General features: G+C 38.9%; 63 protein-coding genes and 1 other annotated feature (2 of these 64 cut by a window edge). Of the genes, 38 read left to right on the top strand and 25 right to left on the bottom strand.

The features are described from left to right. Positions 1–199, top strand: the end of a protein-coding gene (locus ACFS5O_RS19090) for a DUF4385 domain-containing protein (protein ID WP_205725545.1). 248 nt of this gene lie to the left of the window's left edge; only the last 199 of its 447 coding nucleotides appear in the window; its start codon lies off the left edge, out of view; the stop codon is at positions 197–199. A gap of 63 nt (positions 200–262) precedes the next feature. On the opposite strand, the gene ACFS5O_RS19085 is transcribed toward ACFS5O_RS19090, so the two are convergent. After that, complete coding sequence (locus ACFS5O_RS19085; protein WP_379839600.1) at positions 263–640, bottom strand: hypothetical protein; 378 nt, start codon at positions 638–640, stop codon at positions 263–265. Continuing rightward, the gene (locus tag ACFS5O_RS19080; protein WP_205725547.1) at positions 637–1488 is read right to left on the bottom strand and encodes an alpha/beta fold hydrolase; all 852 of its coding nucleotides are present in this window, start codon (positions 1486–1488) and stop codon (positions 637–639) included. The genes ACFS5O_RS19085 and ACFS5O_RS19080 overlap by 4 nt, the downstream gene beginning before the upstream one ends. Positions 1489–1671: 183 nt before the next feature. On the opposite strand from ACFS5O_RS19080, the gene ACFS5O_RS19075 reads away from it, so the two are divergent. From ACFS5O_RS19075 to hmpA, 3 genes are all read left to right on the top strand, one after another. Then, on the top strand, positions 1672–2118 hold the full coding sequence (locus tag ACFS5O_RS19075; protein ID WP_205725548.1) for a hypothetical protein: 447 nt from the start codon (positions 1672–1674) through the stop codon (positions 2116–2118). Between the two features lie 128 nt (positions 2119–2246). Continuing rightward, positions 2247–2642, top strand: a complete 396-nt coding sequence (locus tag ACFS5O_RS19070) for a hypothetical protein (protein ID WP_205725549.1) — start codon at positions 2247–2249, stop codon at positions 2640–2642. 109 nt (positions 2643–2751) lie between these two features. Continuing rightward, a complete protein-coding gene (gene hmpA / locus ACFS5O_RS19065) occupies positions 2752–3963 on the top strand; it encodes an NO-inducible flavohemoprotein (RefSeq protein ID WP_205725550.1) in 1212 nt (403 codons plus the stop codon). Positions 3964–4007: 44 nt separating this feature from the next. Here hmpA and ACFS5O_RS19060 read toward each other — a convergent pair whose 3' ends face one another. The 6 genes from ACFS5O_RS19060 to ACFS5O_RS19035 form a co-directional block, all read right to left on the bottom strand. After that, on the bottom strand, positions 4008–4337 hold the full coding sequence (locus ACFS5O_RS19060) for a hypothetical protein (RefSeq protein ID WP_379839597.1): 330 nt from the start codon (positions 4335–4337) through the stop codon (positions 4008–4010). A gap of 117 nt (positions 4338–4454) precedes the next feature. Continuing rightward, positions 4455–5483, bottom strand: coding sequence for an ABC transporter permease (locus tag ACFS5O_RS19055; protein WP_205725552.1), 1029 nt, complete (start codon positions 5481–5483; stop codon positions 4455–4457). A gap of 1 nt (position 5484) precedes the next feature. Then, positions 5485–6438 (bottom strand): ABC transporter permease subunit, encoded by a 954-nt coding sequence (locus ACFS5O_RS19050; RefSeq protein ID WP_205725553.1) that lies wholly within the window; start codon positions 6436–6438, stop codon positions 5485–5487. Between the two features lie 132 nt (positions 6439–6570). Next, positions 6571–7071 (bottom strand): DinB family protein, encoded by a 501-nt coding sequence (locus ACFS5O_RS19045; RefSeq protein ID WP_318300156.1) that lies wholly within the window; start codon positions 7069–7071, stop codon positions 6571–6573. Then, positions 7061–7738, bottom strand: coding sequence for an alpha/beta fold hydrolase (locus ACFS5O_RS19040; RefSeq protein ID WP_205725554.1), 678 nt, complete (start codon positions 7736–7738; stop codon positions 7061–7063). Before ACFS5O_RS19040 ends, ACFS5O_RS19045 begins: the two co-directional genes overlap by 11 nt. Before the next feature lie 22 nt (positions 7739–7760). After that, the gene (locus ACFS5O_RS19035; protein ID WP_205725555.1) at positions 7761–8240 is read right to left on the bottom strand and encodes a GyrI-like domain-containing protein; all 480 of its coding nucleotides are present in this window, start codon (positions 8238–8240) and stop codon (positions 7761–7763) included. 257 nt (positions 8241–8497) lie between these two features. On the opposite strand from ACFS5O_RS19035, the gene ACFS5O_RS19030 reads away from it, so the two are divergent. Both ACFS5O_RS19030 and ACFS5O_RS19025 read left to right on the top strand, forming a co-directional pair. Next, on the top strand, positions 8498–9850 hold the full coding sequence (locus ACFS5O_RS19030) for a glucoamylase family protein (protein WP_205725556.1): 1353 nt from the start codon (positions 8498–8500) through the stop codon (positions 9848–9850). A 318-nt stretch (positions 9851–10168) separates the two neighbouring features. Then, the gene (locus ACFS5O_RS19025) at positions 10169–10975 is read left to right on the top strand and encodes a hypothetical protein (protein ID WP_205725557.1); all 807 of its coding nucleotides are present in this window, start codon (positions 10169–10171) and stop codon (positions 10973–10975) included. Between the two features lie 300 nt (positions 10976–11275). Here ACFS5O_RS19025 and ACFS5O_RS19020 read toward each other — a convergent pair whose 3' ends face one another. From ACFS5O_RS19020 to ACFS5O_RS19010, 3 genes are all read right to left on the bottom strand, one after another. Then, on the bottom strand, positions 11276–12118 hold the full coding sequence (locus ACFS5O_RS19020) for a carbohydrate ABC transporter permease (RefSeq protein ID WP_205725558.1): 843 nt from the start codon (positions 12116–12118) through the stop codon (positions 11276–11278). A gap of 16 nt (positions 12119–12134) precedes the next feature. Continuing rightward, complete coding sequence (locus ACFS5O_RS19015) at positions 12135–13019, bottom strand: carbohydrate ABC transporter permease (RefSeq protein WP_066392036.1); 885 nt, start codon at positions 13017–13019, stop codon at positions 12135–12137. Positions 13020–13107: 88 nt separating this feature from the next. After that, on the bottom strand, positions 13108–14358 hold the full coding sequence (locus ACFS5O_RS19010) for a sugar ABC transporter substrate-binding protein (RefSeq protein ID WP_205725559.1): 1251 nt from the start codon (positions 14356–14358) through the stop codon (positions 13108–13110). A 393-nt stretch (positions 14359–14751) separates the two neighbouring features. Between ACFS5O_RS19010 and ACFS5O_RS19005 the strand changes: the two genes are divergently transcribed. Together ACFS5O_RS19005 and ACFS5O_RS19000 are read left to right on the top strand one after the other, a co-directional pair. Then, the gene (locus tag ACFS5O_RS19005; protein WP_205725560.1) at positions 14752–18096 is read left to right on the top strand and encodes a GH36-type glycosyl hydrolase domain-containing protein; all 3345 of its coding nucleotides are present in this window, start codon (positions 14752–14754) and stop codon (positions 18094–18096) included. Positions 18097–18151: 55 nt separating this feature from the next. Next, positions 18152–19120 carry a LacI family DNA-binding transcriptional regulator gene (locus ACFS5O_RS19000; RefSeq protein ID WP_205725561.1) on the top strand — a complete coding sequence of 323 codons (969 nt, stop codon included), beginning with the start codon at positions 18152–18154 and terminating at the stop codon, positions 19118–19120. Positions 19121–19164: 44 nt separating this feature from the next. Here ACFS5O_RS19000 and ACFS5O_RS18995 read toward each other — a convergent pair whose 3' ends face one another. After that, positions 19165–19941, bottom strand: a complete 777-nt coding sequence (locus ACFS5O_RS18995; RefSeq protein ID WP_205725562.1) for a TerC family protein — start codon at positions 19939–19941, stop codon at positions 19165–19167. A 403-nt stretch (positions 19942–20344) separates the two neighbouring features. Between ACFS5O_RS18995 and ACFS5O_RS18990 the strand changes: the two genes are divergently transcribed. Further along, positions 20345–20881 (top strand): nucleotidyltransferase family protein, encoded by a 537-nt coding sequence (locus ACFS5O_RS18990; protein ID WP_205727215.1) that lies wholly within the window; start codon positions 20345–20347, stop codon positions 20879–20881. A gap of 22 nt (positions 20882–20903) precedes the next feature. On the opposite strand, the gene ACFS5O_RS18985 is transcribed toward ACFS5O_RS18990, so the two are convergent. The 5 genes from ACFS5O_RS18985 to ACFS5O_RS18965 are packed head-to-tail and all read right to left on the bottom strand — an operon-like array spanning position 20904 to position 23620. Further along, positions 20904–21494, bottom strand: coding sequence for a hypothetical protein (locus tag ACFS5O_RS18985; RefSeq protein WP_205725563.1), 591 nt, complete (start codon positions 21492–21494; stop codon positions 20904–20906). Between the two features lie 18 nt (positions 21495–21512). Continuing rightward, the gene (locus tag ACFS5O_RS18980) at positions 21513–21977 is read right to left on the bottom strand and encodes a hypothetical protein (protein ID WP_205725564.1); all 465 of its coding nucleotides are present in this window, start codon (positions 21975–21977) and stop codon (positions 21513–21515) included. Positions 21978–21979: 2 nt separating this feature from the next. Continuing rightward, positions 21980–22369 carry a VOC family protein gene (locus ACFS5O_RS18975; protein ID WP_205725565.1) on the bottom strand — a complete coding sequence of 130 codons (390 nt, stop codon included), beginning with the start codon at positions 22367–22369 and terminating at the stop codon, positions 21980–21982. Positions 22370–22382: 13 nt separating this feature from the next. Beyond that, positions 22383–22808 carry a hypothetical protein gene (locus tag ACFS5O_RS18970; RefSeq protein WP_205725566.1) on the bottom strand — a complete coding sequence of 142 codons (426 nt, stop codon included), beginning with the start codon at positions 22806–22808 and terminating at the stop codon, positions 22383–22385. A 5-nt stretch (positions 22809–22813) separates the two neighbouring features. After that, positions 22814–23620 (bottom strand): phosphotransferase family protein, encoded by an 807-nt coding sequence (locus ACFS5O_RS18965; protein WP_205725567.1) that lies wholly within the window; start codon positions 23618–23620, stop codon positions 22814–22816. A gap of 336 nt (positions 23621–23956) precedes the next feature. Between ACFS5O_RS18965 and ACFS5O_RS18960 the strand changes: the two genes are divergently transcribed. Then, positions 23957–25558 (top strand): MDR family MFS transporter, encoded by a 1602-nt coding sequence (locus tag ACFS5O_RS18960; protein WP_205725568.1) that lies wholly within the window; start codon positions 23957–23959, stop codon positions 25556–25558. 60 nt (positions 25559–25618) lie between these two features. Here ACFS5O_RS18960 and ACFS5O_RS18955 read toward each other — a convergent pair whose 3' ends face one another. Next, positions 25619–26899, bottom strand: a complete 1281-nt coding sequence (locus tag ACFS5O_RS18955; protein WP_205725569.1) for an L-cysteine desulfidase family protein — start codon at positions 26897–26899, stop codon at positions 25619–25621. Positions 26900–27066: 167 nt separating this feature from the next. On the opposite strand from ACFS5O_RS18955, the gene ACFS5O_RS18950 reads away from it, so the two are divergent. Beyond that, the gene (locus ACFS5O_RS18950; RefSeq protein ID WP_255548969.1) at positions 27067–27198 is read left to right on the top strand and encodes a hypothetical protein; all 132 of its coding nucleotides are present in this window, start codon (positions 27067–27069) and stop codon (positions 27196–27198) included. Between the two features lies 1 nt (position 27199). Here the strand turns inward: ACFS5O_RS18950 and ACFS5O_RS18945 are convergent, their stop codons facing one another. Next, positions 27200–27637: a hypothetical protein gene (locus tag ACFS5O_RS18945; RefSeq protein ID WP_205725570.1), complete on the bottom strand. Its 438-nt coding sequence runs from the start codon at positions 27635–27637 to the stop codon at positions 27200–27202. A gap of 95 nt (positions 27638–27732) precedes the next feature. On the opposite strand from ACFS5O_RS18945, the gene ACFS5O_RS18940 reads away from it, so the two are divergent. The 19 genes from ACFS5O_RS18940 (at position 27733) to lysS (ending at position 44244) form a co-directional block, all read left to right on the top strand. Next, the gene (locus ACFS5O_RS18940) at positions 27733–28200 is read left to right on the top strand and encodes a GNAT family N-acetyltransferase (protein WP_318300157.1); all 468 of its coding nucleotides are present in this window, start codon (positions 27733–27735) and stop codon (positions 28198–28200) included. Between the two features lie 88 nt (positions 28201–28288). Further along, positions 28289–30085 (top strand): methyl-accepting chemotaxis protein, encoded by a 1797-nt coding sequence (locus tag ACFS5O_RS18935; RefSeq protein WP_205725571.1) that lies wholly within the window; start codon positions 28289–28291, stop codon positions 30083–30085. A 226-nt stretch (positions 30086–30311) separates the two neighbouring features. Beyond that, on the top strand, positions 30312–31193 hold the full coding sequence (locus ACFS5O_RS18930; protein WP_205725572.1) for an SMP-30/gluconolactonase/LRE family protein: 882 nt from the start codon (positions 30312–30314) through the stop codon (positions 31191–31193). 95 nt (positions 31194–31288) lie between these two features. After that, positions 31289–31822, top strand: coding sequence for a sigma-70 family RNA polymerase sigma factor (locus ACFS5O_RS18925; RefSeq protein WP_205725573.1), 534 nt, complete (start codon positions 31289–31291; stop codon positions 31820–31822). Positions 31823–31824: 2 nt separating this feature from the next. Continuing rightward, positions 31825–32262: a PadR family transcriptional regulator gene (locus ACFS5O_RS18920; protein ID WP_205725574.1), complete on the top strand. Its 438-nt coding sequence runs from the start codon at positions 31825–31827 to the stop codon at positions 32260–32262. Then, on the top strand, positions 32235–33506 hold the full coding sequence (locus ACFS5O_RS18915) for an FtsW/RodA/SpoVE family cell cycle protein (protein WP_205725575.1): 1272 nt from the start codon (positions 32235–32237) through the stop codon (positions 33504–33506). The genes ACFS5O_RS18920 and ACFS5O_RS18915 overlap by 28 nt, the downstream gene beginning before the upstream one ends. 97 nt (positions 33507–33603) lie before the next feature. Next, positions 33604–33957 carry a YciI family protein gene (locus ACFS5O_RS18910; protein WP_205725576.1) on the top strand — a complete coding sequence of 118 codons (354 nt, stop codon included), beginning with the start codon at positions 33604–33606 and terminating at the stop codon, positions 33955–33957. Between the two features lie 150 nt (positions 33958–34107). Continuing rightward, the gene (locus ACFS5O_RS18905; RefSeq protein WP_205725577.1) at positions 34108–34578 is read left to right on the top strand and encodes an Lrp/AsnC family transcriptional regulator; all 471 of its coding nucleotides are present in this window, start codon (positions 34108–34110) and stop codon (positions 34576–34578) included. A gap of 3 nt (positions 34579–34581) precedes the next feature. Next, positions 34582–35205 carry a LysE family translocator gene (locus ACFS5O_RS18900; RefSeq protein WP_318300158.1) on the top strand — a complete coding sequence of 208 codons (624 nt, stop codon included), beginning with the start codon at positions 34582–34584 and terminating at the stop codon, positions 35203–35205. Positions 35206–35212: 7 nt separating this feature from the next. Continuing rightward, on the top strand, positions 35213–35809 hold the full coding sequence (locus ACFS5O_RS18895) for a LysE family translocator (RefSeq protein WP_205725578.1): 597 nt from the start codon (positions 35213–35215) through the stop codon (positions 35807–35809). A 370-nt stretch (positions 35810–36179) separates the two neighbouring features. Next, positions 36180–37412 carry a GNAT family N-acetyltransferase gene (locus ACFS5O_RS18890; RefSeq protein ID WP_205725579.1) on the top strand — a complete coding sequence of 411 codons (1233 nt, stop codon included), beginning with the start codon at positions 36180–36182 and terminating at the stop codon, positions 37410–37412. 180 nt (positions 37413–37592) lie between these two features. Then, positions 37593–39296 (top strand): hypothetical protein, encoded by a 1704-nt coding sequence (locus ACFS5O_RS18885; protein ID WP_205725580.1) that lies wholly within the window; start codon positions 37593–37595, stop codon positions 39294–39296. 13 nt (positions 39297–39309) lie between these two features. Beyond that, positions 39310–40167: an amidohydrolase family protein gene (locus ACFS5O_RS18880; protein ID WP_205725581.1), complete on the top strand. Its 858-nt coding sequence runs from the start codon at positions 39310–39312 to the stop codon at positions 40165–40167. A 97-nt stretch (positions 40168–40264) separates the two neighbouring features. Next, a complete protein-coding gene (locus tag ACFS5O_RS18875; protein WP_205725582.1) occupies positions 40265–40825 on the top strand; it encodes a GNAT family N-acetyltransferase in 561 nt (186 codons plus the stop codon). Between the two features lie 40 nt (positions 40826–40865). Further along, entirely contained in the window at positions 40866–41195 is a 330-nt protein-coding gene (locus ACFS5O_RS18870) for a hypothetical protein (protein ID WP_205725583.1), read from the top strand. Positions 41196–41199: 4 nt separating this feature from the next. Beyond that, a complete protein-coding gene (locus ACFS5O_RS18865; RefSeq protein WP_205725584.1) occupies positions 41200–41388 on the top strand; it encodes a hypothetical protein in 189 nt (62 codons plus the stop codon). Positions 41389–41571: 183 nt separating this feature from the next. Next, positions 41572–41907 carry a hypothetical protein gene (locus tag ACFS5O_RS18860; RefSeq protein WP_205725585.1) on the top strand — a complete coding sequence of 112 codons (336 nt, stop codon included), beginning with the start codon at positions 41572–41574 and terminating at the stop codon, positions 41905–41907. Beyond that, positions 41907–42233: a hypothetical protein gene (locus ACFS5O_RS18855; RefSeq protein ID WP_205725586.1), complete on the top strand. Its 327-nt coding sequence runs from the start codon at positions 41907–41909 to the stop codon at positions 42231–42233. Before ACFS5O_RS18860 ends, ACFS5O_RS18855 begins: the two co-directional genes overlap by 1 nt. A 114-nt stretch (positions 42234–42347) precedes the next feature. Continuing rightward, positions 42348–42620: a binding site (T-box leader), on the top strand. 67 nt (positions 42621–42687) lie between these two features. Continuing rightward, on the top strand, positions 42688–44244 hold the full coding sequence (gene lysS, locus ACFS5O_RS18850; protein WP_205725587.1) for a lysine--tRNA ligase: 1557 nt from the start codon (positions 42688–42690) through the stop codon (positions 44242–44244). Between the two features lie 200 nt (positions 44245–44444). On the opposite strand, the gene ACFS5O_RS18845 is transcribed toward lysS, so the two are convergent. After that, complete coding sequence (locus ACFS5O_RS18845) at positions 44445–44924, bottom strand: helical membrane plugin domain-containing protein (RefSeq protein ID WP_205725588.1); 480 nt, start codon at positions 44922–44924, stop codon at positions 44445–44447. A 15-nt stretch (positions 44925–44939) separates the two neighbouring features. Further along, on the bottom strand, positions 44940–47909 hold the full coding sequence (fdhF, locus tag ACFS5O_RS18840) for a formate dehydrogenase subunit alpha (protein ID WP_379839674.1): 2970 nt from the start codon (positions 47907–47909) through the stop codon (positions 44940–44942). A 351-nt stretch (positions 47910–48260) separates the two neighbouring features. Here fdhF and ACFS5O_RS18835 point away from each other — a divergent pair, with 351 nt between their 5' ends. From ACFS5O_RS18835 to ACFS5O_RS18820, 4 genes are all read left to right on the top strand, one after another. Next, positions 48261–48605 (top strand): Na-translocating system protein MpsC family protein, encoded by a 345-nt coding sequence (locus ACFS5O_RS18835; RefSeq protein ID WP_066392122.1) that lies wholly within the window; start codon positions 48261–48263, stop codon positions 48603–48605. A 17-nt stretch (positions 48606–48622) separates the two neighbouring features. After that, positions 48623–49414 carry a formate dehydrogenase accessory sulfurtransferase FdhD gene (fdhD, locus tag ACFS5O_RS18830; protein ID WP_205725590.1) on the top strand — a complete coding sequence of 264 codons (792 nt, stop codon included), beginning with the start codon at positions 48623–48625 and terminating at the stop codon, positions 49412–49414. Between the two features lie 357 nt (positions 49415–49771). Next, positions 49772–50347, top strand: a complete 576-nt coding sequence (locus ACFS5O_RS18825) for a sigma-70 family RNA polymerase sigma factor (protein ID WP_205725591.1) — start codon at positions 49772–49774, stop codon at positions 50345–50347. Next, positions 50347–51042 (top strand): DUF3600 domain-containing protein, encoded by a 696-nt coding sequence (locus ACFS5O_RS18820; protein ID WP_205725592.1) that lies wholly within the window; start codon positions 50347–50349, stop codon positions 51040–51042. The genes ACFS5O_RS18825 and ACFS5O_RS18820 overlap by 1 nt, the downstream gene beginning before the upstream one ends. Positions 51043–51091: 49 nt before the next feature. On the opposite strand, the gene ACFS5O_RS18815 is transcribed toward ACFS5O_RS18820, so the two are convergent. After that, positions 51092–52756, bottom strand: coding sequence for a serine hydrolase domain-containing protein (locus tag ACFS5O_RS18815; protein ID WP_318300159.1), 1665 nt, complete (start codon positions 52754–52756; stop codon positions 51092–51094). Positions 52757–52975: 219 nt separating this feature from the next. Here ACFS5O_RS18815 and mraY point away from each other — a divergent pair, with 219 nt between their 5' ends. Further along, positions 52976–53929: a phospho-N-acetylmuramoyl-pentapeptide-transferase gene (gene mraY, locus ACFS5O_RS18810; RefSeq protein WP_205725593.1), complete on the top strand. Its 954-nt coding sequence runs from the start codon at positions 52976–52978 to the stop codon at positions 53927–53929. A gap of 325 nt (positions 53930–54254) precedes the next feature. On the opposite strand, the gene ACFS5O_RS18805 is transcribed toward mraY, so the two are convergent. After that, positions 54255–55433, bottom strand: coding sequence for an endonuclease (locus ACFS5O_RS18805; protein WP_205725594.1), 1179 nt, complete (start codon positions 55431–55433; stop codon positions 54255–54257). Between the two features lie 194 nt (positions 55434–55627). Beyond that, positions 55628–56188: a GNAT family N-acetyltransferase gene (locus ACFS5O_RS18800; protein WP_205725595.1), complete on the bottom strand. Its 561-nt coding sequence runs from the start codon at positions 56186–56188 to the stop codon at positions 55628–55630. Positions 56189–56303: 115 nt separating this feature from the next. On the opposite strand from ACFS5O_RS18800, the gene ACFS5O_RS18795 reads away from it, so the two are divergent. The 3 genes from ACFS5O_RS18795 (at position 56304) to ACFS5O_RS18785 (ending at position 56801) form a co-directional block, all read left to right on the top strand. Continuing rightward, positions 56304–56516 (top strand): winged helix-turn-helix transcriptional regulator, encoded by a 213-nt coding sequence (locus tag ACFS5O_RS18795; protein ID WP_318300160.1) that lies wholly within the window; start codon positions 56304–56306, stop codon positions 56514–56516. A 62-nt stretch (positions 56517–56578) separates the two neighbouring features. Continuing rightward, positions 56579–56647: a hypothetical protein gene (locus ACFS5O_RS18790; RefSeq protein ID WP_318300269.1), complete on the top strand. Its 69-nt coding sequence runs from the start codon at positions 56579–56581 to the stop codon at positions 56645–56647. After that, positions 56640–56801 carry a cysteine-rich CWC family protein gene (locus ACFS5O_RS18785; protein WP_205725596.1) on the top strand — a complete coding sequence of 54 codons (162 nt, stop codon included), beginning with the start codon at positions 56640–56642 and terminating at the stop codon, positions 56799–56801. The genes ACFS5O_RS18790 and ACFS5O_RS18785 overlap by 8 nt, the downstream gene beginning before the upstream one ends. A 54-nt stretch (positions 56802–56855) precedes the next feature. Here the strand turns inward: ACFS5O_RS18785 and ACFS5O_RS18780 are convergent, their stop codons facing one another. After that, positions 56856–57671 carry the 3' portion of a DctP family TRAP transporter solute-binding subunit gene (locus tag ACFS5O_RS18780; protein WP_205725597.1) on the bottom strand. 246 nt of this gene lie beyond the right edge of the window, so only the last 816 of its 1062 coding nucleotides appear in the window; its start codon lies off the right edge, out of view; its stop codon occupies positions 56856–56858.

Here is a 57671-nt window from a genome sequence, read left to right as displayed (position 1 = left end):
GATGGGATATACACGTGCTAGAAGGTACACGAACTATAAAGGCGGAAGGAAATACAATGAAGATGGCGAGGTCAATAGGCGGAAAATAGATCCTGTAAAAGCAAAGTCAGCAGCAATCTTTGAGGAGAAGTGGAAACTAGCTCGTACCGATGAAGAATATTTGAAAATGAAAAAAGCACATCAAAAAGAATTTGGTTAAGCACCTCCTTTTATAAAGGAGATGCTTTTTTTAATAACGCTAGAATAGCATAGATTCTTTGTTTTAAACGGTGACGACCTTGTTTTCAGAAACAAACTCCCCGAAAACTAACTTCTCAAGAGGTGCTACATGTGTTACGAATTCCTCTAAACGTTCTTTCACCTCTAGATCCCGGTCAAATTCTTCCATCGTCATTCGTGCATGTTCTTCAGATTGAAAGCGAAGAAGGCCGATCCAGAGTTCTTCTCCTTCTTCAACTTGCAGTTTTTCCGAAATAGAAGAAAGCCCATAATTTTTTGGTGAAGTGGAGAGTTTGAAAATCTGTTCTGTTACCCCTCCGTATTCTTGGAACTTTTTGTTGGATGTATCGGATATTTCAAGAAATTTTTCTTTCACTTCAGGTTTTAATTTATAAAAATATACGAGTAGATATGCCATCATTTAACCTCCGATTTTTTTAGCCATTTTGATAAAACTAGATCGATCACAACTCCTGGTCTGTCCCAATGCAACAAGTGTGTCGTGTTTGGAACTACTTTTAGTTCACCGTGTGCGTTCTTTCTAAACGTATCCGCGGTCTGCAATCTTAATTCTGACAAACGCTCAGGCACAGTGGATACAAGTAAAGTAATACCTGGCGGCAGAAGGTGATAAATATCTTCTGTTTCGTTCAAATGCATGCCACGAATGATATGTCGAGCAGTTTCCCCTTTTGCATGCCAGTAAACTTTGCCATCTCTTTCAAATCCAAGATCTTTAACAGCGACATCTTTTAACGATGACCACATCAAATAGTTTTCTTTTTCTGCTCGAAAAAAGTCATTCCATGAATCGAACACGTACTCATCAAAATCTTTTTCATAATGGTCCATCTCTTCTTCTAAAGAGGAAGACCATATACGCTTAGTTTGATAGCCGCCGTCAATTAAAATCGTATCCAAAACATGTTCAGGATAACGAACCAAATAGTGAAGAGCTAGAAAGCTGCCCCAAGAGTGTGATAAGAAATAGAAATCGCTTACATTTAATTGCTTTAATAAACCATTTAGCCAATCAACAAGTCTAGGCATCTCATAATCTCTAGGAGTGTCAAAGGGCTCAGATCTCCCGTGACCTGGAGCATCGAACGCAATGATCTTAAAATCCTTCTGTAACTCCTCAGCTACTTCTAGAAAACTAAGGCTCGTACTTCCTAATCCGTGTAAGCAAACAATGGTAGGATTGTGAGCTTCACCCCATTCTGTAAGACCGATTATTTTTTCTTTGTATGGGATTAGTGACCTTCTCATCCCTCTGCCAACTCCTGATTATTTCAAAAAAATTCCGTTTCATTTCACTTAGTGAAGTTTTGTATCTTTCAATAGTATCATATTATTATAAAATCGTTTGAATAGTTTGAAAAGAATGGAATGATTACGAACCATAAAATGGTAATATGGTAATAGGATGTCATATACAAAGGGGGAGAGTTAATGGATAGCAATCCATATGTAAAGAGAAGTTCATATTTACTGCTTGCCATATTTCCTGTATTGATGGTGGGTTATTACTTTGCTGTAAATCATGAAAATTTGTTCTTTCTATATGAGTGGGCGTTGCTAGTGATAGTATTTGGAGCAGGTTTAATGTCTTTAATCGGTGCCTTTAAAACAAAAGAAAAAGAAAAGTGGGTTTTACTTTCAATACTAGCGTTTTGTGTTCAGTTTGCAGTTCTCGCTATGTTTTTAGGACCTTTGACGTTTTACTTCATGTTTTTTGGGTACTACGCAGCAGCGATACTGGGGATGACTGTGTTTGGAATCACGATCTCTAAAGTGGATAACTATCGATTCATTTCTGTTATTTTTATGATCATTTCTGTGCTGCTTACTCTATACATGTTTTTTTTACAATCGTTATGGGGGCAAGATCTAACGTAAAGAAAGCGGGGAATTGGATGTTACTGTGCGTTAAGAGAATAACGTTGATTTTGAGTTGTCTCCTTTTATTAATAGCTGTGGGATGTACTTCATTCCGCTCCTCTAATGAGGTAAAAGTGACTTCTGAAATGAATAAGTTGATTTCGGATTATATCATTCTTCATTATGATGGAGTATATCCAAAAACGGATAAACAGTTTGAAGTTCACAAGATCTATGGAGCGAAAGAAACGGGAGCAGTAACATCGGTCTATCTATATTCTTTGTTTTTAGGTTTTAACGAAGAAACGAAGACTGAAGGGCAATCCGGTCATTCAGTTCCTGCTGTGATCAAACTCAAGAGTGAAGGCGGCAAGTATGTGATCTCACATTATAAGGAACCACGCGATGGAGCTGACTTTAAACGATCCTTGTATAAAATCTTTCCGAGAAAATACGCAGGAATAGCATTAAAAGACACGGAAAATTCCGCAGGTCTTCAGAAGGAGATGAAACAAAAGGCAGAAATGTGGCTAAGAAAATAGCACTATTTATGTTCACAAAAAATCCTAAGGAAAAGTGATTCAAATCACACATTCTCTTTTATCATTCTTTTACGATAGAGTTGTAGGAAGAATATAAGGGGGAATTGACATGTTACAACAAAAAACCATTGAAATTATTAAGTCAACCGTACCTGTTTTGCAAGTACACGGAGAAACGATTACTTCCCGTTTCTATGAAATGCTGTTTCAGAAACATCCAGAGCTTTTGAATATATTTAACCATGCAAACCAAAAAAAAGGTCGTCAGCAAGCTGCATTAGCAAACGCAGTATACGCAGCAGCAGCAAATATCGATAAGCTTGAATCCATCATTCCGGTCGTAAAAGGAATCGCCCATAAACATCGTAGTCTAGGCGTGAAGCCAGAGCACTATCCTGTGGTCGGTGAAAACCTGCTTCTTGCAATGAAAGACGTACTTGGTGACGTTGCTACTGATGAAATCATTAATGCTTGGGCGGAAGCATATGGGGTGATCGCGGATGTATTTATTGGTATTGAACGAACCATGTATGAGGATGCGGGTTGGGAAGGCTTTAGACCTTTTGTCGTAGCACGGAAAGTAGAAGAAAGCTCTGTAATAACGTCCTTCTATTTAGTACCGCAAGATGAAAAGCCACTTGCAAAATTTAAGCCCGGCCAATTTGTGAGTGTCAAAATGGATATCCCAGGTCAGGAAAACACACATATTAGACAGTATAGCTTGTCTGATGCTCCAGGGAAAAGCAGCTACCGAATCTCTGTAAAAAAAGAAAGCGGTAGAAATGCAGTAGAAGGAATGGTTTCCGTTTATTTGCATGAGAATGTAAAAGAAGGCGACATCCTTTACTTGAGCGCTCCAGCAGGCGATTTTTATTTAAATACAACCAGTGAAAAGCACGTAGTACTTATTAGTGGAGGTGTAGGTTTAACTCCTATGGTGAGTATGCTGAAAACCGTAGCAAGTGAACAGAAAGGACGAAAAATCACATTTGTTCATGCTGCAATCAACGGCCAAGCACACGCTTTAAAGAAAGAAGTTAAAGAAATTGCAGAAGCTTCAGATCATATCACTACACATTTTGTGTATGAAAGTCCATTAGACGATGACCTAGACTATACAAAGACTGGTTACGTCGATCAAGCTTGGTTGAAGGAGATTTTACCTTTAAAAGATGATGCAGAATACTATTTCTGTGGTCCGATTCCATTTATGCAGGTGATACATACAGCTCTTCAAGAGTTGAATGTACCAAAAGAATACATTCATTTTGAGTTCTTTGGCCCGGCCTCTGATCTCGAGAAGGAAAGTATCAAGGCATAAAGAAGCAAAACACCTTCCTGAACGTGAACGAGGAAGGTGTTTTGTTATTTAGACGAAGGATAGTGGAAGCTTTGTATCATTGATTTCCGTTTAACTAGGAGGAGAATCAACAAGGAAACTAGACTTATTGAAATAATCCAGGCGCCTAAATAGATGCCACCGATTGTAAATGCTCTAGAGATTCTTACAGAAAAGAAAATCCACCCCACTATGCCAACTGTACCTATACATAAGTTAAGCATCAAACTGACAAAGAAGTGGGGAAGCACCATACCCGTATGGGATACCGTAAACTTGGCGTATTTGTAGCTGATCGGTAATCCGAGTAGAAGAAACAATGTATAAAAAATCACATTAAGGTCTGCTTCACTCAAATGGTTCACTCCTTTTTATGACGTAATATTCCTTTATTCTTAACAACCGAAAAACATTCCATATCATAAAAAAACTCGATAAGGTCAATCTTTGCCTCATCGAGTCATTCTTATTCATTAATTGTCAGTTCCAGTCTTCATAATCCTATCAAACTGTTCTTGAGATAATTTCTTAACTTGTAAAGGAGCCTTCACCTTTCTTACTTTTCGGCTTCTTTTCGTATAAGCACCCTTTGCAAGGTATTGACGTTTCATTGCTTCAACCATAAAGTTCAACGCTAGGATGGTTACTGCAAATCCCGCGAGTGGAGCAAATACGATCCACCGATCACCACGAATTTGATAGTAGTTGGCACCAATCATGCTCGACCATTCGTTAATCATAGCAACAGGCACGGTATTATTTTCTAACGGATCAAGTGTAACAAAGTCAGTTCCACCAATAAAAACTTGTAAAATGCCAAGATGGGCTGCAAGTAAAAGCGTTGCGATTAGCTGCTGGCTGTATAGGATGCTTAATCGCGGTTTTAAATATGGTAATACGTGTTTACGAAGCTTGTGAATTCTGCCTCCTCCTAGCACTTTAACGGAAGAGATAAATTCATTCTCTAGAAATTTGGATGTTTCGTTGGCTACCGTTACCATCACGGTAGGGACAGCGATTAATATGAGAATCATCATTGAAAAAATGGTTTGTTGTTCTTTCGGAACAGACCAAGTAAAAATCTGAAGAACAGGATATATGAGCAAATAAGCAACAATGGTAGCAGGTGCATAATAAAAAGATTCAAAGAGTTTGCTTGAAATCCTAAGAACAGGCTTTGGTAGCTGACTCAAGATTAATCCCAATAGCGTTCCGAAGAAAAGACGAGCGAACGCGATTAAGAAGGCAAATCCTAATGTATACTTTGCTCCATCGATCACCTTGTGTAATATGCTGACACCAAATCGATCTGTACCAAAAGGCATTTCTTTAAAAGGAGCGAGAGGTGCTGAATCAATGGGCTGCTTTTGTTCATCAAATCGAATTTGCATCACTGGCTGTTTTTCATTGGGTACAAAATGTGAATAGATGATGCTTCCGAGAAACAAAGATACAATAATTAGAAAACCACTCAAAAATAACGGACTTCTCCATACAGACATCTTACGCCACCTCCTCATCATTACGTCCTAGCTTATACTCCAGAATGTAGGAGGAAAGTGTAAATAATAAATAAAATGGAACGAACATGAGTAAAACGCTCACTGTAATGACATCCGGCGTCGTAGGTCCATTATCGAGCATAAAATCAGTGATACCGGGAATTGCCATAATTGTCTCTACCATAAAGAGTGTAGAGATTAATAACCAATAGACGTTCTTTGAATAATAAAACAGACTCAAAAGTGAATTTCTTAACATGTGAATATAAAGGACTAGCGCATATCGTATTCCTTTTGCGCGTGCAAATTCTACATACATTTTTGAATCTTCATCATCAAGTAAAAACAGCAACGTTCTAATTAAGAAAAGGGTTGGTAGAATGCTCAAACAAAAGATCGGTAGAAAATAGCTAGGATTTTGATCGCTATGTACGATTGGGAATAAAAGGTTTCCCGTATTTCTAACATACAAAATCATACTATATTGAATGATTACAACTATAAAAATATCAGGTAAGGACTCGAGTGAAAAGAATAAGAAGCGAATTCCTTTTTGAATACGGTCAGGCAAGATCTTGATGATCAGAGCTAGTATAATTGATGAAGCGATGGCTAAAAAAAATGCACCTAACACTAGTTTTATAGAATAAAAATAAGGTTTTAAAATGGTTGGAAATAGTAATTTTTCCTGTTGATACTCATAAAAAGTTACGTTTGAAAATGTTACGAGATTTATCAACAAATCCCATATCTTATCAAGATAAGGTTCAAAAAATAATCCTAGATCCTGGTTTAAAAAAAGTGCATTAGTGAGTGCCCCAGATTCTAACAAACGAGCTACAGCTTCTATACCCTGAACATTGCTGAAGAAAAGGTAAGGAAGTGCACCAATGAAAAAAACACCTACGATCGGCATCAAAAAATAAACAATGCGCCGAAGGACAAGTAAATACATAAAATTTTCCCCCTAAATCTCTCTATCTCTTTTTTATCTAATAAAGTTAACTATAATTATTCGACATAATCCATTATTTTCCTCCATATAAAAATAAAAAAGCTCCCGCTCGGGAAACTTATTTTAGAATGCTTAAGTATGTTTTCCATGGACCGACGTCCAGATCATAACGCTTAGCCAAACCCTTGTAATCTGGTTGATGTGAGTAAGGTCATGAACGGCCCACGTGGATAATAATTGTTGTAGGGTAATAGATCCAAACTCAGGATGTAATCCAGTCTTACTCAGATCAAGGGAACTTATATTTAAAGTACCTAATTGATATAAGCTTTGCTGCCGACTTTGTGAAAATTCACGCAGCAGCTCTTCCACCCCTGTTTCTTTTCCCAGATGAGAGAATCGATCAAAGGGTGGAAGAGGTGCATTCTCATAGCTTGAAAGAATGCTATTAATCCGTGGTATCCAGTTGCTCTTTTCACAGTCGATCAAGTGAGCGACGACTTCAAGAGAATTCCATGAATCTCCACCCTCATTGCCATTTAACCACTCATTTGAGAGTCCTGATAACAAGTTTGTCAAAACGGCAGGTGTATGCTCTAAAATTTCGAGAGCTTCACTTTGTTTAAAGTTCATGGTTTAATACTCCATTCTTCAAAGTGATAAAATCATCAATCCTTTTTATCACACTTTTAACCGTATCAATAGACGTTAGGATATCGTTGTCCACTTCAAGTGCATGATTTGCATCTGTAGGAATCATACAGTCTATTGATGGGTTACGTATGATTTGATTCATTTTATCAATGTCATAAAAGGGATCTTTATCCCCAATTACACAAAGGCTGTCCTGGATACATGTGCTTAGTGTTTGAAAAACCTGTTCATCAATTAAACGAGGTGTTAGCCAGATTGCCTTCGTGCTCCGGCTGGGCAACATGTCTAGTGCGGTGGGTATAGCCATAGTGCCAAAGGATTTTCCTATCAGGTAATAAGATTTATAAATGGTGTGATCAACCACTTCATTTAAAACTGTGGAAACATCGTTAATAAGGGCTGATGTGATTTCATCAAAGCTGAAATCTTCGTATTCTGTTGAAGAATAAGGATAGTTTACATGTAATACATCATATCCTTTGCTTAAAAAAGCTCCAGAAGAAAAATGGAACAACGGGGATTTAACCGTATACCCTATACCCGGAAGCATGATGGCGAGCCCTATTGGCTGATCTGTTTTGGTTTGTATTACGTAAGGAATCTTCAGCTGTTTATACCCAGAGATAGTAGCAGATTTCTCTTTCATATTGGAACCTCCCTCCATAGTATTATTGAATGGTATCGTACAATTCGATCTTTAATTGATCTACATTGTTAAAGGAATAGAAAACCTCGATGTGCCAGTTGTTTAGAAGCCTAACGTATCCATTCTTTTGGGTCCACTTGTGTAATCTTTCATAGGTGTCTTTAATTTCTTCATTTCTTCCAACATGTTGGATGCTAGCATATCTTTGAGGTGGAATAGTTAAAGTCACCAGTCCAGTTGGAACATTTTCGAAGTTTTCTACTTCCACACAGACCCAATATCCATCTTCTTGAACTGTAGAAGCATCAACAATGAACGCTCCTATTTGAACGGCTGGGTCCACAACATGCAGAATGGACTCTAGTTGGGATTGCAGACTCTTCGAAGCTTTCGGAATCTCGTGGATGTATTGATCTCCCTCGCAAAGAACCCTCAAACCAACTAGCTTCATCTCCTGATGTTCCGTTACTACGGGTGTTTTAAGAACTGTTTTCTTATACATTGCCAAAACTCCTTTTTCCTTCTATTACTACTTTCTTCTCGTAAAGAAAATGTTATCCTTTATTTTCCTGAAAAGGAAGAAGGATTTCCTGTTATTATCAGTTTTCTCCTACCATTCTACTGTTTGTTATGAAAACGCATACAACCAATGGCGCAAAAGCTTCTATGCTCCTTATTTATTTCAATCAAACATGCTAAACTATTGGTGAAACGTTTCGACTGACTATTTTTCTAAGTATGGAGAGGAGCAAAGCGTCCATGAAAACAAGTAAAATAATAAGCTTTTTATTGATGTTCAGTTTGTTTGCAAATGTTTTTGTAACTTCACCAGCGTCCGCAACTGACAGAGGAAAAGAATATGCCTTTCAAATGGAGTTAAAATCAATTGCAAAGAAGACATACAAGTTTTATCAAGATCATACTGATCCAATAACAGGTTTGACCTATGATGAGACTCGATATAAAGCAGAAGGCAAAAAAGATGCAACACACACGTCTCCTACAAACATTGGGATGTATATGATGAGTACGATCTCTGCTCAAGAGTTAGGAATCATCTCTAAAAAGGAAGCGATAAAACGTATACAAGTCACGTTGAATACACTTGAAGGTTTAGAAAAGTGGAATGGCTTATATTACAACTGGTACAACACGAAAGATGGTTCCGTTAAAAAGGATTGGGGACAGTTCATCTCTCAAGTGGATAACGGCTGGCTATCTGCTGGATTAATCGTAGTTGGACAAGCTTATGGTGAGTTGAATCCACAAACGAGTAAGCTCGTTAAAAACATGAATTATACGACGCTATATGATCCGGAAGTGGGACAATTCCGTGGTGGATATGATGTGGCACAAGGGAAGTTAACCGATCATCACTATGGGTTATTCAACACAGAACCACGTGTAGCAAGTTATATCTCGATCGGTAAAGGCGATGTGCCAAGTGATCACTGGTGGAAGATGTACCGTACGATGCCAAAAGAATGGGACTGGCAAGCACAGATTCCAGAAGGTGAAACGCATGAATATGATGGTGTTTCTGTTTTCGAAGGACATTATGAATACAATGGTGTAAAATTCGTTCCAAGCTGGGGTGGAAGCATGTTTGAAAGCCTTATGCCTGGAATCGTATTAAATGAAGTAGAACTTGGCAAGAATGCGCTCGGACTAAACAACAAGCGTCATGTTGAATTACAGCAAGCTTTCGCAAAAGAAAAAGGATATAAAGCATGGGGATTCTCTCCTTCTGCAACTCCGGATGGTTACAGTGAGTTCGCGGCAACACCACTTGGTACTTCTGGATACAAAGATGGCGCGACCGTAACGGCTCATGCATCATTCTTAGCATTAGACTATGATCCAGCTGCTGTTCGAAAAAACATTAAAGCATTAAAAGAACTCAATACGTATAGCGAGTACGGATTCTATGATTCTGTAAACGTGGAAACAGGCGAAATCGCCAAAGCATATCTAGCGCTCGACCAAGGAATGATTATGGTTTCAATCGCTAACTATCTAAAAGATGGTGTGATTCGTGATTACTTCCACCAAGATCCGATCGGTAAGAAGCCAGAGGATCTGTTGAAAAAAGAAAAGTTTTCCATTCAATAATTGTATGTAGCACCCGATTCCATTTGGATGAGGGTGTTTTTTTGTTTGATTAAGCTTGTTTTGTGCGCTTTCAAGTGAAATTGTAGAGGTTAGAGGTGGTCAAGAGTGATTAGTAGGTGGTGAGTATGAATTCATCAGTGAAACTGTGATGTTTAGAGGTGAAAAGATACCATTTAGCGGTGAACGTGTAATAAAAATAATAACACGTACCGTAAACGACAATAAAAGGGTAGAGGATTTATATGTGGAATTTCTTTCTAAGACAGTTGTGCATACCGTTTATCCAGCTGTAAAATTTCAACGTGGAGTGAAGATGCTATGTGTACAAGTTTTGTTTTGCATGAAAATCAAACATATGTTGGAATGAACTTTGATCTTTCAGAGAGGCCGATTAAAATGGCTTTATCAGGTGACCACCAACTACTTATTCTGCAAAAAGAAGGCGATCGTTTCTTGCCAGCCATAGGATTCAATAAAAAGGGTATCTTTATGAACCTACATATGGTGAACCCGATTGAAGAGGGCAAATATAGGAGAAATAAGAACTGCGTTCACATGATGAGACTCTTTGATGAAGTATTGTCTGAAATAGTAAAAACGTCAGTGCTACCTACATATCTTCAAGAAAAAGAAATCGTGAATGTTCCAGATTATAGTGTTCAAAGTTTGATAGTTGGTCCTAACCAAAAGTCATTCATCGTAGAGCCGGGAAGAAAATATATAGACACAGATCAGCTAGAAGATGATTTTATGGTTCTCACTAATTTTTTAGTTCGAGATGCAATGGAACATGAAGATAACTCATCGCAAGAACCAGGCAGTGATCGTTATCATTTAGCATATAGTGAATTGGCAAACAGAAGTGGTAACTTTTCTGTTGAACAGGGATTATCTATCCTGAAGCAAACTGTTCAAAGGGAAGGAGACTATCCTACCCCGGTGTCTATGATTTTTAGTCCAGAAGAAGAAAGCATCTATTTCTCTCTTAAAGGAGATTTTAATAGAATATATCAGTTCTCTTTCTCGGATATGATGCTGACAACAGTGAGGGGTTTTGCGCGCGATTTTGGGTTGTTGGTAAAGAATAAAGGTGTTTTATTGTCAGAGCTTGAGGGTTGGGGATAAGAGTACTCAATTGAGAGCGGTATTTTGAAGTATGGTAGGCAATCCATTTTGGTTTATAGGCCGTAGTTCTTGATTTATAGTCCTTCAAGTAATTTTATAGGTCCTCAAAATAATTTTTAGGTCCTCAAAATAATTTATAGGTCTTCAAAATAATTTATAGGCTTTTCGACAAAATTCTTTTTTCGTACATGGATAACAGGAAGTATATGAAGAAAACCAAGCTCAAAAAACTAAACACATAAAAAACAAAAAGAACCCCCGATTACATATTTGAATCGAGGGTTCTTCAACGCCAACCTTCTATTTCATCCCTGAAATGGTATAGCCTTCAATAATGTGCTTTTGGAAGATGATGAAGATGATGACGATTGGAACGACCATGAATGTTGAACCTGCCATCTGCAACGCGAAGTTGCCTCCATATTGCCCTTTAAGAAGACTTAACCCAACAGACAACGTATATAGACTTTCGTCGTTCGCGATAATCAACGGCCATAGGAAGCTGTTCCAACCAGCGATAAACGTTAGAATTCCTTGAACGGCCATGATCGGTTTTGAAATGGGTAGAACGAGCTGCATGAACACGCGGAACTCACTCGCCCCATCTAGACGAGCGGCTTCAAGCAGTTCGTCTGGGATGGTAGACATGAACTGTCGGAATAAGAAGATGCTGAACGCACCAACTAATCCTGGTAGAACAACACCTGCCATCGTGTTCGTCAAGCCCATCTGGTTTAAGATTAAATAAACAGGGATCATCGTTACTTGTCCTGGGATCATCATTGTCGCTAACACAAGGTAGAAAAGCTTTTCTCTGCCTTTAAACTTGTACTTCGCAAACGCATAACCAGCCATCGCATTAAAGAAAAGTCCGACGAAAGAACAGAGGACGATGATGATCGTATTACGCAAATAAACACCAAAGTTCATGTTCTCAAACAGGTAGACGAAGTTCTCGGTTGTAAAGGTTTCAGGCCACAGACTTGGTGTGAGCTGAAGGACTTCACTTTCAGGTTTGAAGGCAGAAAGAATCATCCAAATAAAAGGGATGGCTACTAAAAGGCCTCCAAGCGTTAAGACGATTCCTGCGATCCATTGCTGCATTTTGTATGCTTTTTTCGCATCAGATACTTTTGATTTCATGTTCTCACCTCACGTCCTAAATATCGGTATCTTTCTTTTGCAATCGGAACTGAATCATCGTGATGATGATAATGGTTACAAACAGGACGAATGATCCTGCAGCGGCATAACCGAAGTTACTGAGCTGGAATCCATTGCGATAGATGAAGAGAGCAACAGAAGTGGTGCTATCCAGCGGTCCGCCGTTCGTCATTACGAATGGTTCTTCAAAGAACTGAATCCATCCGATCATCGTTGTGATCGACACGAAGAAAATGGCATAACGAAGAAGAGGAATCGTTATCTTCGTAAGCTGTTTCCAGTTGTTCGCACCGTCTAATTGAGCTGCTTCATAATACGTTTTTGGAATACCTTGTAAAGCTGCTAAGAAAATAATCATGTTCACACCGATCGCGCGCCAAACGGCTAATGCGATCAATGATCCTTTTGCGATCGTTGGATCTTGTAACCATGGTATAGCAGGAATGCCGACTAGACCGAGCAGATAGTTGAACAGACCGAACTGTGGGTTATATAGGTACGTCCACACAACAGCTACTGCTACTACGTTTGTGATTGAAGGCATATAAAAAACAAGACGAAAAGCCTTGAAGATGCGCGCTGTACCAAAGTTGATCAAAAGAGCGATACCAAGTGAACATGCGATAACGAGGGGAACACCAAATACGACATAAAAGACAGTGTTACCGATCGATTTTAGAAAAATAGGATCTTTAAAGATATTTATATAGTTTTCGATTCCAATAAAGCTAATATTTGAATAGTCTGCAAGTCCAGCTAGGTCAATATCTGTAAAACTAATCACCAATGCAAGAACAATGGGAAAAAGAGAGAATAAAGCCAATAATAGAAGCGCTGGTCCAATGAAGAGGTAGGGAGTCGTTTTTGAATAGCTTTTCATGTTTTCACATCCTTCATCGTTACCCGTGTTGATGATAAAAAGGGAACGAGCAGGATAACCTGCTCGTTATACCCCGGATCAACAGGATTTATTTCTTTAAGATCTCTTCCGCTTTTTTGTCGAAGTTATCTAATTCCTTCTGAACATCTGCTCCACCTCTGTAGATCTTCTCAAAACTCTTCAAATAAGATTGAGCGATTTCTTCCCATTGCTTAATAACAGGCATCGGTTGTGAAGCTTTCATCTGTTCACCGAACGCTTTGTAAAATTCATTTCCAGTTAGAGATTCGTCTTCCCATGCTTTTTGTGTTGCTGGAAGGGAATTTGTCATTTCCATCCATTTTAATTGTGTTTCAGGTTTACTCATATATGCTGCGAATTTTAATGCTTCTTTTTCGTGCTTCGTGTATTCAAATACAGAAAGGTTAGATCCACCAAGTGCAGAGATGTTGTTTTCTTTTGCTGGAAGAACAGCCGTACCCCATTTACCTTTAAGCTCAGGAGCTTGGTCGTTGATCAATTTGATCATCCATGGACCACTGATGAACATTGGTAAGATTCCATCTCCACGGAAGCCTTGAACGATATCCATTCCAAGTTCTTCTTTTGGAGCTGCTCCGCTTTCATAAAAGCTGTTCAAGTATTCAACCGCCTCAACAAATTTTGGATCATTGAACTTAGGTTCATTGTTAGGTCCTAAAAGTTCAGCGCCATTTTGGCGAGCGAACATGAAGGACAAGCTTTGTTCTTTTGCATCGATTGAAATCCCATATTTCCCTTTTCCGCGGTCAGCTAGCTTGTCAGCAGCTTCCTTTAACTCATCCCAAGTCTTTGGAGCTTCTTTAAATCCAGCTTTCTCGAGTAAATCTGTACGATAGTAAAGCAAACGAGTATCTACGTACCAAGGTACACCAACCATTTTGTCTTCAAACTTAGTCGTTTCAACAGAACCTTCAAAGAAATGTTTTGGATCTAGTTCCTGGTAATCTTTAACATGAGGTGTTAAATCTTTTAATGCTCCAGCTGATGCGAATTCTGGAATCCAAGTTGTCCCCATCTGAACAACATCAGGTCCTTTTTTAGATGCAACTGCTGTTAATAGCTTATCGTGAGCTTGATCCCAAGGAAGGGCTTGAACTTTAACATCAATCTTCGGATTTTCTTTTTCAAACTCTTCAGCGATCTTAGGAAGAGATTTTGCTTCTTCACCCATTCCCCAAACCGTAATAGTCGTTTTTCCATCTTCAGAGCCTGAAGAGCAACCAGCTAATACGCCAGATAGAACAAGTGCACCAACCATTGACGTAACCATTGATTTTTTAAACCAGCGTTTTTTCATGTGAGTTCCCCCTATAATTTGCTTGTTAAAGCAATCAATTTTAATTATTCCCGAATTTTCTTTGAGATTATTGTTGAAACGTTTCGATAAGCACATTATAATTCAAGTTGTAATCGTTTACAACATGGAATTTCCAAAAAGAGAATCACTTCCATAATTTGTTGGGAACATAAGGTTTTATACCCTATTTTCCTTGTTCCGAAAGGGAATGAAGAAGATAACGGTATACGGTTCAAGAACCTTGGAACTCTCTTGAATTTAATTGAAACGTTTCGATAAAATGCTTTCTTTTATACAAAAAGAGACTGAAAGCTTCATGTTTATTTCTACAAAAATTGTATTTCAGTAAGTTCAATAACCAAATATCTATATATAAGAAATGAGGGATAGACAATGACAATATTAACGAAAGAGAACATCACGATTAAAGCTGGTGATTTTACATTCGCGTTCTTAAGTACTGGTGATATCTACAAAGCTTCCCACCATGATACGATGATCAACCAATGGATGAGTAATCCGATCGATGGTTCTTTAAACAACCTTTATTTACGAGTCTTTAACAGTGAGGGAATTCACGTAACCCCACTTCTAGGTACTAAATCGAACAGCACCGTTTCATATAATGAGAATCAAGTCTTTTGGAGGGGTACATTTCAAGACATTTCATACGTGGTCACTTTTTCGTTAAGAGAAAATGGTATCTGGTTTTGGGATGTTGAACTCGAAGGAAATGCTGAGAAGGCAGATATTATTTATGGACAAGACGTGGGACTTGCTCATATAGGTGCTGTTCGAACGAATGAAGCATTCATCGCTCAGTATGTAGATCATGGCGTATTTGAAGATGAGAAGCTAGGTTATGTCATCTGTTCTCGACAAAATCAGCCTAATGGAAAAGCGTTTCCTTACTTGCAACAAGGCTCATTAACGAAATCTGTAGGTTATACAACGGATGGGTTTCAATTCTACGGTACTTCGTATAAAGAAACAGATATTCCTCAAGCCCTTTATAAGGAAGACCTAGCAAGTGAAGTGTATCAATACGAATTTGCTTATATCGCTCTTCAATCAGAGCGATTTGAACTTAATGGTAAACATCACATCAATTTTTATGGATGCTTTAAAGAAGACCATCAGGATGCTGTTACGTCCATTAATTTTAAAGAGGAGATATTGGCAGCTTGGAATGAAGTTCAAGCTCAACCTCAAAAAGATACGACAACACTTGAAAAGATCAAGCGTAATGACCGTTTTGACGGTACTTTGAAAACAGTGGATCTTTCAATGGAAGAAGTGGAAGCTCTTTTCCCAGAGCGAATTCTAGAAGAATATGAAGGAGATACGCTTCTATCTTTTTTTACTCCGACCTATGAACATATCGTTTTAAAAGAAAAAGAAAGAATTGTAGAACGACCTCATGGACATATCCTTGTTACAGGAAATAACGTGTCATTAAAAGAGGACACGATTACGACTAGTTCTTATATGTATGGAATCTTTAATTCTCAATTAGTAGTAGGAAACACTTCATTTCACAAGATGATGACGAACGCACGTAATGCGTTGAATGTGATGAAAACCTCTGGTCAACGAATCTATGTGGAGTTAGATGGAAAGCTGAAACTATTAACGATGCCTTCGTTGTTCGAGATGGGCTTTAACTATGCACGTTGGTTCTATAAAACAGAAGATGAGACGTTCATCATCACAAACTACACAACAGTCGATACCCCTGAAGTTGAGCTGCATGTTAAGGCTATGAGCGGAAAGGCTTACCGATTCGTTGTGACGAACCAAGTATCTTTGAATAATCAAGAATACGAAGTGCCATTTAAGATGGAAAAAGAAGATGGAGTTCTTTCGTTCTTTGCAGATGAAGCTTCAGACAGTGCGAAAACGTATGAAAATTTAAGTTATCGAATGAAGATTACGGGAACCGAGTGGAACGTAACAGACGAGACACTCTTTGGTGAAAATATGGATAGTGGATCTGCTTCTCTCGTGGTTTGCGATCTTAAACCAACAAATGAGTGGGGAATCTCTCATCAAGGGTTGATCGATGGAAAGAAGATTCCGTTTACAAGTAAGACGATTGAAACGGAAATTGAGCGTTACCGTACATTTATACAAAACACGAACCGTGGATTCCGTTTGACGAAGGATGGAGTTGAGACACACGAGCTTCAGAAGATGAACGCCTTAGCTCATTGGTATACCCATAACATGCTTATACACTATTCTGTTCCACATGGTCTCGAGCAATATGGTGGTGCAGCTTGGGGAACTCGTGATGTTTGCCAAGGTCCTGCTGAATACTTCTTAGCAACTCAGCATTATGGTGCAGTAAAAGACATCTTGCTTACTGTATATTCTCATCAGTTTGAAGAAACAGGGAACTGGCCACAATGGTTCATGTTTGATCAATACTTTAAAATTCAGCAAGATGATTCACATGGCGATATCATTGTATGGCCACTGAAGTTAGTGACGGATTACTTAGCAGCTACGAATGATTATGATCTATTACGTGCTGAAGTTCCTTACACGTCTAACCGTGATTTTAACTTTACTGAGAAAAAAGAAACATTATTACAGCATATACAAAAACAGATCGGTTACATGAGAGAGAACTTTTTGCATGATACACACCTTTCCTCATATGGAGACGGTGATTGGGATGATACGCTTCAACCTGCAAATCCACAGCTTAAGAAATACATGGTAAGTTCATGGACGGTTGCGTTAACCTATCAAGTCATGACTCAGTTCTCACAACAGTTACAGCATGTGGACGAAGAAGAAGCTGCTAAACTAAGCGAGCTCGCTAAAAACATTCAGGCAGACTATCAAAAACATATGTTAGGCACAGATGTAATCCCAGGATTTGTATATATGGAGGATCCAAAATCACCAAAACTAATGCTTCACCCAAGTGATAACACCACTGGTATCAACTATCGTTTATTACCGATGACGCGCAGTATGATTGCAGAATTGTTAACGCCTGAACAGGCTGAGCAACACCTTGATCTGATCATGGATAAGTTTTATTGCCCAGATGGCGTAAGGTTGATGGACAAACCTGCTCATTATAAAGGCGGTGTGAGTACGCATTTCAAACGTGCTGAACAAGCATCAAACTTTGGACGAGAGATCGGACTTCAATATGTTCATGCACATATTCGTTTTGTTGAAGCGATGGCGAAGCTAGGTAAAAAAGAAGAAGTATGGAGCGGCTTAGAAAAGATCAATCCTGTTATGATTCAAGAAAAAGTTCCAAATGCAGAGCGACGTCAGAGTAATGCTTATTTTTCAAGTTCTGATGGTGATTTTAAAACCCGCTATGAAGCTCAAGAACGTTTTGGTGAACTAAGAGATGGAAAAGCCAAAGTTAAAGGTGGATGGAGAATCTATTCTTCTGGTCCTGGAATCTATATGAACCAGTTGATCTCAAATTGTTTAGGTATTCGCCCACAAGGGGAGAACTTAATCATTGATCCCATATTATCAGAAGAAATGAATGGCCTTGAATTGCAGTATATGATCGATGAAAAACCAGTTAAATTGGTATTCCGAGATCGTGATGGAGAAAGTAACCGATTCATCGTTAATGGTCAAAAAATGGAGAGCAGCACGTATCAGAACATCTACCGAGATGGAGGCGTATGTGTGAATCGCTCTGAATTTGTAAATAAATTGTCAGCAGACGTAAATACCGTAGAGATTTATTCATAACCATTCGTTATAATAAAGGAAACGTTTGCAACAAGTGAGATAGGAGAGAAGTTCGTTGGTAAGTATTAAAGACATTGCAAAACAAGCCGGTGTTTCCATTTCCACGGTCTCCTATGCCTTGAACGGAAGCCCGAAAGTTACGAAGGAAACATCAGCACGAATTCTGGCAATCGCTAAAGAACTCAACTATATTCCAAGCGCAGCTGCTCGTTCTTTGAAAAAAAGAGAAACAAAAATCATTGGCATCTATTTAACAAACTATAGTGGTGCATTTTATGGTCAGCTTCTGCAGGGAATGATGGAGACATTAAGCGAGAACGGCTATGAACTGATCGTTTGCAGCGGAAAAGAATCTCATCGCTTTCTTCCTGAGCGCATGATCGATGGCGCAATCATTTTAGATGCCACATATGAAACGAAAGAATTGTTAAGTCATGCAGAACGTGGACATAAGCTGGTCGTAATGGATCGGAGAATGGATCATCCGAATATCTCTCAAGTACTGCTTGATAATAAAGCTGGTGCAACACTTGCGATTGATTATTTAGCTGAGAAAGGTCATCGGAAGATCTGTGTTGTTAAAGGACCGGATATCTCATTTGATGCGAGGCAGCGATTAGAAGCTGTACAAAAAGCGGTGCAACGCTATTCGCATATTGAGTATATTGAAATCGATGGCGATTTCCATAAACAATCAGGAGAAGAAGCAGGAAAGAAGATTCATCAAGACTTTACAGAACCTGTAGGTGTATTTTGTTTGAATGATGAGATGGCGATCGGTATGTATAATTATTTCAGCCGAACGAATCTACGCATTGGTGAAGATGTTCATATTATAGGGTTTGATAATATTGAAGTGTCTCAATATATCCAACCGAGACTTGCAACGATTAACTATTCAAAGCATAAGTGGGGAGCATTAGCTTCAGAACTGCTTCTGAATTTAATCCAAAAAAAGCATAGTCCTGAGCATGAACGAATCAACGTTAGCCTGATTGAAGGCGATTCTGTCAGAAATCGATAAAATAAGGAAGAGGAGCTACGATAAGCTCCTCTTTTTGTATGCAATTATTCAGCTTGTGATTGTGGTGATTTTTCTTTCGAAAGAAACCAACCGCCTGCTGCAATCAGGATCAGAACAACATAAAACGTGATCTTCCATTCTGGTGATTTTGCGAAACCTTCTGAAAGGATAGCTAAGTCGGGGTGTGCGAGTGTATATACGGCCAACTTAACCCCAACCCAACCAACGATGAGAAAAGCTGCAATTTCAAGGCCTGGCTTGGATTGTAGAAGTTTAACAAAAAAGTTAGCAGCAAAACGCATGATGATAAGTCCGATCAACCCACCAGCAAAGATCACTAGGAACTTTCCGCCATCCAGTCCACCGATGTTAGGAAGCCCGGAATCCGGAAGTGCAACTGCTAGTGCTACAGCAGCTAGGATTGAATCCACGGCAAACGCGATGTCAGCTAGTTCAACTTTTATTACTGTCGTCCAAAAACCAGATTTTTTCTTTGATGCCTTTGATGCTTCAGTCGATTCATCTGCTTTTTTAACCATAACTTTTCTGAAGATATGGTTAAGTGCGATAAATAGAAGGTACACAGCTCCGATAGCTTGAACCTGCCACACGTTCACCAAGAACGAAATGGCAAACAATGATGCGAAACGGAAAAAGAACGCACCTACTAAACCGTAAAACAACGCTTTTTTTCGTTGTTCTTCTGGTAAATGTTTTACCATAATGGCTAAGACCAGTGCATTGTCTGCTGCTAATAAGCCTTCTAAGGCGATTAGCACTAATAAGATCCAACCATATTCTAACAAGATCGATAGTTCCATTTTTGTTCCTCCTTTAAAATGATAGATGCATGAATGAAGCGAGAACGATTTACATGAAGTGACCTCCTGTTAACAAATAAAAAAGACCTCTACCAATAGCAGGTAAAGGTCTAACCAATAAAAAAGACCTTTACCAACCGAACGGTAAAGGTCTTGCTAACAACAATGAAGTTGCCAATATAGCCGAGAGCACGAAGCTCCGAAATGACGACTATATTGTAAAAGCTACTCCCCTTTAGGAGTTATGAAGTTACTATTATCTTATTACGGTTGCTTTAAAGTTGTCAATTCTTTTATGTTTGGAAAAATGTAGAGATAACAGATAAGACTTATTGTAGTATCTTTAAAATATATACAGGAAAAGAGTGGATGAAAGTTGGAGCAAAATCAATACATAATAGACATGATTAAAAATGATGATTGGATGATGCGGATATTACACGCTGCCAAAACATTAGATTTACCAGATTGGTGGATATGTGCAGGGTTTGTCCGATCTAAAGTTTGGGATACGCTGCATGATTTGCAAGAAAGAACGAGATTGGCTGATATTGATGTTGTTTATTTTAATCCTGACGACCTCAAAAAAGAGAGTGAAAAAAAGTATGAAAACATGCTACTTGAACTTATTCCAGGTTTGCCGTGGTCTGTAAAAAATGAAGCGAGAATGCATCTTGTCAATGAAGATTTCGAACCGTACACGTCAACAGTTGATGCAATCTCCAAATTTCCTGAAACGGTAACGGCTCTTGGTGTTAGATTAAATGAAAAGAATGAAGTGATCCTTGCTGCTCCATGCGGAATCGAAGATGTTTTAAGCATGGAGGTAAGACCAACGGATAGTTACAGAAGAACAGAAGACAGAAGAAACAAATATAAAGAGCGCGTGAAGAAAAAGAATTGGGAAGCCGTTTGGTACAAAGTTAGAGTGGTAGAATAGAGAGAAGCTTGAGCGCTAGTGCTCAAGCTTCTTGTTTTGACCTCAGATGTTCCTTATAAAAAGTAGATAGCAATTTAAAATTTGAGATGAAATGAACATGTAGATTCCGTAGTTGCAGATCAATCGTACTTCGTGAATGAAGACTCGAATGGTGTTTCAGTTCGTCAATTTCTTTTTCAAGACTTAATGTTTGCGTTAATAAGCTATGCAAATACTCTTTAGTACTTTCTGAATATTCTTCTTGAAACGCGAGGTTGATGAGTATATCTTTTGCTTCATTAACTTCAAATTCCATATCAGTTAACGATTTTCGTGTAATGGTTATAGAATCTTTGTCCACCAACCAAGGAAGTTCATACATTTGTAATAGATATTCAATATCATTCGTGGTCAAATCTTTAATCAATTCTTCTTTCCTTTGTTGGTTGAGACGAGGTTCATACTCCAATTTGAATGCTTTTAATTCCGATCTATAATCATTAATGAGTACGTGATCCCCATCATAGGAAATTGATTTATAAATATTAAGTGGTGAATAAGGAAATACCCAATTTATCAATAAGAATAAGAGGACAAATCCTAGAAAAATCTTCAAAGCACCTTTTTTCTTCATCCCCACTTTCCTCTCTATTTAAACAGTACTTTTACTTCTGTATCTTCTGGTGTCAGATGGACCTGAAGGCTTTTTAGGCTCTTTCGGATCACGTTTTTTTCTTGGTCGGAATAAAGCATAACTTAAACAGAAACCGATCGAACAAGTGATTCCATAGCCAAATACAGCAAACGTGTTCAGGCCTTCAAACTTAGCCCAGTAGAAAATGGTGAAGCGGTATATCAAAAGAAAAACAATACTTAGTGCTATATATAAAAGAAGATGGAACCTAAATTTCAGCCTCATTTTATCTTTAGAAGATTCAATAATAAATGCAATTGGCAATGTGCAGAAAAGAAAAAAGGGTAGAGCTGTAACAATCCCAAAGAATAGACCGAATAACACACCTTGTAGATCAAGCTTAAATGGATTTCCGCCTGGAATGGCAAAAAAGAACACAGCTCCACAAAGTACCGATATTACGGATGAAATGATGACTCTCATAACTATCTCCTAACTACTTGTTGAAGCTTTTCGTTCATGGCTTCTGAATCTTTATATTCGAACAATCCTAAGGAGTTCCCCCAAGGGTCGGAAAACGTAGCCCATCTAACAGGAACTTCAACACGGTCATAAATTTCAAAGTATTCCACATGTAAAACATCCATCAGTCGTTTTCGCTCAGCATCGAGATCGACTACTCCTAGACGAAGAGGTCCGTTGCCAACAGCTGGGTTCCCCTCAGCAACTTGCAGCCAACAGTTAGGAAGTAACTCCCATTCTGCGAATCCTTCATGTGGAGTGAAGTCAGGCTGACGGTTCAACAAAGTTTCATAATACTTTTGACCATCATCGAAATTCGATACTCGGACTTGAAATGTCATTTCATATATCATATGTAATTCTCCCTTACTTCATTTTGTTTTCTATTAAAAACGTTCTTAACGAGTCAGAGGTTTCATAACAGATTTTTTTATTTTTCGTACAGATGATTTCTTTTTTAGAATCATAAAGGAGTGTTGCTTTGATTTGTTCTCTACTGTATTCTTTAGACTCTTTCGATGTTTTTATGTTCAAAGAATAATCTGGATTGAGAAGATGAATCTTGACCCTTTTCATTGAACCGAGGGAGTTTGAAAAAAGTTCAGGATTCAATACCGTTAAAGTTTCATTTTTCTTAAGGTCCTTGACAATTACATGGTCAATTAATCCAAATTTTGTTTTAAAGGCTTGATTGATCTGAACTTCAACATGTGAACGTAATGGCGAAGAATCAACACAACCACTAAGAAACAAAATAAATAACATACATAAAAGTAAGTATATAGTTTTCATGGAAACTAAGATCCTTTACTTCTCTTGCTGATAAATGATAACAATAACTTTTTTTCGATGTTAGGAAGGTTTTCACTTAAACGAGCTGCAGCTATCGGAATCATCCAGCGATTTAAAGCTTTAGAAGAGAACTGGTAATGTCTAGTATAACTTTTTCTATAATACATAGCTAAAAATTTTCGTACATATAAAATAGTTATAAAATTTAGAAAAGATGTGCGGTCTTGTAACCCGCCGTAACGTAAGATGAGGAGGGTACGAGCTAAGTCTGCCATAGGATTGCCACTTGTAGCATCACACCAATCAATAATTACAGCTTCGTCTTTTGTAATTAAAATATTATCTGGATGAAAATCACCATGACATACACATTTACAAAGGGGGAGTTCTTCTAATTCTTTGATAATTCTTTTCTTGTCGTTCTCATTCAATTCTTTTACTGACATAATCTTTTGTTTTAAAACTTCAAATTGAGAGGGAAGAGTAGATAATTTCTTATCGTGAACACTTACTTGAAGAGCAGCCATCCTTTTTAAATGATAAAGTGTTTTTTTAGGTTGAGAACTTAATAGGCTCGTTAGCGTGGTTCCCTCGACCCTTCTATATATCAAGGCTCTTTTCCCAGAAATCGGATTACTCCATCTTACTTCGGGAACTGAAAGCCCTGATTGAAGAATAATTTTATTGATCGTATACTCATGCTCAATAAAATCACCAGATATGTGATCATGAAAAAGCTTTACAACTTCGGTTGGAGAAAAAATCATGACTTGCGCGGTACTTCCTTCACCAATTATTTGCTTGTGCTCCAAAGTATTTAACTCCTCTGCTGAAAATCTTCATATGGATAATTTTAACACATTAAAAAGAGATATAATGTACGAATATTTTGTTTGACTGACTGGTCATAACCCGAGTATACTAACTAGTGTTAATTATGACTAAGTGGTCATATGATACGAGTTATAAGAGTATCTATAACTTGGAAGAAACTGAAGCACGCTGCCTTCCCTTAAAAAGGAGTCTTTGGAGTAGAAGTACGGGCAATACTTAATTATGTGAAGCATTTAGTTGATGAAGGAAAAGAACCAATTTAAAAGCTTGGGCGAGTGAAGACTTACGTCCAGCTTATAAGGAGAAAGAAGAACATGGAGACAACTCAAAAACCGTTAAACACAAAATTGATATTAGCTGGTTTAATCATTGGTATGTTTTTTAGTGCTTTGGAACAAACGATTGTTGGTACAGCTATGCCAACGATTATTGCTGATCTTAACGGGTTTTCTATCTTTGCTTGGGTCACCACTGCCTATTTGATCACATCAACAACGGTTGTTCCAATCGTAGGTAAACTTTCTGACCTTTATGGACGCAGAAAGCTATATTTATTAGGAAACTTTATTTTTATACTAGGTTCAGCACTATGTGGAACAGCAAATTCTATGGAAGAACTCATCATTTATCGTGGGTTACAGGGAATCGGTGGCGGAATGATTATGCCACTTTCCCAAACAATCATCGGCGATATCTTTACAGCTGAACAACGTGCAAAATGGCAAGGAGTATTTGGTGCGATCTATGGACTAAGTTCTGTGATAGGTCCATTTATTGGTGGACTTATGGTTGATCATATCAGCTGGCACTGGATTTTCTTGATCAATGTACCTTTTGGTATCATTTCAACAGCTATGATCGTGATCGGAATGAAGAATGAATCGATCAGAGCGGCAGCAGGGAAAGTAAATATCGATTACTTTGGTATTTTCACACTCATTCCCGCCGTTGTATTACTTTTATTAGGACTTACATTTGGTGGAGATAAATTTGAATGGCAGTCTACAACAAGTTATTTGTTGTTTGGTGGAGTGATTGTTCTATTAGCGTTATTTATTACGATTGAAAAACGTGCTGTAGAACCTATTTTGAATCTGTCGCTCTTTAAGAATAGGGTATTTGCAACGACAAACATTTTAGGATTTTTGCTTGGTTTAGGTATGTTTGGAGCCATCATGTTCGTTCCGATGTACATGCAAGGAATATTAGGGGTGAGTCCGACAAAAGCAGGGTCGACGATGACTCCTATGATGATTGCGCTCATTACAGCAAGCATTATTGGTGGTCGTTTGTTATTGAAGCTAAAATTTAGAACAGTATTAACATCTGGCATGGCGATTACAGCCATTGGTTTCTTGTTAATGAGTACGATGGATGTTGATTCCAATGAATTTACGGCATACGCGTATATGGTGATTCTAGGATTTGGTATGGGTCTTGTAATGCCTACTCTCATGATTGCCGTACAAAACGAGTTTCCAAAATCTCAGCTCGGAGAAGTAACATCTGCTTCTACTTTCTTTCGTTCGATCGGAGGAACCATTGGGATAACGATCTTAAATGCGGTCATGAACCATTCACTTACAGATAAGATAAGTGAAGCAGCAAGTAGCGCTTCAAACCCCGTTCTTGGAAAAGCGCTTGAAGAGATCGGGAAGAAGACAGATGCGATGTTTGGGATCTTAATCAATCCAGATTTGTTACCACTTCCCGCCGATTTAAAAAGACCTGTCATTGAAACGATAAAAGACGTATGGTCAACTTCTTTCTCAAGCGTATTCTTAACAGGACTTATCTTTATCGGAATCGGCATATTTATTGCTTTATCGGTAGGGAACAGTCGTATTAAGAAAGAACCCATCGAGCAAAACACAGATCGTGAGGAAATTACTTCAAACCAGGCAGTTACAGAATAAACAACAACAAAGAGCTGATTCAAGATCAGCTCTTTTCATTTTGATTTCAATTGATTGGGCTTACCGTTGCTTATTCACCATCATATCTAAAAGTACAGAATCGGTCGTACTTGATGTTTCAACACCTAATCTGCAAAAATTCTCAATCGTCTTTTCAACATCTTCTTCAATAAATCCGTTTGTAGAGGGGATACACAATCCGTTCGATGCTAAGACAGCCGATTGAACAGCGGCACTTGAACAAGTTGCAACTTTCATAGCGCATCCAGCTTTTGCTCCATCACAAACCATTCCACTAACGTTGCCTAATGTATTCTGTATAGCAGCTTTCATCTTATCTAAGTTGTCATCCAGCAAGTAGGTGATCGCAGCAGATGCACTAGCGCCAGCGACAGTCACACCGCAAAGTGCAGACAATCGGCCAAATTTTGATTTCATATGAATCGAAAGAAGGTGGCTCAATGTCACAGCTCGTAACATTTTATCTTTTGTTACACCTAGTTTTTCAGCTGCGGCTACAACAGGCATCGTAACCGCGATTCCTTGATTTCCACTGCCGGAATTCGCCATTACCGGCATGGTAGAACCAGCCATTCGTGCGTCAGAACCAGCAGCAGATAACGCCATACTATACGTAGCTAGATCATCTGAAAGAACGCCCTTTTTTGTTTGTTCATACAACGTTTTTCCTACTTTTAAACCATAGTCATTCGAAAGACCTTCTTTACTTATCGCAGTATTTAACTCGACACTTCGTTTGACAAGATCTAATCGATGAAGTGGAACTTCTGTAATGAACGCATAAAGGTCTTCAATCGTTAACTCAGGGTTATCAGCTTTATTAGAGCTAGATGATGACCCAGGTCTTGATTTATCTACTAGTACTTTTCCGTTTTGAGAAATATAGCTTATGTTTGTATGCTCACCAGAGATCACAACGATCACTTCCTCTGATGAAGTTTTTAACTCGACTTCAATAAATAGCTTTTCAGGACCATCTGCAGTTGCAACCGAAACCATTCCGCTCTGAACGATCCTGATCGCTTCTTCTTCCTCAGTAAGCGTAACCCCTTCAAGTACTTGAAGACCTTTTGCAGGATCTCCTGAAATCATACCGAGAGCTGCTGTGAAATCGATACCTGTATGATTCATGCCGGGAATTCCTACAGTTAAAGCGTTCTTGATAACATTGCCGCTCGCTTTAACAGAGATCGACGTTACCGGTTCGCTTATATATTCTTTGGCAGTAGCGGACGCGAGAGCGATGGCAACAGGTTCCGTGCATCCGAGTGCCACGACGAGTTCTTTTTCAAGAAGCCTAATAATGTTTTCGGTGATCATAGATTTACCCTCTTCCCCAAAAGTTTCTCTTCCTTAACAATAACGGTTAATTTCTTCAAAAAGAAGAGGAAAGTCTTATCAATTTTTAAAGTCCCTCCTAATGTTTTTAGACCTTAAATGGTTATTTATGTTAACATTTATTACAAACAAATCGCTGAGGTGAAACGATGGAGTTCTTTATTTTCATTATTTTAGTCGTATTTTTGTTCGACGCTGCAAAAATTCGAAAACAAAATGAGACGGTTATTTTGCAGAATGAAAAAATGATTGCACTACTAGAAGAGATAAAGAATAAATAAATTACTCATCTTTATAAAGGTTAAAAAATTGATAATGATCTTTGCCCGTAATCTTTAATACGAGTTTTTTGTTTTCTTTTAACCAATTAATCTCCCTATCAAAAGTCACGGTTATTTGGTTTGGAAACTGATTCATCGAAAAGGTATATTCGCCAATCTCTGTTTGCTTTTTTTCTTGACCATAAGCTGTATTGAGCGTGAACGTCAGTTCTTCCGGTAGACTGTTTTTACCTTCAATATGTGTGAGCTTTAATTGGTTGGTTTTATCAATAGAAAACGACGCTTGCCAGTAATCATTTTCTCCAGAATAAATGATTCCGTCATTTATGGATGTTGGTCCCTTGGTACTTGAAGTTGGAGCTGAATCTTTAAAGAAGATCGTTAAAACAGAAACAAATCCTATTAATAAAACAGCAGCTAAAATAAGCTTCTTTTTCATCCTCCACCGTCCCTCTCATCCACTACATAACAGTGTATTCTTTATTTAATGATGAATTCCTTGTTTCAATCATTACTAAGAACGGAGGCAGATTTGTGAATATCAGAATGTATGAGAGCCATGATTTTCAGGATGCAATGGAGTACTGCTTACCACCAGAACAAGCATTATTTACATCTATGCCTGTTGAGGTCCTTAAAACGTTTCAATGTGATATCTTTAATCAGCCTTTTGTCGTTTACGCTGACCAACAACTTGTAGGTTGGTTTGCTTTATATACAGATGGTTCCGGTAATATGTATACAAATAATAAGCAGGCAATTTTATTAAAATCATTTTCGATTGATGCTAGGTTTCAAAAGAGAGGATTTGCGCAAGACTCTCTACAATTACTACCGAAACTCGTGAAGGAGCATTACAAGGATAAGAGTGAGATCATATTAACCGTTCATGAAACAAACCATGCGGCGATATCTCTTTATAGAAAAGTGGGATTCATCCATAAAGGTGAAAACTACCATGGGGAATATGGCATAGAGATGATTTTTCATATGAGTCTTTAGACCTTTACAAAGTCTTAACCAAACTTTAACACCACTCCTTAGTAAATATTGTAATAATTTCTATACATAGACAAAAGGGGTGGCAGGTTTGAAGAAGGTCATACAACAGTGCATGAAGCAGATGAAGAGGATAACAGTTTTTAAGAACATCAAAGGGTTTAAGAATATAAAGATTAAAAGTCAATTAAAATTTCCTAAACAGCTTAAGTTCAAACTAAACCTACAGACAAAATTATTATTAATGATGATCTCATTGGTTGTCTTAACGATTTCCATCGTAGGAGTATTTAGCTATAACAAAGCATCAGATACTACCAGAACAATCATTGAAAACCGTTTGGAACGGGAAACAGAAACAACTTATGACATTGCAAAAAATCTTAAGTTCAGTTTTATTCGAGACGAAGAAATGTTTAACAAACGCTTGGCTGAAAGTATTAATACACAGTATGTGGGCCTTCAGCAAGATGATATGAAAGCGAATATCTTCTTAATGCAAAATGGAACGCTTACACCGTATAAGACGAATGGAAAAGACACTTTCTCTTTGTCTTCAGGAAGCAAAAAGCAAATTAGTGACTTAGAAAATGGTGTGCTGCACGCGGAAGTTCAGGATAAGGCGTATACACTAGCGTTTAAGCAGATTCAAGAGTTGAACGGAATCTACGTGATCGCCATAGAAACAGAAAGTTACATGCAGTCGGTTTACGAACTTAGAAACTTTATAGCGGTTGCGGTTATCATTAGTATTCTTTTAACTGCTTTGGTAATCATATTCTTAATTAGAAGCATCACTTCACCTTTATCGGCGCTTGGCCACATCATGAAGCGTGTTCAAAAGGGTGACTTTCAAAATAATGTTGATTATCAATCTAGACATATTGAGATTCAGAGATTAATTGAGAGCTTCAATCAAATGATGATTTTTATCAGAAATGTTCATGTGCAGATTCAGCAAATCTCAGGTGAACTAACCTCACAAGGCAACAAACTCGAACATACTTACAGTGAGGCGAATCACTATAATGAGCAACTTGTTAAAACGATAGAGAATGTAATGACTGGTGCAAAAGAAACAGCGATAAGTTCAGAGCATAGTGTGCGGCTTTTCTCGGATATGCAAGAAAAAGTAAGTGAGCTGAATAACACAGTTGTGTCGGTGATGGATGAGTTTTCAGCTATGAATCAAAACGCTATTTCCGGCCAAGAAAAAGTGGATGAGTTAGTAGGGGAAATTCATGATAATCATGACCGGTTCGTCCAACTAAACAAAATCATTGATGAGATGGGCACATATTCGAGCCACTCTCAGAATGTCATTTCTACGATTAAAGAGATTTCTGAACAAACCAAACTGCTAGCATTAAACGCTCGAATTGAAGCGGCAAGAGCAGGAGAAGCAGGAAGAGGTTTTGCAGTAGTTGCGGATGAGGTAGGCAAATTAGCAGACCAATCGAGTAAAGCGGCGGCAGATATTATTGCGACAGTAAACCAAATGAACCAAACAGCCTTACAAGCAATTCAGGAGTCGAGCCTTCTTGGAGAAGCAAATCTCTCCCATGTGCAGAAAGTAAAGGATACGACTGGATTCATTCAATATTTAATGAATTCAGTAGTAGACAATAATGAACGAATGGGTGAAATGAGTGTTGCTCTTCAAGAATTAAAAGTTGCTTTGCCTGAGATAGAAATGGCAGCAATTCAATTTTCAAGCATTTCCCAAGAAACTCTAGCGAGTTCTGAAGAAATGTCTATAACTTCAATTAAACAAATTGAAAAGATTAAACAGGCGTATCTCGTTGGAGCTAAGCTGTCCAGTCTGTCTCAGCAATTGACGGAGGAAAGTCAGTTTAAACATGTGAGTGAAGAAAAAGAAACAGCATAAATGAGGAAAGTGACGGGGAATGGTGATCCGTCACTTTTTTAGGTTTTAGGTGGTTTATTATTTAGGTTTTAACTTATAGTTGAAACCTAAAGGCGTTTTAAAAGTATATGGTTACAAATCTCTCAAATAATATTAGATAATAAAGTAATAATTACTTCATGATATACTTAATGAACAATCTAATAGAATAAATTTACATACATCATAGATTAGGGAGGAATAAATCATGTTTAATAGTGAAGCTGAATTAGTTCTACCTGCAAAAGCGTCTTTAGGTGAAGGACCGTGCTGGGACTCGGAACAAGGCGTCTTATATTGGGTTAGTATTTTAGATAAAAAGGTAAACATTTACGATCCACGCTCTCATCAAAATCGAGAGATTCAACTAGATCAGATGGTAGGAACGGTTGTACCGAGGGAGTCAGGTGGTGTAGTCGTAGCTCTTCAGAACGGATTCTTTTTTCTAGATCTTAACACAGAAAAACTTACAGCTATTGTTGACCCTGAACAAGAGCTTCCTGAGAATCGCTTTAATGATGGGAAGTGTGACCCGTTCGGTAGGTTTTGGGCAGGCACGATGAGTTTAAGTGAAGAAGCTGAAAAAGGCTCTCTTTATTGTTTAGATCACGATCTTCATGTGGAAAAGAAGCGAGAAAATTTAACGATTTCGAATGGTTTGGCATGGTCGTCTGATCAATCGTATATGTATCTAATTGATACACCAACGAAAAAAGTAACGAGATTCCAATATGATCTTCAAACAGGCCGCATCCAAGACACAACAGAAGTGATTTCCTTTCCAGAAGGGGTAGGTGCTCCAGATGGAATGACGATTGATGAAGAGGGCATGCTTTGGATCGCTCATTGGGGCGGTGCACAAGTCTCCCGGTGGAACCCAGAAACAGGCGAACAGCTATCTTCTATTCCCATTCCTTCATTAAATGTTACATCATGTACGTTTGGCGGAGAAAATATGGACGAGTTGTATGTAACAACAGCTAGGAAAAATACAAGTGCAGAGAACCTTGAAAGATTTCCAGAAGCGGGCGGGTTGTTTAAAGTAAGACCAGGTGTTAAAGGAATGCCAGCATATTCTTTCAAAGGATAAAAGCAGGACAGCGTTATTAAACGCTGTTTTTTTTTTGATTAACAAAAACTTGCAATCATCGGTCGTCGTCTAATAATAAGAGAGGGGGGATTGGTATGGAAAACATGTTAATTGAAGTAATCTCGGCTGAAGATAAAGAGCACATATTGAATGAAGCTATGAATGAGTATGGACAAGACTTGCTGCAGTTGGTTTATTCTTATGTGAACCATACAAGCATTGCTGAAGATTTAACACAAGATATCTTTGTTAAGTGTTATAACGCATTGCATACATATAACGGAAAATCAAAATTTAAAACATGGCTATGGCGAATTGCCATTAACCATTGTAAGGACTTTTTGAAAAGCTGGTACAAAAATAGAGTTATCGCCACCGATGAGGAGCCTTCTTTTTATCGAACTGAGGTGGATGTCGTTGAGCACGAAGTCATTCAAAAAGAAGATGACGAGAACTTAATCCATGCAATTATGCAGCTGGAAATCAAATATAGAGAGGTGATTTATCTTTTTTATTATGAGGAGCTGTCTATTAAAGAGATCGCTTTAGTCACTGAAGTGAGTGACAATACAGTCAAAACAAGAATGCGCCGAGCTAAAGAACTATTGAAAATATGTTTGGAGGGTTAGGGATGGAGAACCGATTAAAAAACTTAAAGAAAATCATGGACGAAAAAACCTTTTCGCAAGTAAGGTTCACCGAAAAGCATCGCGAAACCATACAGAATAAATGGAGTAATCAAGAAGATAAGGAACAGATTGTATTAAATATTTTGCAGTTGTTGAACCAAGAAAAGACAGGTTATCAGCTAGCGAACTTACTTCTTGCACGCGGGGTAAAACAATTTGATGACAATGAAGGATCTCTCTATGTATTGTTGCACCGTTTAGAGAGTAAAGGAGTCGTTCAATCTGGATGGCTATCGAAAGAGAAAACAAAGTATTATCAGTTAACAAGTAAAGGTAAAAGATTATTAAAGCAAGCAGAGCATAAGGAAAAACAATCATCAATCATTCTGCAGCAGTTGATAGGAGGAGCGGAATGGAAAATCGCACAAAGTCGTTTCTAAACGAAGTTACGAGTCAGATTCGTTCAAAGGAAGCAAAAGAACAAGTTTCTACTGAGTTGAATTATCATATGAAAGAAGCAAAAATGCGATGGGTAAATAAAGGTTACTCTGATGTGGATGCCGAACAAAAAGCGATTGAGCAGATGGGAAGCCCAATCACACTAGGTATTCAGTTAAACCAGATTCATCGTCCAAGAATTGATTGGGTCTTGCTCGCGTTATTGACTTCTGTACTCTTACTAGGATTTCTACCTGTACTCTCTCTGGGGTATGATAGCAATCATTACTTTTTAATGAGAAAGATCATATTGGTTGTCCTTGGCATGATTGTGGCTTTAGGTCTGATGTTTGTTGATTATCGGAAGTTAGTAAGGTGGGGATGGGTGTTTTATGGGGTAGGTACTGTGTTGCTGCTATCTTTGCTCTTCTTTTCGAGTGGTACGATTAATGGGAAGCCATTCTTACTAATCGGAGAGCTAACAATTGAAAGCATTGCTGTACTTCCATTCTTTATGATTGCCTGGGCTTCTTTCTTGAATCGAGATTCCTTTAAAGTTTATCAATTCATACTCTTATTCTTGGTTTCGCTGTTCTTATTCTTCATGATACCAAGTATCGCAACAACTTACTTGTATTTTGCCATGGTCCTGTCCATGCTATGGTGGAGCAAATTTTCCAATCGGCAAAAAGGTGTTTTTTCAGGCATTACGGTGAGTTCATTATTATTAATTGGTATTTTCTCTTGGCAGTATCAACCGGATTATATAAAAGATAGAATGATAGGTTTTCTGAATCCTGAAAAAGTAGCTGATGGAGCAGGTTATCAGGTGCTTCAGATTCAGAAGTTAATATCTGGAGCAGGATGGTTCGGGGGAAATAAGAGTATTCAACAGTTCATACCTTCAGCACACACTGATTTTGCATTTGTAAGCATCACGTATCACTATGGCTGGATAGCAGCGATTGTTCTTATACTTATCCTTTTATTAATACTTGCAAGAGTGGTTATCGCGACGCAGCAAGTTAGAGATTATTTTGGAAAACTTCTGATCATAGGCAGCTTATCTTTATTACTTTTTCAAATGGTGAGTAATATCGGCATGGCGTTCGGATTTTTCCCTCTTACTAGCATGTCACTGCCGTTTATTAGTTACGGGTTGGTTCCCATTCTATTAAACGCTATCTTGATTGGAATAGTGCTAAGTGTTTATCGCAGGAAGGATATAAGCAGGTCAGCTCTTTAATAAATTTCTTTAGTGGCGTTGTCGATTTTGAGGGTTTCCGTTCGTTGTATACTTAAAAGAAGAAAAAATAGTTTCTGCATACAAGGAGGAAACGGCTATGCTATTCATGCTGATTGTTAAAGCTTCAAAAAATTCAGAAGGTGGTAACCGCCCGAATGAAGAGCTTAATGAAGCGATGCGAAAGTACAATGAAGAATTAGTTAAAGCTGGCGTCCGGGTTCTTGCTAAAGGATTACACCCAAGTTCAAATGGTATGCGAATCTCTTATCTGCATCCAGGAGAAAAACCAGTGGTTACGGACGGACCGTTTACTGAAACGAAGGAATTGATCGCTGGGTTTATTCTGATTGATGTGAACTCTAGGGAAGAAGCCGTTGAATGGGCGATGAAGATGCCAGATCCACAAGGAAACGGAGAAGGTCAGATCGAATTAAGGCAAGTATTTGAGTGATTTTTGTTCCCACCTCTAAAATGGATAGATTGCAAAAGAACCTCTCTTACATAAGAGGTTCTTTTCTTATGTTATAAATGAAAATTATTGATTTTATTTATTTTAGAAGGTAATATAGTTAAAAATACTACGAAATGAAGGTTTTGGGTTATGGATGCATTTGATAGAAAATTGATACATCTGCTTCAAAAAAACGCGAGAATGAAATGGGCAGACTTAGCGGCACAGGTAGGTCTATCCGCCCCAGCTACCGCTGAACGTGTCAACCGCTTGATGGAAAATGGTGTGATCAAAGGATTTGGTGCAAGAATTGAAGCTGATAAAGTGGGAAGTGAACTCACAGCTTTTGTTGCTGTTTCATTGGAACGTCCAGAGCATCGCGCTCCATTCTTAGCACGTATTGAAGAGTTAATAGAAGTGATGGAATGTCATCACATCGCGGGAGAAGATGATTACTTATTAAAAATTAGATCTCGGAATACGAAGGATTTAGATCGAATCATTAGTTACGAAATAAAAGGACTAACAGGGGTTGTTCGTACCAAAACAACGATTGTGATGGATACGACAAAAGAGTCGATTGAAGTTCCTTTGCAACCGCATGTCTTTTCAGGTGAATAAAAGGTGCTTTACGAACTTTATTTAAAAGGCTTAATCATGGGAATTTCAATAGCGGCTCCAGTTGGGCCAATCGGTGTATTATGCATGCAGCGCACATTAACGCAAGGTCGTGTGGTGGGAATCGTTTCGGGATTGGGTGCAGCATGTGCAGATTTCATTTACGGTTTGATTGCTGGGCTTGGTCTTACGATGGTTTCTCAATTCATAATGAGCCGACAATCCTGGATTCAACTTATTGGAGGGCTGTTCCTATTCTATTTAGGTCTGAAGATTTTATGTGCTAAAGCAACACCTATTAATGGAACACCTCGAAAGAGTAGTCTTTCCTCCGCCTTTTTTACAACCTTTCTACAAACATTAACGAATCCCATGACCATACTATCTTTTGCAGCCATATTCGCTGGGTTAGGTATCGTTAATACTCACACAAGTGCTATTTCCTCTACCACTTTGATTGTTGGAATCTTTTGCGGATCGGCTGCTTGGTGGATCTTTTTAACAACTACAGTAAGTATGATGAGGAGAAGAATGAATCAGCAGCACATGGCTATGATAAATGTTATCTCAGGAATTATTATATGTTTGTTCGGTATGTTTTCACTTATACGTTTAATGATTGGATCGTGAGTTTTTAATGTTATTACTAAAGAGTATTATTCTAGGTTTTTCTATATCCGCTCCAGTTGGGCCGATTGGTCTGCTTTGTATACAAAGAACGCTATCCCAAGGAAAGTCGGCGGGATTTTTAACTGGTTTTGGAGCAGTAACAGCTAACATTGTTTATGCAAGCATTGCAGTATTAGGCTTTTCAGCTGTGTCATCTTTATTGATCCAATACGAAATGTTGCTAAAAATTATCGGTACCATTTTTTTACTCTACCTAGGGGTGAAAACATTCTTAAAGAAAGTACCAACTCAAGCCGCTCAGTTAGCAGGGGAAAGCAAGTGGATGATGTTTTTCTCGACGTTCTTCTTAATGATTACGAACCCTGTTACAATTTTGAATTTTACAGCAATGTTTGCAGGTCTCGGGTTTGGTGAGAGTGAGATGTCATTACAAATTGCATTGCTCTTAATAAGCGGTGTATTTATCGGTGCTACCTGTTGGTGGATGTTCTTAAGCATAGTTGTAAGCCTGTTAACAAAAAGTATTCAGCCCCACTTAGGTACCATCAACAAAGGAGCAGGATTATTAATCATAGGCTTAGCTTTAGCGAATATCCTAGCGTAACGGTAAAAAAATAAATATTCCGAAAATTATATTTACTTTTATATCCATTTGTTTTACAATACAAAAGGTAAGGAAAAAATTTCAAGATAAGGAGGCGTTGGACATGATTAATTTTTTAGACACTACACAATCAACTTTATATTGTCCAATACACAACCTTCTTAATGAGACCTCAATCTGTTAATGAAACGTGAATCAGAGCCTCAGGATGTGTATACATTCTGGGGCCTTTTTATGTATTTTTGTACGAAAAGTCACCCTTCTATTTCGGGGTGGCTTTTTATTTTGAAGAAGCTGTATAGAACATGATTCAAAAAATTAGGAAACGAAACAACGACGGTACGATATTAAAAAAGCGGAGGTTAGAAAAATGGAAGTATTGAACACGCAGATTACCGATCAGATTACAATTGTGGAATATGATCCGAGCTATGCAGCAGCAGTCGCTGAAATGTGGAATAAAAGTCAAGATGGCTGGGGCGGCGGCAACTCGATCATGACGGAAGAACAAGTATTGAAGAAAGAATCGAACTCATCAAACCTCCATTTATATCTTGCACTCGATGGAGATAAGGTCGTAGGCTATTGCAGTTTAGGGGAATATCGCGAAGATGAAGGAGCTCTCTACATCCCGTTATTGAATGTAAGAGGAGATTATCATGGTAAGAAGATTGGTAAAAAGCTTGTACTAAAAGCGCTAGAAAAAGCGATTGAAATGAAGTGGCCTCGTTTGGATCTATATACATGGCCAGGGAATACAAAAGCTGTTCCACTATATAAAAAATGCGGCTTTTTCTGGGAAGATCGGGATGACACGACACACCTTATGAATTTCATGCCTTCTGTGATGCAGACAGAGGCGGTTTTAGATTACTTTACAGATGGAAAATGGTATGAAAACAGTACACGTACGTTTGAAACCATCCCTGATGGAAGCAACGATAATGAATTTCATTTTTATGAGTATGCTTGGAATCATAAGACTCTAGGTAACTTGAAGATGGAATTTGAGCGTTTTGGAAGAGGACTTCGCTCCATCGAAACAGACGATTATAAAATTTTAGCGGATGTTGAACACTTTAATCTTGTTTTTGGGTCTGAATACAAGATTCGATACCACATGATTAATAAAACAGGTAAGCCGTTAACCGTAGAGATCCAAGGTGTGGACGATAAGAACATTCAGTTTGTGACTTCAAAAAAAATCACAGTTCACAAGGAAGAAGAGATTGAGATTCCTTTTGTGGTAAATCCGATTGCTGAAGATCAAAGTGTATGGAGAACGCACCCAGCTGTTACTTCACAATTACTAATCAATGGGAAAAAAGCGCAATTTAGAGTAGGGATTCGTCCTAAGTATCCCGTTAAGTTAAGTTGTAACACGCCAGGTAACCTTAGTTTTGTTGGTCGTTCTTCTCAACTTTATTTTAACTTTGAAAACAATTTTGATGAACAAGTAACATTTAGCTTTGAACTTCCATCATCAGAATTGGTTACCATAAAGAATCGAAATGTGAGTGTTACTTTGGGATCTAAAGGAAAGCAATCGGTATCTGTTCCTTTCATGATAAAAAAGAATGGATTTTACTCTGCCGAAGTCTAAATCTCCGCAACGAAATCCAATGGAGATACCGTTACTTTTACGAAAAAGCTAGGTGTAGCATTACAGGGAATTGGAGCTAAATTCGCTGGAGAATGTGATGATTTTTATTACGTATGCAACGGACAATATACAATAAAACTAGATAAGTTCAACAACTGGATCGCACCTGTTAAAGGTGATGTGGATTACAAATTGGCTTTCATGGTGCCACAGCTCGGTAAACCTTTCTCAGAAGAGATAACGCGACTTCGTCCTGAGAAAATTGAACCGTTGCAAGAAGATGGTTACGCAGGATTAAGAGCAACTTTTCAATCACAGGCTTTTCCAGAATTACAGCTTGCAACTGTTGTGAGATTGTACGGTGAAGGTCTAGTAGAAAGGTACGATGAAGTCACAAATATAAGCGATGTAGAAACTGCCGCTGAAGTATGGCTGAATACGCCAATTATGTGTCCTATGTTAGATAAAGGTGTATTGCCTTACGAGGGAAAATACGTTGAACTAAATGATTCGATGGGATCTGGCTTATCTTATTGGAATCCTAGTAAACTTACGGAAAACTGGCTTTTTCTTCGTGGAAATAATAACCCTAGAGGTATTTCATGGCCCAGAGAAGGGAAGGTGAATTTCTCCAGTTGGTTCATGTATTTTGAGAATAAGTTAGGGAGGTTAGCTCCTCAAGAAACCGTTGCTACAGAACCAATCACCATGACAATTGGTGCTTTCCGTGATTGGCAATCTTTCAGAGAATTTGCGACGCAAAAAAATGATAAGCCAGCTAGTTTGACCAATCACATGAACGTATCGGTTAACGGTGGAAATCCTTTTATTGATAATGGTGAGTGCAAAGCTGTTGTAAGAGATTATAAGTCTTCGTTTTTGAACGGGTTTATTGAAATGAAGTTAGATGATGAGATTCTGCAGAGTCACCTATTCGCTTCAGATGAAGAGCTAACACAGGCCGAATTTGATATTGAAATACCTGATAATAAAGGGATACTTGTCTTAACTTCTAAAATGAATTTAGGTGCTGTTCATGTTACACGGCAATCAGCCGCTTTTGTAGTGAAGGATCAACCTGTTCGGTTGGAAAAGTCGATAAAAGAAGGTCTCGAAGTGTACTCCGTAGATAATGGAGAAATGAAGATTTTTGCTTCAGCACAGTTCGCACCATCATTGTTCTCTCTTCAATACAGAGACCAAGAGTGGATGGATTCACCGTTTCCAAAACCTACACCAAAATCGTGGTGGAATCCTTGGTTCGGCGGTATCGCAGGCCTCCTGCAAGGCATGAGTCTTCATTCCTTACTAAAAGAAGAAAGCACTGTTGAATTTGTAGAGAAGAAAGATAACAAGGGGAATGAGTGGAAAGGTCTTAAAATAACTACCCATTATAAAAAACACGAGACGTTTAAAGGTATTCAAATTCACAAATACTTCTTGATGCTGCCAGGAGTACCAGTACTCTGTCATACAACGGAAATTGTCCAGAACATGGAGAGTTACTTGGATGGTAAGAACTTTTACACAGGATGTTTCCTAAATCCAGGACCAGAGCCTGCTAGGAGCTGGGGAAGCTTTCAAGCTGAAAATGGGGAGTGGACCATGGTTTCGGGTGCGAAAGGTGAGCAGGATATGACAGTAGAACGCAGCGTGATTTACGGATCTGATGATCATGAGAACCTGCTTCAAATTGTAGCGGACCAAAACGCTACACAAGTTGCTTCTTATATCAATTTAGAAGTCATTGAACTTGGGTACTCAGAAAAGGTGAGCCTTGCGCACGGTGCTAAGCAATACACGTCACCTGTGTTTTATGTGTTCAATGATAAAGTGATTCCAGATACAGCATTAGAAGATCTGAAGAAAATTAAATTCAACTAGAAAGGGCGAACTCATGAAAATTATTGATGCACACATGCATTTTTCAAACATTGAAAGTTTTAAACATACGGCACAGAACCTTTCTAAACTTGACTATTCGTATGAAGGAATCATCAAAGAGTATCGAGAATCTGGCGTAGTGCTTGGCATCGCGATGGGGTTAACAGAAAAAGAGGTAGAGGGTTTTCCAGACCCTCTAGCCCCAACTCCAATGGGTATCGATCTGGATAAGCAAATCCCTGAAAACGTCGTGTATTGTGCAGGCATCAACCCGTATTACTTAGGTGAGAGTGAAAGGATACAGCTTGAAGAAACGGTGCAGCGGCCTGAAGTTGTTGGTATTAAGATCTACCTCGGTTATTACCCATACTATGCGTATGATGAGGTGTATCAGCCAGTTTATAAACTAGCAGCTAAATACGGTTTGCCTGTCGTTTTTCACACAGGTGATACCTATTCAGAGCGTGGTTTGTTGAAGTACTCACATCCCCTTACGCTAGACGAAGTAGCAGTTATGCACCGTGACGTAAATTTCATGATGGCGCATTTCGGCGATCCATGGACGTTAGACGGAGCAGAAGTTGTTTACAAGAATCGTAATATGTATGCCGATCTGTCGGGGCTAGTGGTTGGAACAAGAGAAGATATTACAAGATACAAAGATTCACCACGATTCTTTAATCACTTGCGCCATGCTTTAACGTTCACAGACAACTATGAAAAGTTCTTGTTCGGAACAGACTGGCCACTTGTGCCAGTGCAGCCTTATATTGACTTTATAAAAGAGATCATTCCTGAAAAATATCATGAAGAGGTTTTTTATAACACGGCGGTAAAGATTTTCCCGAAGATTAAGGCGTTTTTAAAATAATATACAGTTGTGAGAGGGGTGATGCCAATGGTACGAATCTGCGGTTTTTATATGAAGTATTTTACTAGATTACGAGCTGAAAGAAGGGATCACCACTATGATATCCGGAAAAAAAGTAGAGTTACGACCCGTTTCACTTGAAGATCATAAGCGAACCTACCACTGGCGAAATGATAAAGAAACCGCTACATTTGATGCAGGTTCTGGTTATTATCGATATAGTCATGTGCCACTGGAACAGATCGAGGCAAGCTATGAAAAGGATATTCGTACCATTGATAAACGTGAAGTAGGAGAGTTCTCGATCTATACAAGAGGGGAAGACGCCCGTCATATTGGTTCGATCGGATACCGAAGCCTAGATATAATCTCACGACGATGTGTAGTAGGAATCGGGATTGGTGAGAAGGAACTTTGGGGTAAAGGATATGGAACAGATGCGTTAAGAGCCTTACTTCATTATCTATTTCATACAATGAATTTAAAGCGTGTCCAACTGGATACATGGAGTGGTAATGTACGCGCGATACGCGCCTATGAGAAGTGCGGTTTTGTGATTGAAGGTCGTCTCAGAAATGATGCTTATATTGATGGGAAGTATTATGACACTATTGTTCTGGGGATTTTGAGGGAGGAGTTTTATAATAAAGAAAGTTGAATGAAATGGCATTTTAATATTGAATTAATTAGGGGTATTCATGACAGAGTTAATTAGAATAGGAATTTTAACAATACTAGGTTCACAAGCATCATACTTTATTTTGCTTATTTTTTTATATGGTACGATGATGCATTGGTATGAATGGAGTACTTTCCCTAATCCAACTAATGTTTTTGAGAAAACAGTCAACTTTTTAACAGCACTTGTATTCGGCTTAGCTTATTGGGCGGGTCTAAAAGTAAAAAAGCAAAAGTGGTATTTCAGGCCGTTGCATCTAATAGGTTATTTAATTGTTTATACAATCCTTGCTATCATTACTTATAAGTTATTAAATGCAATCCTTACTTATATTGAAATGAATATTTGATTTAATGACTGAATTAATTAGATTAACAATGATATTTGTTTTAACTACTCAAGGTGGATATTTTCTAGCTATCTTCTTAGCTGGTCATACCATGATTGAATGGTATGAATGGAGCATACTACCAAACCCAAACAAGAATATTTTGGTCAGCGTCATTAATGGTTTCACAGCTGGTTTTATTGGTATTGCCTAATGGGCTGGGAAAAGGGTAGATCATCATAATTGGTTTGTAAAAAGAGTATATCTTTTAGGATATGCAATTTTGTTTATTTTAGCTTCAGTTACTTTTTATCAAACTGTTGATTATTTTTTTAGGTTAATAGAATTTAAGGAATTTTAATTGTCGTTTTAAGAGTATACTTAAATGAGGTTACGGATGATAGAATTAATACGAATTGGCCTAGCAGGTATTTTAGCATCACAAGCTGCCTATTTTTTTTCGTTAATAGTTTTATATCAAGTGATGATGGATTGGTACGAATGGGGAACTTTCCCGGATCCGAGTAATATTTTTGAAAAAACCGTGAATTTCTTAACGGCACTCGTATTTGGTGTCGCTTATTGGGCAGGTTTAAAAGTAAAAAAGCGAAAGTGGTTTCTGAGACCAGTGCTACTAGGCGGTTATTTATTTCTTTATATTATCCTTGCAATGATTGCCTTTAAACTGATAAATTCTGTTCTCATTTACCTCGAGAGGAATGTTTTTCTGTAATGACCGAACTAGTAAGAATTGGTTTGATGGCGATACTAGGAACGCAAGGAGCTTACTTTTTAGCCATATTTTTAGCAGGAAACACGATGATTGATTGGTACGAATGGGGCACGTTTAGGAAGGCAGATACCTTTTTTACTAAAACAGTCAATGTGCTCTCGGCTCTTTTAATGGGCATCGCTTATTGGTCAGGGAAGAGAGTCAATCATCATAATTGGTTTGTAAAAAGAATTTATCTTTTAGGATATGCTTTTCTTTATACAATTGCAGGAATAATCTTTTATGAATTATGTGATTATGTTTTAAGGTTCATTGAGAAACATTAAAGAATGGATTATAACAACCTCCAATCAAACAAGATTTGGGGTTGTTATTTTTTTATATCTCAAAATGCTTTGACAACTTCCACAATACTGATTATACTAATAAAAATTTAACAATTTATGGCTATGAAGAGAAAAGTAGTTAAGTAACATTATTTCCAGAGAGCTCTTGGGTGGTGGGAAAGAGCAATAATACCTTAACGAAAAAAGACTCTGAGCTTTGTACGGATGCAAAGATATCTTTGCTGATACTACAACGGGATCTCCCGTTATAGAGATAGGGTATACGCAAGTGATTCTTTTTCATTGTCGTACCTGAAGAGGTTGATATGGTGACATGTTAACAAACTGAGGTGGTACCGCGAATGCTAATAAGCTCTCGTCCTCAAGATGAATAATCTTGGGGGTGAGGGCTTTTTTTATTTTTCTTTTATAAAAAATGAGGAGTGATTTAAACATGCATTGGGCATTTCGTATAGCAGAAGAATTAATCAGAAAACACCCAGATCGTGAGACGTATGTTTGTGCGTCAGGCATCAGTCCATCGGGCTCGGTTCATATCGGAAATTTTCGAGAGGTGGTTACCACATACTTTGTTGTAAGGGCATTGCAACAGCTAGGGAAGAAAACGCGTTTTATCTTTTCATGGGATGATTTTGATCGTTTTCGTAAGGTCCCTAAAAATGTGGATCCTACTTTTGAGCAATACATTGGAATGCCATACTCAGAGATTACATGTCCGTTTGGGTGCCACAGGTCTTACGCTGAGCACTTTGAAAAAGAGTTTGAACAGTCATTGAGAGAGTTCAGGATTGTTCCTGATTTCATCTATCAAAGCAAGGAGTATGGGGCAAGAAGGTATCAATCTCAGATCGTTCATGCTCTTCAAAACCGCAAACAGATCTATGATATCTTAATGAATTTTAAATCTAGTGAACACAGTATAGAAGAGCAAGAGAGATTTTATCCAGTTAATGTGTATTGTGAAGTTTGCAGGAAAGATTCAGTACACATTCACAGATTTCAAGATGAAAGATTAAGCTACACTTGTTCATGTGGTCATTCAAACTCTATCGAGGTAGCACTAGCAACAAACATTAAATTGAATTGGAAAGTGGATTGGCCGATGAGATGGAAGGCAGAAGATGTGGTGTTCGAACCAGGTGGAAGAGACCATTCTTCTGCGACGGGAAGCTTTAATGTTTCCAAGGAGATTTCGTCGCGCATCTATAACTTTCAAGCACCAGAGTATGAACCGTATGATTTTATCAGTATTAAAGGATCTGGTGAGAAGATGTCGAGTTCTTCCGGAAACAATATTACACCCGGAGAGTTGTTGAAGATCTATACTCCAGAAGTAATCCTTTTCATGTTTGCAAAATATCAGCCGAATGCGCCTTTTCATATCGGGTTAGATGATGATGTGATCAGAAACTATACAGAGTATGAAAGGTTTAGCCTTGCAGACAAAGGTCGATTAAAAGAAGAGATTTCAGCAGCTTTGAAACTTTCTTCAGTACATTCAGGGATAAGACGTGAACCTAAATTCAGCCATGTGGCGAGTATATTGCCGCTTGTGAATTTTGAGGTCTCACTCGTTCGAGAAGTATTGGAGAGAACAGGGGAGGCGTATACGCTGAAAGAGATAGCTGGAGTTTGTGAGAGAGCTGAATATTGGTTGAAAAATTGCTGTTCAGAGAAAGTGCTTAAGGTTAATGAAGAAAAAAATCGAGAACATTTCGGGATACTTCAGAATCTGGAGAAAAAATGGATTGAGGGTTTTGTGCAGTTATTAAGGTCTGAGGCCGATCTTCAGAGTGATGAAGAGCTGATGAGAAGCGTTTACGATATATGTCATGTAGATGATCCCAAACTAAAGAAAAGTAACCAAAAAAGATTATTTAGCATGATATATCAACTGGTTTTGAACAGCAACAGTGGTCCTCGCATACCATTACTCATACATTCTGTTGGCAGAGAGCGGTTAATTGCTTTATTGGACTATCCAGTATAGGGTTTGACATGATAATTTGTCCGATCTTGAGGACTATCTATCCAATCTTAGCAATAATCTGTCCGATTCGTTGAGTAATCTGTCCAATCTCCATAATAATCTGTCCAAACTACACAATAATCTGTCCAAACTCAACGGCAAGTTATTTTAGTAGATTATATAAAAAGGTGACGCCACTAAAGCGTCACCTCACCTTATCATCATTTCTTCAATTCCTGACCCATACCCTTCAAAAAGTGAAGGCCAAAGCCAATCGCTCGATTAATATCAGGGTCCTTCAGCGACTTCACAAGATCGAACGCGCCAACCTTCTTATCACTCTCCACAAACTCTTCCCCTTGCTTCAAGCCTGTAACAACACTATCGAGCAGCTTCGCCGTTACTTCTGGATCCATTTTCGTCAGAACGCCAGCTGCACCCATCAAGTTGTTGATCATGTTCGTAACAGGTTCGCGGGTTGCTTGACCGAGTGCGATGCTTGCGATCTTATCTTTTGCGACGAGCATGGAGTTTGCTGCTTCCAATGCGCCGATTTTGTCTAGCTCACCAATAAAATCGAGCGCCTTTGTGAGCGCAGCATCTTTCTCAGCTAATGCTCTTTGCAATTCAACCAGCTTCTCTTGCTGAATTACCTCTTCGGTTTTTGTGTTCTTTTTGATAACCGTAGTTGGTTGTGCCATATGAATTCCGCCCCCTTACACTTCATCCGTCAAGTGAACATAACCCGGACGGTTCCATTTACGCTGTACTTCAACACCGTTTTGCGGAAAGCGTTTTTTATTTCTTGGGTTGTTGCCAGGTAGCTTCACTTCACCTTCACGGCTGATGATTTCCATTCGTACTTTCGTCTGTTTATAAGCTGGTGTATGTGTACGATGATCGACAGCTGGACCGGTTAAAAAGTTGATCGCAGTCTCGTTGTTCACGGAGTTCATCGGAAGGTACAGCTCGTTGTTTTTCACACGGTCTGTAACGAGTGCATTCAACTTTACGGCACCAAACGGCGAGATCAAGCGTACAACAGATCCATCGATAACACCGCGTTCTTCTGCAAGACTAGGTGATACTTCAACAAAAACATCAGGCACTTTATGCTGAATGCCTTTCGATTTATTCGTCAGATTGCCTTCATGAAAATGCTCGAGCATGCGTCCGTTGTTGATATGAAGGTCGAACTCTTCTGGAAACTCTGCCGGATGCATCCAGTCTGATAAGGCAAAGCGTGCTTTTTTATCAGGGAAATTAAAGCCTTCTGTGTAAAGAAGTGGTGTGCTTTTACCGCTAAAATCACCCCACAGGAAACTCCCCCAGCCTTCTAACACATCATAGTTTGCTTCGCCAAAAAGAGGAGAGAGACCCGCCATCTCTTCAAAGATTTCACTCGGATGACTGTAGTTCCAATCAGCACCCAATCTAATGGCGATCGCTTGAATGATTTCCCAGTCAGGACGAGATCCTCCTGTTGTAGGTAATGCTTGATACAAACGCTGCACACGGCGTTCCGTATTCGTAAATGTTCCTTCTTTTTCTAGAGAAGGAGCTGCAGGTAAAACGACATCTGCGTATTGTGCAGTTTTCGTTAAGAAGATATCTTGAACGACAAAGAATTCAAGCTGACTGAGCATCTCATGAACATGGTTGGAGTTTGAATCAACGAGCGCCATGTCTTCACCGACTAAATACATGGATTTGATCTCGCCCGTTCCGATGCCTTCGACCATCTGGATGTTGTCTTTACCAGGTTTGCTATCAATTGTTACGCCATATGCTTTTTCAAACTTCGCTCGAGCGAGGTCATCTGTAATATGCTGATACCCTGGAAGCCAAGCTGGTAATGTACCCATATCGCAAGCACCTTGAACATTGTTGTGGCCACGAAGCGGGTAAGCACCAGCACCTGGACGACGATAGTTGCCGGTTGCAAGCAGCAAATTCGAGATGGCAGCAGAAGTGTCACTTCCACCTGTGTTTTGCGTTACACCCATCCCCCAAAGAACGCAAGTGCCGTCAGCGTCACGAATCATTTTCGCCACATCAATGATCGTTTCTTGTGAAAGACCCGTAATTTCTTCTGCATAATCAAGCGTATATTTTTCAAGTACTTCTTTAAACTCGTCTAAGTAATGAACATTCTCTTCAATAAATTTCTGATCGTGCCAGCCTTGATCAATCATGTACTTGGTCACCGCCATGAGCCAAACTTGGTCTGTACCTTGCTTAGGACTCATGAAAATATCTGAGCGTTCAGCGAGTTCATGTTTACGAAGGTCCGCTACGATTAATTTTTGTCCGTGCAGTTTATGCGCACGCTTCACACGAGTGGCAAGAACGGGATGTCCTTCTGTCGGATTGGCACCAACGACGATGACAAGACCAGCTTGCGCAATATCCTGAATCGTTCCTGCGTCACCACCCATACCAACCGTACGGAACAATCCGTCGGTTGCAGGAGACTGACAATAGCGAGAGCAGTTGTCAACATTGTTCGTTCCGATGATCTGTCGCGCGAATTTTTGCATCAAATAGTTTTCTTCATTTGTTATTTTAGATGATGAAACAAAGCCAAGCGCGTTGCTGCCGTGTTTTTCTTTTATCGCGCTCATCTTATCAGCTATTACTGAAAGTGCTTCGTCCCAAGTGGATTCTACAAAAACACCGTCTTTACGAATAAGTGGTGTAGTGAGGCGTTCTTCGCTATTTACGAAATCCCAGCCGAACTTTCCTTTAACGCACGTGGAGATCGCGTTCACAGGACCTTCACTCGGTTCTACTTTTAAAATCTTTCTGCCTTTCGTCCATACTTCAAACGAACAGCCGACTCCACAGAACGTACAAACCGTTTTTGTCTTTTTCGTACGTGTTTCGCGCATAGCGGCTTCCACTTCAGAAATTGCGAAAATACCACTATATCCAGGCTCAACTTCTTTTACAAGTTCGACCATCGGCTCAAGTAGATCTTCTTTCAATCCTGTCATAAAACCCGCTTCGCCAAGCATTGATTTTTCCATAAGAGCGTTACACGGACACACGGTTACACATTGTCCGCAGCTGACACACGAAGAATCGTCGATACTTGATCCAGCATCCCATATTACGCGCGGGCGTTCGCGTTCCCAGTCTATGGATAGTGTTTCGTTTACCTGTAAGTTTTGACACACCTCTACACACTGACCGCACGTGATACATTGATTGGCATCATATCGGTAAAACGGGTGAGACATATCAAGGTCCACCAGTTCTTCTTTCGGTGAATAAGGAACCGCTTGATGTTCGATTTCCATCAGTTCTGCTGTGTTATGCAGCTTACAGTTGCCGTTGTTGTTATCACAAACCGTGCAATAGAGAAGATGGTTCTCGAGCAAGCGGTCCATCGCCTCATTCTGCGCATCCTTTGCTCTCGAAGAAGAACGTTCAATTGTCATACCGTCGAGTGCCATTGTTGAGCACGAACGCATCAGCTTGCCATCTACCTCCACGATACAGGTATCACATGTTTCGATCGGATCGACTTGTGGTGTATAACAAATCTGGGGGTGAGAAAGATCGTTTTTATTTATAATGTCGAGAATGGAAGTGCCAGAAGGAGCTTCGTATTTATTTCCGTCAATTGAGATTTGAATCAACTTATCCATTTCTATTCTTCCTTTCTGTTGATACTTAATCATCGTAAAAATGACTGATTGTACAAAAAAATCCACCACGAAAGCACAAATTCTATAGACGTACAGAAAATGTGAATTCATGGTGGAATAGTGTAATAGCAGGTCATACCATTAGGCCAATCCAGCATTAAATCTCTTTTATTGTTACTAAAAGATAGATCATTATGTAATTTACAAGATGGAGGAAAAAACAGTGTGAACGATTTTCTCTACCAACTTTTCTCTTTTATTATAGCGTTTACAGTTTAAAGAAACAACAAGACTTGTATTCTAGCTTTTCATTTTTATCACGTGCGAAAAGTAAGTACATCATGTATGATTAGTAAAAAATGGAGAAATAGTGGTGATGTTCGAATGACGAAGAAAGTGCATGACTTTAATGATATTATTCGTAAACTCCGTAAGAACTTATTAGGAAAAGGACCTGAAAAAATACATACGGTCTTTGTGGAAAACATGGCGATTTCAACCATGTACGGAAATTTAACACCAACTGAAAAGTTCATCGCCCGAACGGCTGAAGGCAAGGAGATGGTGCATGCTGCAAGGACGCGTCTGATTCAGGATGTATACGCAACAGCTCCACCAGAGGGGTTAGAAGATGTGACTGGTGCAAAATTCGTTCATCTGTTCTCAGATTTCAAAGTGGATGAAGACATGGCAGTGTCTGTATTTGTTTTTGATAAACCGATCGCGTAGCGAAGGGGTGATTGTCTATGAAACCGATTGTGACCAAGCGCAGCATTCTGCAGATTAAGAACGGACTTGCAGTGAACAAAGAAGACACTATTGTAACCGAGCTTCCTGTAACAATTAAAATCAATGGAGAAGAATTTGTTACGATGGTATGCAGCCCTGAATACATTGAGGATATGGTCGTAGGTTATCTCGCCTCTGAAGGAATCATCCGAAACTATAAAGATATTAAAGACCTATGGGTGCAAGAAGACGGTAGCTTTGTGCATGTGACAACTGATCGCTTGAACCCGGTCTATCAAAATCTGCAGAATAAAAGATACATAACATCATGCTGTGGCATGAGCAGACAAGGCTTTGTTTTTGCGAATGATGCACGAACAGCAAAAACGATGAATGAAGTCAGGGTGAGAGTTACGTCTGAAGATTGCTTTCGATTGATGCGAGAGATGCAGAAGGGGGCAGGGGTTTTCCAAGAAACAGGCGGTGTGCATAACGCAGCACTTTGTGATGTGAACGGAATTGTGCTGAGCCGGATGGACATAGGTCGTCACAATGCCCTTGATAAAATCTACGGATATTGCTTGAAAAATGATATTTTCATAGGGGATAAGATTCTCGTGTTTAGTGGGAGGATTTCTTCTGAGATCTTGTTAAAAGTGGCCAAGATCGGCTGTGAGATCGTCCTCTCAAAATCAGCACCAACAGAATTTGCTTTGCAATCAGCCGAAGAACTCGGAATCACTACAGTTGGATTTGTACGCGGAGATTCTATGAATGTGTATACACGCCCTGAGCGGATTGTTGTATGAGTCTAAGAGTTAACAGGCTGTTTTCGTAAACTTTGTTGCTTTTGGAAGTGTTGATTTCCGTTCCAGGCTTGCTCGCTTTCCACGGGGCAGGCGGTGAGCCACATTCGTACGTTTCACTCTTATGTGTCTCACCTGCCCCGTAGGAGTCTCGCACCTTCCACTCCAATCAACTGACAAAGATGACAAGGAGTAAAAAGCAACAATCTGTTAGAAAATAGCTTTCTATTAACATGATAATTAAAGAAAAACTGACGAAGTAGTTCTGTCCTATTGCGGAACTACTTTTTATTTTGAGAAAAAATGAACGAAATGGAATGTTCTTACCAATAGATAGTGAAAGGTAAAGGAGAGGTGAGAGTGGATACAAAAACAGAGTTTGAAGAACTTATACGACGTACGCGATCGGGAAGTAAACATGCTTATGGAGAACTGTATGAAAATACAGTGAAAGATGTTTATCAAACGGTTCATTTTTTACTAGACGATAAATCAGATGTTGATGATGTCGTTCAAGAAATTTATATAGAAGTACTAAGAAACTTACACCGTTTCAACACCGACAAACCATTTCGGCCATGGTTAAAAGGGATTGCGATCAAACAAATTTCTGCTTATAGAAGAAGGCGGTGGATCAGTTTTAGAAACTATCAAAAGATATCTAAACAACCTTCTGAGGTTGAAGATGATTTTTCTCCACAAGTCGTTGATGACCTTGTAAATAAACAACTTGTTCAGCTAGTAGAACAACTTCCTTTTAAATTGAGACAAGTCATAATCTTGCGCTATCTTAATGAGCATTCCCAAGAAGAGGTAGCGTCTATTTTAAAAATTCCAGTTGGAACAGTTAAGTCTAGAGTTCATACAGCACTCAAGAAGCTGCGTAAACAAGAAGAGTTAGGAAACATTTTTTTAAGAAAGGTGGAGAATGTTTAATGGCACATGTGAATGAGTTAAAAACCGCACTGAATGAAGAGGCTAGGAATGTTTGTCCACCACCTGAGTTAAAAAATAAGGTTATGAGTCAGTTTACACAAAAAAGAAATAGGGGCATGAAAAGATATGTTGCTGCCTTCCTTGTTGCGTTGTTTATCATTCCAACGAGTGCATTTGCGTATCAATCGTTGTTAGCAGACGGTTTATACGGTTCTTTTGCTAACGTGAAAAAACATGTGGCTTCAGCTACGTTAGAGGGTTACATGACTTTTGATGCAAAGCTTTCAGAAGCAAAAGGAGAAATGGGGAAGGAAGAGTATGAGAAGTTTCGAGAAGCATTAAATGTACTGACAGATGCAAAACTCAAGTATGGTGATCCATTTGGTAATATTAATTATGACCTGATGCCTAAAGAAGAAAAAGAAAAGATAAGAGTAAATTCTTTTGTACTTCAACCTTATTTTGATAAATTGAACGGTGATGTTCCGAGCAAGGAATTGCTTTCATCCTATGAATACAAATTATTTATTGATGCGCTCATGACATACGAAACCATTCTAGCAAAAGCAGAAATTGATACGAGTAAAGGACCCGTAGAGATCGAAAAATTACCTGTTGAATATCAAGAGCAATTTAAACTCACTCAGAACTTCATTCATAGTGTATATCAACTGCAAGAAGAGCAACAACAATAAATTTAGAAAAAAGCAGTTCCGCTGATTATAGCGAAACTGCTTTCTTGTTTTACCAACCGCGTTCTATCCAATTGTTTTGAACAACGGCTAATCGTTTTTTCTTTCCTCGCTCATCACTTCCATATACATCATCTACATACCACCCTCTACCGTTTACAGAACCATCGGTTTCATAGAGAAAGCGAACAAATTTTGATCCTTCAGGAAGTTTTAATTTCTCATGATCCCAAGTTTCTTTTTTTCCGCTATATGTGTTTGGTATGGTTGTCCACGTTTCATTATCACTTGAAACTTGAATGGTACCTTTGTCACTTCCATCTTCAATACTAAACCATTGGTTAAAATGAAGAGTATCTTGATTTTCACCGACTTCAAACGTTAATCCTTTTTTCAGGTTATCGCCATATCCTGCAAACCAGGCTTTATCTCTGTGATCAAGAGGAACAGATATCGCATCAGCTGTTAGTTGTGCGATTTTGCGTCGTATCGGATTCATGGAGACCGTCGCTCGAGACGGATGGACGCGATTCGTTAAGGTAAGTACAATCGTTTTATTCTTAGGAGAAACAACCATGGAGGTCCCGGTGTATCCAGTGTGTCCAAGTGTTTCTTCATTACTGAGAGCATCCATGTACCAACCTTGATTCAACTCCCAGCCTAGTCCGTGTGAGTTTGATGGAAACTGAGGCAGCTGGTTTTCCGTTAATAAGGAAACCGTTTCTGGCTGAAGAATCTGTGTTTTACCATACTTACCATTCTGTAAAATCATATGGCCGAAAATGGCGAGGTCTTTAGCGGTGGAAAAGACACCCGCATGTCCTGCTACACCATCTAAACTCCACGCATTCTCGTCATGCACACTGCCCCAAACCATGCCGCGGCCGATTGTTGGCTGATATTCTGTGGCAGCAATTCGGTTCCGAAGTTCTGCCGAAGGGTTGTACATCGTATCTTTCATTCCGAGCGGTTCAGTGATGTTCTTTTTTACATAGTCATCGAGACGTTGACCTGACAATCTTTCAACTAAAACACCAAGTGTAATTAAATTTAAGTCACTGTATGTATACGTTGTTCCAGGTTTATTTTTTAACCCATACTTTAAAGCAATTTGAAGTCGATCCTCGCGATTTGCTCCCATACTGTAAAGAGGAATCCATGCAGTAAACCCGGAAGTATGCGTCATGATCTGCCGGATGGTTACGCTCTCTTTTCCGTTTTCATTGAACTCTGGAATATATTTTCCGACAGGATCATCTAGATTGAACTTTCCTTGTTCGTATAGCTTCATTGCAGCTGTTGTGGTGAAGAGTTTAGAGATCGAGGCAATGTCAAAAATGGTTTCTTTTCTCATCTCAACAGGATCATCCATCTCTGTGAACTGATCGTCTATGTAGCGAGCGGAGTAGCCATATGCATCATGTTTTGCGATGCTTCCACTTCTAGCGATGAGAACGACAGCGCCTGGCATGGTTCGTTTCTCGATTTCGCTTTCAATAAACGGACCGATTTGCTCGAGCGATTCTCTTTTTAGTGAGGCACTTTCAGGTGTTCCCTGATGGAGAACAGGTGATGATTTAGAGGGCTGGTTCCAGTCGCCGTGATGTGTGCGATTATTAAGATTCGAGGAACCTTCTGCAAAAATAGCAGGAGTGAAACTGGATAACAACATGGCTGTACTTAGCATGGTACAAACTAAAACTCGTTTTCCGCTCATAAGTCATTCTCCTTATTCTGAATATTCTAACACTTACTTACAGTAGCAATATGTGGTAGTGGTGTCCATCACTCAGAAGTCCCACAGCATTTTGTACTAGTTAAATTGTAGAGAAATTGTAGGGGGTCTGACCCCGGGTCAGACCCCCTACAATTTAAAGGAACTTTTCATCTTTTCTCGAATAGTTACAGTGGACAAATAAGAGAGGAGATTACAATCGTGTTGTTACAGCTAGCACCTGCTTTTATCACATTTTTGTTAACCGTACTATTTGCCCCTCTGTTAATACTAACGTTAAAAAAACTAAAACTCACACAACCCATTCGAGTAGAACTTCCTCAAGATCATCAGGAAAAAAAGGGGACACCCTTAATGTTAGGAAGTGTGTTTTTTGTAGGAATTTTCGTCGCGCTTTATTACTACACGACAAGTCCCATCATGCTCTTTCTAATAGCAACGTTTATATTGTTTAGTTTTATAGGTTTTTTAGATGATTTTTGGAAAGCATCAAAACAAGATCCTGGCGGGGTATCAGGAAAAACAAAACTAAAATTCCAGTTCGCGTTCACCATTCTTCTCTTATATGTAGGCATCGATCTTTTCAATATTGATACAAGTATAAGGGTGACGGAATCATTGAACATTGTTCTTCCTTATATCATCTACCTCATCCTGATCACACTGTTTATTGTCGGGACAGCCAATGCTATCAATTTTACAGATGGAATGGACGGACTTCTAGGCATGGTTGCGATTCCTACATACTTCTTTTTCTTTGTGATCTCTGAGTATACGGAAGTAAAAGTCTTTTGCTTAGTCATGATTGCTACCATTCTAGGTTTCTTAATCTATAATTTGTATCCGGCAAAAGCGTTCATGGGTGATACGGGATCGCTTGCTATTGGAGGAACCTTATCTTTTCTTGCCATCATTGAGAACGTGGAGATCTTAATTCCGATCCTGTTCATTATCTATCTTGCAGAACAGCTTTCAGTCATCATTCAAGTCGCTTATTTTAAACGAACCAAAAAGAAGCTGTTCCGATTCACGCCCATTCATTATCATTATGGAATTAAGTATGGATGGTCAGAAAATATGATCGTAACGATTTTTGCGATGGTTTCGTGGGCCGCGTGTGGCATTTGTCTCATCTATTATGAGTTATTCATGTAAAACTAGTTAAAAAGGGTAATCCAATACCCTTTTAAGCTAGTTTTACTTTGTTTTTTGAAAAGATTACGGTGTGAACACGGCGATGAGGTGAAACCGAAGCATTTTCAGGTGGAACGAGGTTCATCATAGGTGAAAGTAAAGACATTAGCGGTTAATCCATATGAATCTCAGGTGAAAACACATCATTTACCGGTGAACGTGTAACAAAAATAAAAACACGTACCGTAAACCGTAAATCGAGGTAAACAATGATCATCTTCATCCACCACATAAATAATCAAAGGGCAGACTCTTAAGATGGAGTCTGCCCTTCACAGTCAATTTCCTACCAAATCTCCTCAGCCCATTCTGGGTGATCAATGAAAGGGTTGCGGTTATGCTGGAATTGTTCATAAATGATGTTGTTTCGGTTGCGTTCCCAGTTATCAACAGGATCTTGTTGGTGCCACTGTAGCAGCACTGACATTTTACCGTGATAAGGAGCCGTTCCGTTATTGACGTTGTTGTTCAATTCTAGTTGTGGTTCACCGCTGTCCCCTTCATAACGAACAGCCATGTAAAACAGCATGCGGGCAACGTCCCCTTTTACGGCATCGCGTGGTTCCCATGAGTCGCTGTCATAATAGTTGCCAAGAGCTTCGGAATGCTGTGTGCCACCGTTATCAAAATCAAGGTTTCCACGAGAGCTGTTTACACTCACATCCGTTGGGCGCAAGTGGTGGATATCCGTACCTGGACCCATGGCGGTTCCAAAATCACCATGCGACTTTGCCCAAACATGCTCACGGTTCCAATTATCTACTCCAGAACCGTTTGTTGTTTTGCTCTGTGATCGTCCCGTGTATAAAAGGATGACATTGTTGCTGTTGTTTGGATCTTGATCGGTTACTTTAAGTGCGTTCCATACGGCATCATATGAGAGTTCAGTATGATCATCAATAATATTGTGAAGAGCTGTCTTTAATGCTGCTCCTGTTTTTCCTTGAGCAGGATTATAATAGGATTCATCAAATGCTGGTGGGTCAGTAGGATCTGTCGGCGGATCTGTTGGTGTTGTACCCGATGCTTTTTCCATAGCTGTTGGATCTTTTAAGCCGGCATGTGAAAAGTAAGCCGCCAGAGTTCCCGTAACTTTAATGGACTGACCTTTTAAAGTAGGGTTTGTTTTTAGACCAAACTGTGATCGGTAAGAAGTTGGAATCTGAACATACACCATGTTAGCCGTGTTTGTTTCAGTAGGACTGTCTGCTAAAGCGAGTGCATAATCGTTTGGATAATTGCTTGTTACCACGGTTGTTGTTGCGGTAGGTTGTCCTACTACATAACCTTGAACCGTTTTTACAGAATTGTTCTGATTCGAAATACTTTGAGAAACTGAATAAGGACTAGACCACGATCCATCGCCAGCCGCTTGAAGAGCTGGTATAAATGCTAACGTGCTTACTACTAAAGCAATAACAACTGAGAAAAGTGAAAGAAACTTTTTGTTTTCATGCCTTTTCATCATCAACGCCTCCATCTATTTAGTTTTTACCCCTTGTAGCCTGAATTTCTAGTTGTTTCACATATTTCAAAATGTTGGTGAAACAGGTTTTATTCTACAATACTTTTATTAATTTCATTTTACAGATTTGTAAAACGAGAAAACTAGCTACAAAGGGAGGAACTAAATAGGCGTAAGAAAACAGTTAAATGGACCTAAAAATTAGTGCGATGTTCATTTTCACTTACTTTCTTACTGTGTAGCACCGTAATGAAACCGTCTAAAATCTCATGACTGATTGTGAAACCTTTACGTTGATAAAAGGATAGTGCGTCATCATTCCCATTGGATACAAAGATAAAATAATCATCCACTTCATCAAAAGAAGAGAGCCAGTTCATACACATACTAAATAGTTTAGAACCCACTCCAAATTGTCTGTACTCATCCTTAATATAAAACTGGGAAAGGCAACCGACTGCTTCTCTCTGAACAGAATTCATGTCAAAAAAGGTGGCAAAATCATTACGGTACACTTCTTTAGGAGAAATGTTTGCATACATGTAGCCAACAAGCTCATTTCTATCTTTAACTACAACGATATAGTTATGCATGGCTTTATGTACAGATGGAACCAGGCGTGTGTCAAAATTCATAGAGTCAAATAATTCAGGGCGGATAACCGCTTTTGCTTTTTGATACTTCATGAGTTCATTGCAAAGTTCTCGGCATACATCAATCTCATGATCAGGAATAACTTCGTAGTGTAACTCCATTTTAATCACTCCCAAGCGTAGTTCATTACGTTATAATTTTAGTACATAGAAAGACGAAAACAAGTATGCAGTAATTTCTTACTTAGTCAGTAAAAACTGAGTAAAGGAGCAGAAAATGATTGAGGACAGATACATGAGAAAAGAAGATTGCCCGTTAACCTTTGCTCTAACTTTAATCGGGAGTAAATGGAGACTTCCGATCATATGGGCATTGTGGAAGAATAAGACGATACGGTATAACGAACTGAAGCGTCAGGTGGATGGAATCACCAACATGGTTTTATCTCAGTCTTTAAAAGAGATGGAAAAACAAGGACTGGTGGTGTGAACGCAATTCATGGAGATACCGCCTAGGGTGAGTACTCATTAACGGAGGCAGGAGAGGCTTTAATTCCATCATTAAAATCCTTGGCAGAATGGGGAAAAGAGATGCAGGTAAAGGTGAAAGATCATGTATGAGTGCCCGTTATGTAAGAGAGATAATGCCTGTGCAATTTCAAACGGAAAGAACCCAGAATCGTGTTGGTGTATGAACGTACAGATTCCTTCTCAACTTCTTGAATGTGCTTCCAATCGGGAAACGTGTATTTGCCAAACATGTGTGGACGAATAGAATAAAAAAAGGGGTGCTGATTATTAAAAAATCAGCACCTGTATTTGTTCTCGGTTAAAAATCGTTATAGGAATCTCTTAATTGAATCATCTTGGAAAGAAGGTCGTCTCCAATCTCACTTTTAAACGCTCGGTACACGGGCTCCCAACGCTTCGCCCACTCTCTTTTTTCTTCTTTTGTAAGATAATGTATATCGATCGAAGAGTTTCTCTCGATCAATGCAAGCTGTTCTTCGTTCATCGCGAATGACTGTGTCTGATTCCAACGAGTAGCTTCATCTAAAGCTTCAGATATGATTCTTTGCTGCTGCTTCGTAAGTTTGTTCCAAAACTCATCATTCATGATTACAGCATACCCTAAGAATCCATGATTGCTTATCGTAAGGTGACTTTGTACATCAAAGAATTTTTTAGAATAAATGTTAGAGATCGTGTTTTCCTCACCGTTTAATTCTTTAGATTCCAATAATCGATATGTGTCGTTAAAATCTAATCCAACTGCTTTAGCTCCCACTAGATCAAACTGCTTTTCGAGCACTTTACTCGGCATGATGCGCAGGTTTTGACCACTTAGATCATCCGGGTGTACGACAGGACCGTCGTTTGTTGTAATCTGTTTAAATCCATTGATCCATAACGTAAGGCCTTTCATATTTTTCTCTTCTAGTGATTGAAGCAACGTGTTACCAATGTCTCCGTTTAATGCCTTTATAATGCTTTCACGAGTGGGCATGGCATAGGGAAGATCAAGGATCTGCCATTTAGGTGAAAATGAGCTCAGCTTTGTCGTAGCAGGTGCGATCATCTGCACATCACCACTCTGCAGCGCTTCAAGTTCTTCTTGATCGGAATAGAGTCCACCGTTTGGGAT

Source organism: Fictibacillus nanhaiensis (genome assembly GCF_042686385.1).
GTDB classification, from domain to species: Bacteria; Bacillota; Bacilli; order Bacillales; family Fictibacillaceae; genus Fictibacillus; species Fictibacillus nanhaiensis.
The sequence above is the reverse complement of the archived record's forward strand: the minus strand, read 5'-3'. Positions and strand labels throughout refer to the sequence as shown.

Coding starts and splice junctions, on each gene's coding strand:
- ACFS5O_RS18855 (WP_205725586.1), top strand. CDS start 41,907: ATGACCGAACTAGTAAGAATTGGTTTGATGGCGATACTAGGAACGCAA.
- ACFS5O_RS19085 (WP_379839600.1), bottom strand. CDS start 640: ATGATGGCATATCTACTCGTATATTTTTATAAATTAAAACCTGAAGTG.
- ACFS5O_RS18920 (WP_205725574.1), top strand. CDS start 31,825: ATGGAGAACCGATTAAAAAACTTAAAGAAAATCATGGACGAAAAAACC.
- ACFS5O_RS18985 (WP_205725563.1), bottom strand. CDS start 21,494: ATGAAGAAAAAAGGTGCTTTGAAGATTTTTCTAGGATTTGTCCTCTTA.
- ACFS5O_RS19030 (WP_205725556.1), top strand. CDS start 8,498: ATGAAAACAAGTAAAATAATAAGCTTTTTATTGATGTTCAGTTTGTTT.
- ACFS5O_RS18975 (WP_205725565.1), bottom strand. CDS start 22,369: ATGATATATGAAATGACATTTCAAGTCCGAGTATCGAATTTCGATGAT.
- ACFS5O_RS19080 (WP_205725547.1), bottom strand. CDS start 1,488: ATGAGAAGGTCACTAATCCCATACAAAGAAAAAATAATCGGTCTTACA.
- hmpA (WP_205725550.1), top strand. CDS start 2,752: ATGTTACAACAAAAAACCATTGAAATTATTAAGTCAACCGTACCTGTT.
- ACFS5O_RS18945 (WP_205725570.1), bottom strand. CDS start 27,637: ATGAAAAAGAAGCTTATTTTAGCTGCTGTTTTATTAATAGGATTTGTT.
- ACFS5O_RS19020 (WP_205725558.1), bottom strand. CDS start 12,118: ATGAAATCAAAAGTATCTGATGCGAAAAAAGCATACAAAATGCAGCAA.
- ACFS5O_RS19035 (WP_205725555.1), bottom strand. CDS start 8,240: ATGTATAAGAAAACAGTTCTTAAAACACCCGTAGTAACGGAACATCAG.
- ACFS5O_RS18845 (WP_205725588.1), bottom strand. CDS start 44,924: ATGGCACAACCAACTACGGTTATCAAAAAGAACACAAAAACCGAAGAG.
- ACFS5O_RS18820 (WP_205725592.1), top strand. CDS start 50,347: ATGGCACATGTGAATGAGTTAAAAACCGCACTGAATGAAGAGGCTAGG.
- ACFS5O_RS19010 (WP_205725559.1), bottom strand. CDS start 14,358: ATGAAAAAACGCTGGTTTAAAAAATCAATGGTTACGTCAATGGTTGGT.
- ACFS5O_RS18970 (WP_205725566.1), bottom strand. CDS start 22,808: ATGAAAACTATATACTTACTTTTATGTATGTTATTTATTTTGTTTCTT.
- ACFS5O_RS18800 (WP_205725595.1), bottom strand. CDS start 56,188: ATGGAGTTACACTACGAAGTTATTCCTGATCATGAGATTGATGTATGC.
- ACFS5O_RS18980 (WP_205725564.1), bottom strand. CDS start 21,977: ATGAGAGTCATCATTTCATCCGTAATATCGGTACTTTGTGGAGCTGTG.
- ACFS5O_RS18860 (WP_205725585.1), top strand. CDS start 41,572: ATGATAGAATTAATACGAATTGGCCTAGCAGGTATTTTAGCATCACAA.
- ACFS5O_RS18910 (WP_205725576.1), top strand. CDS start 33,604: ATGCTATTCATGCTGATTGTTAAAGCTTCAAAAAATTCAGAAGGTGGT.
- ACFS5O_RS18865 (WP_205725584.1), top strand. CDS start 41,200: ATGACTGAATTAATTAGATTAACAATGATATTTGTTTTAACTACTCAA.
- ACFS5O_RS19075 (WP_205725548.1), top strand. CDS start 1,672: ATGGATAGCAATCCATATGTAAAGAGAAGTTCATATTTACTGCTTGCC.
- ACFS5O_RS19050 (WP_205725553.1), bottom strand. CDS start 6,438: ATGTATTTACTTGTCCTTCGGCGCATTGTTTATTTTTTGATGCCGATC.
- ACFS5O_RS18930 (WP_205725572.1), top strand. CDS start 30,312: ATGTTTAATAGTGAAGCTGAATTAGTTCTACCTGCAAAAGCGTCTTTA.
- ACFS5O_RS19055 (WP_205725552.1), bottom strand. CDS start 5,483: ATGTCTGTATGGAGAAGTCCGTTATTTTTGAGTGGTTTTCTAATTATT.
- ACFS5O_RS19045 (WP_318300156.1), bottom strand. CDS start 7,071: ATGAACTTTAAACAAAGTGAAGCTCTCGAAATTTTAGAGCATACACCT.
- ACFS5O_RS18925 (WP_205725573.1), top strand. CDS start 31,289: ATGGAAAACATGTTAATTGAAGTAATCTCGGCTGAAGATAAAGAGCAC.
- ACFS5O_RS19070 (WP_205725549.1), top strand. CDS start 2,247: ATGAATAAGTTGATTTCGGATTATATCATTCTTCATTATGATGGAGTA.
- ACFS5O_RS18880 (WP_205725581.1), top strand. CDS start 39,310: ATGAAAATTATTGATGCACACATGCATTTTTCAAACATTGAAAGTTTT.
- ACFS5O_RS18905 (WP_205725577.1), top strand. CDS start 34,108: ATGGATGCATTTGATAGAAAATTGATACATCTGCTTCAAAAAAACGCG.
- ACFS5O_RS18815 (WP_318300159.1), bottom strand. CDS start 52,756: ATGAGCGGAAAACGAGTTTTAGTTTGTACCATGCTAAGTACAGCCATG.
- ACFS5O_RS18895 (WP_205725578.1), top strand. CDS start 35,213: ATGTTATTACTAAAGAGTATTATTCTAGGTTTTTCTATATCCGCTCCA.
- ACFS5O_RS18875 (WP_205725582.1), top strand. CDS start 40,265: ATGATATCCGGAAAAAAAGTAGAGTTACGACCCGTTTCACTTGAAGAT.
- lysS (WP_205725587.1), top strand. CDS start 42,688: ATGCATTGGGCATTTCGTATAGCAGAAGAATTAATCAGAAAACACCCA.
- ACFS5O_RS18795 (WP_318300160.1), top strand. CDS start 56,304: ATGATTGAGGACAGATACATGAGAAAAGAAGATTGCCCGTTAACCTTT.
- ACFS5O_RS18995 (WP_205725562.1), bottom strand. CDS start 19,941: ATGGAACTATCGATCTTGTTAGAATATGGTTGGATCTTATTAGTGCTA.
- ACFS5O_RS19015 (WP_066392036.1), bottom strand. CDS start 13,019: ATGAAAAGCTATTCAAAAACGACTCCCTACCTCTTCATTGGACCAGCG.
- ACFS5O_RS18955 (WP_205725569.1), bottom strand. CDS start 26,899: ATGATCACCGAAAACATTATTAGGCTTCTTGAAAAAGAACTCGTCGTG.
- ACFS5O_RS18990 (WP_205727215.1), top strand. CDS start 20,345: ATGATTAAAAATGATGATTGGATGATGCGGATATTACACGCTGCCAAA.
- ACFS5O_RS18915 (WP_205725575.1), top strand. CDS start 32,235: ATGGAAAATCGCACAAAGTCGTTTCTAAACGAAGTTACGAGTCAGATT.
- ACFS5O_RS18835 (WP_066392122.1), top strand. CDS start 48,261: ATGACGAAGAAAGTGCATGACTTTAATGATATTATTCGTAAACTCCGT.
- ACFS5O_RS19025 (WP_205725557.1), top strand. CDS start 10,169: ATGTGTACAAGTTTTGTTTTGCATGAAAATCAAACATATGTTGGAATG.
- ACFS5O_RS18890 (WP_205725579.1), top strand. CDS start 36,180: ATGGAAGTATTGAACACGCAGATTACCGATCAGATTACAATTGTGGAA.
- ACFS5O_RS19040 (WP_205725554.1), bottom strand. CDS start 7,738: ATGAAAGAGAAATCTGCTACTATCTCTGGGTATAAACAGCTGAAGATT.
- fdhD (WP_205725590.1), top strand. CDS start 48,623: ATGAAACCGATTGTGACCAAGCGCAGCATTCTGCAGATTAAGAACGGA.
- ACFS5O_RS18785 (WP_205725596.1), top strand. CDS start 56,640: ATGTATGAGTGCCCGTTATGTAAGAGAGATAATGCCTGTGCAATTTCA.
- ACFS5O_RS18870 (WP_205725583.1), top strand. CDS start 40,866: ATGACAGAGTTAATTAGAATAGGAATTTTAACAATACTAGGTTCACAA.
- ACFS5O_RS18960 (WP_205725568.1), top strand. CDS start 23,957: ATGGAGACAACTCAAAAACCGTTAAACACAAAATTGATATTAGCTGGT.
- ACFS5O_RS18950 (WP_255548969.1), top strand. CDS start 27,067: ATGGAGTTCTTTATTTTCATTATTTTAGTCGTATTTTTGTTCGACGCT.
- ACFS5O_RS19005 (WP_205725560.1), top strand. CDS start 14,752: ATGACAATATTAACGAAAGAGAACATCACGATTAAAGCTGGTGATTTT.
- fdhF (WP_379839674.1), bottom strand. CDS start 47,909: ATGATTAAGTATCAACAGAAAGGAAGAATAGAAATGGATAAGTTGATT.
- ACFS5O_RS18805 (WP_205725594.1), bottom strand. CDS start 55,433: ATGAAAAGGCATGAAAACAAAAAGTTTCTTTCACTTTTCTCAGTTGTT.